The 56,262-nt window shown below is 65.7% G+C and carries 52 protein-coding genes, 4 tRNA genes and 1 pseudogene (1 of these 57 only partly in view); 29 read left to right on the top strand and 28 right to left on the bottom strand.

Annotation, left to right across the window (positions count from 1 at the left end; translation table 11 throughout):
* Positions 1–489 carry the start of an EAL domain-containing protein gene (locus J8847_RS07050; protein WP_211523978.1) on the bottom strand. 1,356 nt of this gene lie to the left of the window's left edge, so 489 of the gene's 1,845 nt are visible here — the first part of the coding sequence; the start codon lies at positions 487–489; the stop codon falls past the left edge of the window.
* 348 nt (positions 490–837) lie between these two features.
* Positions 838–1,515, bottom strand: a complete 678-nt coding sequence (locus J8847_RS07045) for an NAD(P)H-binding protein (RefSeq protein ID WP_211523977.1) — start codon at positions 1,513–1,515, stop codon at positions 838–840.
* Positions 1,516–1,679: 164 nt separating this feature from the next.
* Here J8847_RS07045 and J8847_RS07040 point away from each other — a divergent pair, with 164 nt between their 5' ends.
* The 3 genes from J8847_RS07040 (at position 1,680) to J8847_RS07030 (ending at position 5,316) form a co-directional block, all read left to right on the top strand.
* Complete coding sequence (locus J8847_RS07040; protein WP_373999847.1) at positions 1,680–2,771, top strand: CapA family protein; 1,092 nt, start codon at positions 1,680–1,682, stop codon at positions 2,769–2,771.
* A 160-nt stretch (positions 2,772–2,931) separates the two neighbouring features.
* A complete protein-coding gene (locus tag J8847_RS07035) occupies positions 2,932–3,882 on the top strand; it encodes a LysR family transcriptional regulator (protein ID WP_211523975.1) in 951 nt (316 codons plus the stop codon).
* 150 nt (positions 3,883–4,032) lie between these two features.
* Positions 4,033–5,316, top strand: coding sequence for a Glu/Leu/Phe/Val dehydrogenase (locus J8847_RS07030; RefSeq protein WP_211523974.1), 1,284 nt, complete (start codon positions 4,033–4,035; stop codon positions 5,314–5,316).
* A 129-nt stretch (positions 5,317–5,445) separates the two neighbouring features.
* Here the strand turns inward: J8847_RS07030 and J8847_RS07025 are convergent, their stop codons facing one another.
* A complete protein-coding gene (locus J8847_RS07025; RefSeq protein ID WP_211523973.1) occupies positions 5,446–6,363 on the bottom strand; it encodes a LysR family transcriptional regulator in 918 nt (305 codons plus the stop codon).
* 94 nt (positions 6,364–6,457) lie between these two features.
* Here J8847_RS07025 and J8847_RS07020 point away from each other — a divergent pair, with 94 nt between their 5' ends.
* From J8847_RS07020 to J8847_RS06980, 9 genes are all read left to right on the top strand, one after another.
* Positions 6,458–7,321, top strand: coding sequence for a MaoC family dehydratase N-terminal domain-containing protein (locus J8847_RS07020; protein ID WP_211523972.1), 864 nt, complete (start codon positions 6,458–6,460; stop codon positions 7,319–7,321).
* Positions 7,318–8,499: a CaiB/BaiF CoA-transferase family protein gene (locus J8847_RS07015; RefSeq protein WP_211523971.1), complete on the top strand. Its 1,182-nt coding sequence runs from the start codon at positions 7,318–7,320 to the stop codon at positions 8,497–8,499. Before J8847_RS07020 ends, J8847_RS07015 begins: the two co-directional genes overlap by 4 nt.
* Positions 8,496–9,344: a CoA ester lyase gene (locus J8847_RS07010; protein ID WP_211523970.1), complete on the top strand. Its 849-nt coding sequence runs from the start codon at positions 8,496–8,498 to the stop codon at positions 9,342–9,344. The genes J8847_RS07015 and J8847_RS07010 overlap by 4 nt, the downstream gene beginning before the upstream one ends.
* Before the next feature lie 19 nt (positions 9,345–9,363).
* Entirely contained in the window at positions 9,364–10,728 is a 1,365-nt protein-coding gene (locus tag J8847_RS07005; protein ID WP_211523969.1) for an adenylosuccinate lyase family protein, read from the top strand.
* 140 nt (positions 10,729–10,868) lie between these two features.
* Entirely contained in the window at positions 10,869–11,864 is a 996-nt protein-coding gene (locus tag J8847_RS07000; protein ID WP_211523968.1) for a porin, read from the top strand.
* Positions 11,865–11,878: 14 nt separating this feature from the next.
* Positions 11,879–13,948, top strand: coding sequence for a 4-oxalomesaconate tautomerase (locus J8847_RS06995; protein ID WP_211523967.1), 2,070 nt, complete (start codon positions 11,879–11,881; stop codon positions 13,946–13,948).
* 193 nt (positions 13,949–14,141) lie between these two features.
* A complete protein-coding gene (locus J8847_RS06990; RefSeq protein ID WP_211523966.1) occupies positions 14,142–15,122 on the top strand; it encodes a tripartite tricarboxylate transporter substrate binding protein in 981 nt (326 codons plus the stop codon).
* A 165-nt stretch (positions 15,123–15,287) separates the two neighbouring features.
* Positions 15,288–15,749, top strand: coding sequence for a tripartite tricarboxylate transporter TctB family protein (locus J8847_RS06985; protein ID WP_211523965.1), 462 nt, complete (start codon positions 15,288–15,290; stop codon positions 15,747–15,749).
* A gap of 12 nt (positions 15,750–15,761) precedes the next feature.
* Entirely contained in the window at positions 15,762–17,261 is a 1,500-nt protein-coding gene (locus J8847_RS06980; protein WP_211524051.1) for a tripartite tricarboxylate transporter permease, read from the top strand.
* Between the two features lie 261 nt (positions 17,262–17,522).
* On the opposite strand, the gene J8847_RS06975 is transcribed toward J8847_RS06980, so the two are convergent.
* The 6 genes from J8847_RS06975 to cysS all read right to left on the bottom strand — a co-directional run bounded on the left by J8847_RS06975 (position 17,523) and on the right by cysS (position 23,669).
* Positions 17,523–17,616: transfer RNA gene (locus J8847_RS06975), tRNA-Ser, on the bottom strand.
* A 95-nt stretch (positions 17,617–17,711) separates the two neighbouring features.
* Positions 17,712–18,959 (bottom strand): aspartate kinase, encoded by a 1,248-nt coding sequence (locus tag J8847_RS06970; protein ID WP_211523964.1) that lies wholly within the window; start codon positions 18,957–18,959, stop codon positions 17,712–17,714.
* A gap of 148 nt (positions 18,960–19,107) precedes the next feature.
* Positions 19,108–20,517: a tRNA lysidine(34) synthetase TilS gene (gene tilS / locus J8847_RS06965; protein WP_211523963.1), complete on the bottom strand. Its 1,410-nt coding sequence runs from the start codon at positions 20,515–20,517 to the stop codon at positions 19,108–19,110.
* Positions 20,514–21,491: an acetyl-CoA carboxylase carboxyltransferase subunit alpha gene (locus J8847_RS06960; RefSeq protein WP_211523962.1), complete on the bottom strand. Its 978-nt coding sequence runs from the start codon at positions 21,489–21,491 to the stop codon at positions 20,514–20,516. The genes tilS and J8847_RS06960 overlap by 4 nt, the downstream gene beginning before the upstream one ends.
* 58 nt (positions 21,492–21,549) lie before the next feature.
* Complete coding sequence (locus tag J8847_RS06955) at positions 21,550–22,275, bottom strand: DNA-3-methyladenine glycosylase (protein WP_211523961.1); 726 nt, start codon at positions 22,273–22,275, stop codon at positions 21,550–21,552.
* The gene (cysS, locus tag J8847_RS06950) at positions 22,275–23,669 is read right to left on the bottom strand and encodes a cysteine--tRNA ligase (RefSeq protein ID WP_211523960.1); all 1,395 of its coding nucleotides are present in this window, start codon (positions 23,667–23,669) and stop codon (positions 22,275–22,277) included. Before cysS ends, J8847_RS06955 begins: the two co-directional genes overlap by 1 nt.
* A 234-nt stretch (positions 23,670–23,903) precedes the next feature.
* Between cysS and J8847_RS06945 the strand changes: the two genes are divergently transcribed.
* Genes J8847_RS06945 through J8847_RS06935 form a run of 3 tightly spaced genes read left to right on the top strand, consistent with a single transcriptional unit; the run spans position 23,904 to position 25,840 of the window.
* Positions 23,904–24,509 carry a peptidylprolyl isomerase gene (locus J8847_RS06945; protein WP_211523959.1) on the top strand — a complete coding sequence of 202 codons (606 nt, stop codon included), beginning with the start codon at positions 23,904–23,906 and terminating at the stop codon, positions 24,507–24,509.
* Between the two features lie 47 nt (positions 24,510–24,556).
* Positions 24,557–25,048: a peptidylprolyl isomerase gene (locus J8847_RS06940; RefSeq protein ID WP_211523958.1), complete on the top strand. Its 492-nt coding sequence runs from the start codon at positions 24,557–24,559 to the stop codon at positions 25,046–25,048.
* A gap of 39 nt (positions 25,049–25,087) precedes the next feature.
* The gene (locus tag J8847_RS06935; protein WP_211523957.1) at positions 25,088–25,840 is read left to right on the top strand and encodes a UDP-2,3-diacylglucosamine diphosphatase; all 753 of its coding nucleotides are present in this window, start codon (positions 25,088–25,090) and stop codon (positions 25,838–25,840) included.
* Between the two features lie 136 nt (positions 25,841–25,976).
* Here the strand turns inward: J8847_RS06935 and J8847_RS06930 are convergent, their stop codons facing one another.
* Positions 25,977–26,369, bottom strand: a complete 393-nt coding sequence (locus J8847_RS06930) for a type II TA system antitoxin MqsA family protein (protein WP_211523956.1) — start codon at positions 26,367–26,369, stop codon at positions 25,977–25,979.
* 206 nt (positions 26,370–26,575) lie between these two features.
* Here J8847_RS06930 and J8847_RS06925 point away from each other — a divergent pair, with 206 nt between their 5' ends.
* From J8847_RS06925 to J8847_RS06910, 4 genes are read left to right on the top strand one after another with little or no spacing between them, the layout of a single operon-like run.
* On the top strand, positions 26,576–26,968 hold the full coding sequence (locus J8847_RS06925) for a GntR family transcriptional regulator (RefSeq protein WP_211523955.1): 393 nt from the start codon (positions 26,576–26,578) through the stop codon (positions 26,966–26,968).
* Positions 26,965–27,834 (top strand): ABC transporter ATP-binding protein, encoded by an 870-nt coding sequence (locus J8847_RS06920; RefSeq protein ID WP_211523954.1) that lies wholly within the window; start codon positions 26,965–26,967, stop codon positions 27,832–27,834. Before J8847_RS06925 ends, J8847_RS06920 begins: the two co-directional genes overlap by 4 nt.
* Positions 27,831–28,799: a hypothetical protein gene (locus tag J8847_RS06915; protein ID WP_211523953.1), complete on the top strand. Its 969-nt coding sequence runs from the start codon at positions 27,831–27,833 to the stop codon at positions 28,797–28,799. The genes J8847_RS06920 and J8847_RS06915 overlap by 4 nt, the downstream gene beginning before the upstream one ends.
* Positions 28,800–28,806: 7 nt before the next feature.
* Positions 28,807–29,586, top strand: coding sequence for a hypothetical protein (locus tag J8847_RS06910; RefSeq protein WP_211523952.1), 780 nt, complete (start codon positions 28,807–28,809; stop codon positions 29,584–29,586).
* Here the strand turns inward: J8847_RS06910 and J8847_RS06905 are convergent.
* The 4 genes from J8847_RS06905 to rnr all read right to left on the bottom strand — a co-directional run bounded on the left by J8847_RS06905 (position 29,546) and on the right by rnr (position 34,589).
* On the bottom strand, positions 29,546–30,229 hold the full coding sequence (locus tag J8847_RS06905; protein WP_211523951.1) for a YceH family protein: 684 nt from the start codon (positions 30,227–30,229) through the stop codon (positions 29,546–29,548). The genes J8847_RS06910 and J8847_RS06905 overlap by 41 nt on opposite strands.
* 8 nt (positions 30,230–30,237) lie before the next feature.
* Positions 30,238–30,975, bottom strand: a complete 738-nt coding sequence (cysE, locus tag J8847_RS06900; protein WP_211523950.1) for a serine O-acetyltransferase — start codon at positions 30,973–30,975, stop codon at positions 30,238–30,240.
* A 260-nt stretch (positions 30,976–31,235) separates the two neighbouring features.
* Positions 31,236–31,979, bottom strand: coding sequence for a 23S rRNA (guanosine(2251)-2'-O)-methyltransferase RlmB (rlmB, locus tag J8847_RS06895; protein WP_211523949.1), 744 nt, complete (start codon positions 31,977–31,979; stop codon positions 31,236–31,238).
* Between the two features lie 3 nt (positions 31,980–31,982).
* Positions 31,983–34,589, bottom strand: coding sequence for a ribonuclease R (gene rnr, locus J8847_RS06890; RefSeq protein WP_211523948.1), 2,607 nt, complete (start codon positions 34,587–34,589; stop codon positions 31,983–31,985).
* A 326-nt stretch (positions 34,590–34,915) separates the two neighbouring features.
* On the opposite strand from rnr, the gene J8847_RS06885 reads away from it, so the two are divergent.
* The 3 genes from J8847_RS06885 (at position 34,916) to J8847_RS06875 (ending at position 35,248) form a co-directional block, all read left to right on the top strand.
* A tRNA-Leu gene (locus J8847_RS06885) sits at positions 34,916–35,000 on the top strand.
* Positions 35,001–35,034: 34 nt separating this feature from the next.
* Positions 35,035–35,119 (top strand) — tRNA-Leu (locus J8847_RS06880).
* 44 nt (positions 35,120–35,163) lie between these two features.
* Positions 35,164–35,248: transfer RNA gene (locus J8847_RS06875), tRNA-Leu, on the top strand.
* Positions 35,249–35,336: 88 nt separating this feature from the next.
* Here J8847_RS06875 and J8847_RS06870 read toward each other — a convergent pair.
* Entirely contained in the window at positions 35,337–35,642 is a 306-nt protein-coding gene (locus J8847_RS06870) for a cupin domain-containing protein (protein ID WP_211523947.1), read from the bottom strand.
* A 64-nt stretch (positions 35,643–35,706) separates the two neighbouring features.
* On the bottom strand, positions 35,707–36,126 hold the full coding sequence (gene cueR / locus J8847_RS06865) for a Cu(I)-responsive transcriptional regulator (protein WP_307727504.1): 420 nt from the start codon (positions 36,124–36,126) through the stop codon (positions 35,707–35,709).
* 102 nt (positions 36,127–36,228) lie between these two features.
* Here cueR and J8847_RS06860 point away from each other — a divergent pair, with 102 nt between their 5' ends.
* The gene (locus tag J8847_RS06860) at positions 36,229–36,435 is read left to right on the top strand and encodes a hypothetical protein (RefSeq protein WP_211523946.1); all 207 of its coding nucleotides are present in this window, start codon (positions 36,229–36,231) and stop codon (positions 36,433–36,435) included.
* Between the two features lie 72 nt (positions 36,436–36,507).
* Positions 36,508–37,074, top strand: a complete 567-nt coding sequence (phaP, locus tag J8847_RS06855; protein ID WP_211523945.1) for a TIGR01841 family phasin — start codon at positions 36,508–36,510, stop codon at positions 37,072–37,074.
* 53 nt (positions 37,075–37,127) lie between these two features.
* Here the strand turns inward: phaP and tssA are convergent, their stop codons facing one another.
* Positions 37,128–38,111: a type VI secretion system protein TssA gene (gene tssA / locus J8847_RS06850; RefSeq protein ID WP_211523944.1), complete on the bottom strand. Its 984-nt coding sequence runs from the start codon at positions 38,109–38,111 to the stop codon at positions 37,128–37,130.
* A 10-nt stretch (positions 38,112–38,121) separates the two neighbouring features.
* Positions 38,122–38,676 (bottom strand): annotated as a pseudogene (locus tag J8847_RS06845) (AAA family ATPase); the annotation flags it as partial.
* Between the two features lie 53 nt (positions 38,677–38,729).
* Here J8847_RS06845 and J8847_RS06840 point away from each other — a divergent pair.
* The 3 genes from J8847_RS06840 to J8847_RS06830 all read left to right on the top strand — a co-directional run bounded on the left by J8847_RS06840 (position 38,730) and on the right by J8847_RS06830 (position 43,410).
* Positions 38,730–39,380 (top strand): hypothetical protein, encoded by a 651-nt coding sequence (locus tag J8847_RS06840; RefSeq protein ID WP_211523943.1) that lies wholly within the window; start codon positions 38,730–38,732, stop codon positions 39,378–39,380.
* A gap of 110 nt (positions 39,381–39,490) precedes the next feature.
* Positions 39,491–41,137, top strand: a complete 1,647-nt coding sequence (locus J8847_RS06835; protein WP_211523942.1) for a VRR-NUC domain-containing protein — start codon at positions 39,491–39,493, stop codon at positions 41,135–41,137.
* Positions 41,119–43,410 carry an ATP-dependent DNA helicase gene (locus J8847_RS06830; RefSeq protein ID WP_211523941.1) on the top strand — a complete coding sequence of 764 codons (2,292 nt, stop codon included), beginning with the start codon at positions 41,119–41,121 and terminating at the stop codon, positions 43,408–43,410. The genes J8847_RS06835 and J8847_RS06830 overlap by 19 nt, the downstream gene beginning before the upstream one ends.
* Here J8847_RS06830 and J8847_RS06825 read toward each other — a convergent pair.
* From J8847_RS06825 to J8847_RS06795, 7 genes are all read right to left on the bottom strand, one after another.
* Complete coding sequence (locus tag J8847_RS06825) at positions 43,407–44,135, bottom strand: LytTR family DNA-binding domain-containing protein (protein ID WP_211523940.1); 729 nt, start codon at positions 44,133–44,135, stop codon at positions 43,407–43,409. The two genes, J8847_RS06830 and J8847_RS06825, sit on opposite strands and share 4 nt — an antisense overlap.
* A 13-nt stretch (positions 44,136–44,148) precedes the next feature.
* On the bottom strand, positions 44,149–45,213 hold the full coding sequence (locus J8847_RS06820; protein WP_211523939.1) for a sensor histidine kinase: 1,065 nt from the start codon (positions 45,211–45,213) through the stop codon (positions 44,149–44,151).
* Positions 45,213–45,923: a LiaI-LiaF-like domain-containing protein gene (locus tag J8847_RS06815; RefSeq protein WP_211523938.1), complete on the bottom strand. Its 711-nt coding sequence runs from the start codon at positions 45,921–45,923 to the stop codon at positions 45,213–45,215. Before J8847_RS06815 ends, J8847_RS06820 begins: the two co-directional genes overlap by 1 nt.
* Positions 45,913–46,290, bottom strand: a complete 378-nt coding sequence (locus J8847_RS06810; protein ID WP_211523937.1) for a LiaI-LiaF-like domain-containing protein — start codon at positions 46,288–46,290, stop codon at positions 45,913–45,915. Before J8847_RS06810 ends, J8847_RS06815 begins: the two co-directional genes overlap by 11 nt.
* 226 nt (positions 46,291–46,516) lie before the next feature.
* The gene (locus tag J8847_RS06805; protein ID WP_211523936.1) at positions 46,517–46,690 is read right to left on the bottom strand and encodes a hypothetical protein; all 174 of its coding nucleotides are present in this window, start codon (positions 46,688–46,690) and stop codon (positions 46,517–46,519) included.
* Positions 46,691–46,763: 73 nt separating this feature from the next.
* On the bottom strand, positions 46,764–46,925 hold the full coding sequence (locus J8847_RS06800; protein WP_169444569.1) for a hypothetical protein: 162 nt from the start codon (positions 46,923–46,925) through the stop codon (positions 46,764–46,766).
* 310 nt (positions 46,926–47,235) lie between these two features.
* A complete protein-coding gene (locus J8847_RS06795; RefSeq protein ID WP_229512592.1) occupies positions 47,236–50,238 on the bottom strand; it encodes a TonB-dependent receptor in 3,003 nt (1,000 codons plus the stop codon).
* 281 nt (positions 50,239–50,519) lie between these two features.
* On the opposite strand from J8847_RS06795, the gene J8847_RS06790 reads away from it, so the two are divergent.
* Positions 50,520–51,467, top strand: a complete 948-nt coding sequence (locus J8847_RS06790; protein WP_211523935.1) for an N-acetylmuramoyl-L-alanine amidase-like domain-containing protein — start codon at positions 50,520–50,522, stop codon at positions 51,465–51,467.
* A gap of 1,015 nt (positions 51,468–52,482) precedes the next feature.
* Positions 52,483–54,180 (top strand): nucleoside-diphosphate sugar epimerase/dehydratase, encoded by a 1,698-nt coding sequence (locus J8847_RS06785; protein ID WP_229512590.1) that lies wholly within the window; start codon positions 52,483–52,485, stop codon positions 54,178–54,180.
* 146 nt (positions 54,181–54,326) lie between these two features.
* Here J8847_RS06785 and J8847_RS06780 read toward each other — a convergent pair whose 3' ends face one another.
* The 3 genes from J8847_RS06780 to J8847_RS06770 all read right to left on the bottom strand — a co-directional run.
* A complete protein-coding gene (locus J8847_RS06780) occupies positions 54,327–54,476 on the bottom strand; it encodes a hypothetical protein (protein ID WP_211523934.1) in 150 nt (49 codons plus the stop codon).
* Positions 54,477–54,492: 16 nt separating this feature from the next.
* A complete protein-coding gene (locus J8847_RS06775) occupies positions 54,493–55,614 on the bottom strand; it encodes a polysaccharide biosynthesis/export family protein (RefSeq protein WP_229429926.1) in 1,122 nt (373 codons plus the stop codon).
* A 231-nt stretch (positions 55,615–55,845) separates the two neighbouring features.
* On the bottom strand, positions 55,846–56,262 hold a 417-nt coding region (locus J8847_RS06770; protein WP_211523932.1), incomplete at its 5' end, for a TonB family protein.

Below are 56,262 nucleotides of genomic sequence, written 5' to 3'. Positions count from 1 at the left end.
GAAGTAGTCGGTCACGCCGTGTTCATCCTTGACCGGCGCCAGGTAGGCTTCCTCGTAGTAGAGCGTGCCGTCCCTGCGCCGCACCTGGAACATCGCGTGGCCCTCGCGCTTCTCCGCGATGGCGTTGCGCAGTTCGTGCAGGCCGGGCTGGTCGTCGACGCCGCTGGCCAGGATCTCCAGCGGCAGGCCCAGCACTTCTTCAGCCTCATACCCATGCAGGCGCGTGAAGGCAGGGTTGACATGGATGATGGTTCCCTCCGGCGTGTGGGCGTCGATCAGGGTCACCGAGTTGGCGCTCGATTCGATGGCGCGCTGGTGCAGGCGGAGCGCCTCCGAGGTGCGGTCCAGGTCCGCGGTGCGCTCCTCAACCAGGCGCTCGATCAAGCGGGTGCGCTGCATGCGCCCATGCACATACGCAGCCGCCACGAAGCCCACCGCCAGCCGGGTCAGCACGGCCAGGGCCGATCCCGTATCGGCAGGCGCTCGCACTGACCCACGCCTCTTCAGTTTCATACCTGCTCCGCGTTGAACGGCGATTCGGACATGTCCTTTTGAGACGGCAATCCTGCACATCGCGCACCTGCCGGGCAGTGGCCGCGATACCGGGTGACACGGTGATCGCAAGCGACCGGCGCCGGGGCCGAGCCTTGTACCTCGCTTCGGCCGGAGCGGACGATGAAGGCATTGCTGCCAGTGTACGCCCCGGGCCGGGTTTGCGATGCTTGTTACATTTGGCCTGGAACCCGGAGGCACCTGCTTGCGTCCCAGGACCGCCTTGCGGTGCGATGCATTGACGCCAAGAAATTCGGCAAGGCATCACATTGGCCGCGGCCTGCGTCAGCCGGCGGGCTCGCCGCCGATCTTCGCCAGCAGATGGGAAGGCAGCACGACCACGCCCTGCGCCGCCGGCACGGTCCTGACCAGTGCCTGCGCGACCGCAAGCGCATGCACCGGCCGATACGGCCCGGGCAGCAGGGGCGCCAGCAGCTTCGCGATCGGGATCGCGATCTGTTCGCCGATACGCGGGGGCTGCTGCAGTCCGTGCCGCTGATCCAGCAGGAGCGAAGGCTGTGCGATCACCAGCGCCTCCCATTCCATCGCCTTCAGCGCATCCTCCAGTTCGCCCTTGACGCGGTTATAGAACGTGGGCGACGTCGCATTCGCCATCGCCGCGCTGACCACTCCCACGCGCCGGGCGCCTGCGGCAAAGGCTGCCTTGGCCACCGCCAGATTGGCGTCCAGGTCGACTGCGCGGAACGCCGCCTGGCTGCCGGCCACCTTGATGGTGGTGCCGAGCGCCAGGTACACCTCATCGGCCTGCGGCAGGGTCTCCAGCTGCCTGAAATCCACGATATGGGCCTGCAGCCGGGGATGCGCGACGTCCAGGGGCCGGCGGCTCAGCGCGTGCACCATCCCGACGGCCGGGTCGGCCAGCAGCGCCTGGAGGATGCGGCCGCCCACCAGCCCAGTGGCGCCCGCCAGCAGGACCGTTCGTTCATGGACAAAGCTGGACAAGGTGTCTTTTCCTCACAAGAGAATGGCGCTGGTCAATCGGGACATACGGATCGCGCCGGCAGGTTCACAATGTACGCCATACCGGCCGTGCTCTCCTCATCGCGGCCTCGCCAGTTTTGCCGAAAGGGGGCGCTGACATGCAGCCGGCTCGAGCTTCACACAATGTGACGCTGTTCCTGTCCGGCGATGTGATGACCGGCCGAGGCATCGACCAGGTCCTGCCTCACCCGGGAAATCCTCGCCTGTTCGAACCCTGCGTTCGCTCGGCATTAGCTTACGTGAAACTCGCCGAGGCGGCCAGCGGCCCTATTCGCCGGCCGGTGGACTTTGCCGCCATCTGGGGCCATGCAAGGGATGCCTGGCGGCGCCTGGCACCGGACTTGCGCATCATCAACCTGGAAACGGCGGTGACATCCAGCGAACACGCATGGCCCGGCAAAGGCATCCACTACCGCATGCATCCCGACAACCTCCCCTGCCTGGCCGCGGCCGGCATCGACTGCTGTACGCTCGCCAACAACCATGTGATGGACTGGGGCCGCCAGGGCCTGGAGGAGACGCTCGACGTCCTGCACCGGGCCGGCATCGCCACCGCCGGCGCCGGCCGCGATGCCGACCAGGCGGCCGCGCCGGCCGTACTGCATGTCCCTGGAAAAGGCCGGGTGCTGGTGTTCGCCTGGGCCACGGAAGACAGCGGCGTGCCGCCGGAATGGAGCGCCGGTCCGGGCCGGCCTGGCGTCAATTTCCTGCCTGGGCTGACGGCATGCCAGCTCGACACCGTCGCACACCGGGTGCGCGCGGCGAAGCGGGCTGGCGACCTGGTCGTGGCATCCCTCCATTGGGGTGGCAACTGGGGCTTCGACATACCGGCGCAACAGCAGGCATTCGCGCACGGTCTCATCGACGCGGCAGCGGTCGACGTGGTCCACGGCCATTCCTCGCATCACGTGAAAGGCATCGAAGTCTACCTCGGCAAACCCATACTATACGGGTGCGGCGATTTCCTCAACGATTACGAAGGGATCACCGGATATGAACAATTCCGTAGCGACCTGGCGCTGATGTATTTTCCGACCTTCGAGGCCGGCAGACTCATCCGCTTTGCCATGACGCCTACCCAGACCCGGCATCTACGGGTGAATTCCGCGCCCGCGTCGGATGCCTGGTGGCTGATGACGACGCTGAACCGCGAAGGACGCCAGTTCGGCACGCGCGTGACCAGGACCGCCAGGGACGACCTGCTGCTGCATTGGTGAGCGCCACGCCTGATTCAGCTACCGTCGCCGGATCCAGTACGCTGCCCGCATGCTGCCTGAAGCGCAAGCTCAGGCTGCCGTGTTGCCCGCCGCCTGCGAGAGCCTCGAAAGCGAAGTCGGCGTTAGAATGCCGGGATCATTGAACAGTTCGGAACGATGCATGGAATCGAAATGGCTGGAGGATTTTATTTCGCTGGTGGAGACCAAGAGTTTTAGCCGCTCCGCCCAGCTTCGGCACGTGACTCAGCCCGCTTTCTCGCGGCGCATCCGCTCGCTGGAGAGCTGGCTGGGAACGGACCTGATCGACCGCACCACCTTTCCTACCCGCGTCACGCCCGCCGGCCTGGTGTTCTATGAACAGGCGCTCGACATGCTGGGCCAGATCAACGGCGTACGCGAACTGCTGCGGCACGACCGGGTCACCGCGCAAACGACCATCGACCTGGCCGTGCCGCACACGCTGTCGCTGACCTTTGTGCCGAAATGGCTGACCATGCTGGAGCGCGATTTCGCACCGATCAACAGCCGCCTGCTCGCCCTGAACGTCCATGACGCCGTGATGCAGCTGGTGGAAGGCGGCTGCGACCTGCTGCTGTGCTATCACCATCCGCGCCAGCCGGTCCAGCTCGATGCAGGCCGCTACGATATGCTGGTGATCGGGCGCGAAGCCTTGCGCGCGTATGCGCGCTGCGACCAGGACGGCAAACCCGAATATCGCCTGCCCGGCAGCAAGGACTTGCCCTTGCCATTCATGTCGTACACGACGAACGCCTATCTGGGCAGGATGGTCGACCTCATCCTTGCGGACGCCAGGCCCGGACTGCATCTCGACAAGCGTTACGAGACCGACATGGCGGAAGGCTTGAAGATGATGGTGCTGGAAGGGCATGGCATCGCCTTCCTGCCCGAATCGGCCGTCACGCGCGAGCTCAGCCAACAACAGCTCGCACGGGCGGACGAAGCAGGCGACTGGGACATCGAGATGGAGATCCGGCTGTACCGCGAACGCCCGTCCGCCGCCCGTCCCGGCAAGCCCTCGGTCGCCCGGCTGTGGGAATTCCTGTCCGCGCAGTGCCAGCCTGCGCCGCGGTGCCCGGTATCGGAAAAATAGCGGCCGCAAGCCGGTAATGCATCTTGTGCATTGCCGAATGCAAAAGCGGCATTGGCTGGAAGCGCAGTGCGCATCCTATGATTCGCCTGGCTGGATGGCCCGACACGATCGGGCCATCGCCACCCACAACGCGAACATTGGAGCCGCACGATGACCCACGATGCATTGCCTTCCTATCTCAATCCCGACAATCTTGGTCCCTGGGGCCAGTACCTGCAGCAGATCGAGCGGGTCACGCCCCACCTGGGCAGCCTGTCGCGCTGGGTGGAGACCCTCAAGCGCCCGAAGCGCATCCTGACCGTCGACGTGCCGATCGAGCGCGACGACGGCAGCATCGCCCACTTCGAGGGCTATCGCGTCCAGCACAACCTGTCGCGCGGTCCGGGCAAGGGCGGCGTGCGCTACCACCAGGACGTGACGCTCTCGGAAGTGATGGCGCTGTCCGCCTGGATGACCGTGAAGAACGCCGCCGTGAATGTCCCCTATGGCGGCGCCAAGGGCGGCATCCGCGTGAATCCGGCGTCGCTGTCGAAGGGCGAACTCCAGCGCCTGACGCGCCGCTATACCAGCGAGATCAGCCTGATCATCGGCCCCACCAAGGACATCCCGGCGCCGGACGTGAACACCAACGAACAGGTCATGGCCTGGATGATGGACTCGTATTCGATGATCGAGGGTAACCTGTCGACCGGCGTCGTGACCGGCAAGCCTATTTCCCTGGGCGGTTCGCTGGGCCGCCGCGAGGCGACCGGGCGCGGCGTGTTCGTCATGGGCTGCGAAGCCGCCGTGCAGCGCGGGGTGGCGATCGAGGGCGCGCGGGTCGCCGTGCAGGGTTTCGGCAACGTCGGCGGCGTGGCCGCGAGCATGTTCGCCGAAGCGGGCGCGAAGCTCGTCGCCGTCCAGGATCATACCGGCGTCGTCGTGCACGAGGGCGGCCTGGACGTCAAGCAACTGCACAAACACGTGGCCGAAGCCGGCGGAGTGAAAGGCTTCCCCGGCGCGGAACAGACCTTGGAACGCGATGCCTTCTGGGGGATCGAATCGGACATCCTGATTCCGGCCGCCCTCGAGCAGCAGATTACCGCCGAGAACGCGCCACGCATCCGCACCAAGATCGTCCTGGAAGGCGCGAACGGCCCGACCACGCCCGAGGCGGACGATATCCTGGCCGGGAAGGACGTCCTGGTCGTGCCGGACGTGCTGGCCAATGCCGGCGGCGTGACGGTGTCCTACTTCGAGTGGGTGCAGGATTTCTCGAGCTTCTTCTGGTCGGAAGAAGAGATCAACGCGCGCCTGACCCGCATCATGCAGAACGCCTTCCATGCCGCGTGGGCGGTGGCGCAGGAAAAGAAAGTGTCGCTGCGGACGGCCACCTTCATCCTGGCGTGCACCCGTGTGCTGCAGGCGCGGGAGGTGCGCGGCTTGTACCCGTAACGCATCGGTCTCCTTCACCTCATGCATGCCTCCGCCAGTGCTCGAAGCACCTGCGTGCGAACCCGAGGAGGCATGGACGCATGGCGGGAATGGCTCGCCACGGCGGGCCCATCCCACTGGCGCAGCAGCTCAGCTGTGCGGGTGGCCGCCGTCAAGCGGCCATCGTGATTCAATCAGCTCATACAGCTTGCGCGCCGATGGAGAAAGCTCCCGGCCGTGACGGCGAATCAAGCCCACATTGCGGTCGATCGTGGGCTCGACCAGGGCCACCTGCGCCAGGGTCGCATGCTCGCCCTGGGGCATCGACAAGCGCGGTACGACCGCGATGCCGAGTCCCGCCTCCACCAGTCCAAGCAGCGTCGAGACGTGTTTCGCCTCGAAACACCAGCTTGGACGCACGTTCGAGTTGGCAAGCGCGAGGTCGACCAGCAGCCGGTTCCCGCTGCTTTTGTCGACTGTCATGAAGTCGTACTGCGCGAGTTCCGCCCACGTCACTTGCTGCCGTCCAGCCAGCGGATGCGCGCGATGACAGGCCACGACGAATGGTTCCTTCAGGATCACCTGGAAGGCAATCTCCGGTTCCTGTGTGCCGACGATATTGATCCCGAAGTCGGCCTCTCCCCGCGCCACGCTTTCCAGTACACCATTGGCGCTGTCGTCCACGATGCGAACCCGAATGCGCGGATACTGCTCATGGAAGGTTTGCAGCACCTTTGGCAGGAAGTAATACACGGCCGACGGTATACAGGCGATCACCACTTCGCCCAGTTGCGACGCCGCGACTGCCTGCATGCTCAGCAGCGAATTTTCGAGATCGTCGAGCAGGCTGCGCGCCTTATGCGAAAAATCCCGCCCGACGGCGGTCAGGTTCACGGTACGGGTCGTGCGCTCGAACAAGCGCACGCCGAGCGCCGCCTCGAGCTTCTCGATCCTGCGGCTCAGTGCCGGCTGCGATAAATGGATGGAATCGGCGGCGGCCCGGAAGCTGTTCAGTTCCGCCACTGCGACAAACGCGCGCAAATCGGCCAGGTCGAAATTCATGTTCATGACGCATCAATCCCAAGAAAATTTGCAATATACAAATCAATACCCTAGCGCGAAACTATAGCTATTGCAAGAACAGGATAGCGGGGAGACGACCATGAACCTGAAAGAGTGGATCGGCAGGAGCGAGACCGTGACCGATACCTTGACCGCCACGCCTTATGCGGCGCTGTCCGCGACCCTGGACCGGCCCGCCGAGCGGCCGCAGCCGGGCACGGTCTTGCCGCCCTTATGGCACTGGCTGTATTTCCTGCCCCTGTATCGCCAGTCCGAGGTCGGTGCGGATGGGCACGCCAAGCGAGGGAGCTTCCTGCCGCCGGTGGCGCTGCCGCGCCGCATGTGGGCGGGGAGCCAGTTCAGCTTCCATGCGCCGCTGCATATCGGCGAAGAAGTCGTCCGGACCTCGACCATCGACAATGTGACCGAAAAGGAAGGCCGTACCGGGAAGCTGGTGTTCGTCAAGGTCAAGCACGAAGTGCGCCGCCGGAGCGAAACCGCAGCGGCATTGACCGAATTCCACGACATCGTCTACCGCGACCTGGCGCAGCCGGATGCGGCAGAGCCGGCGCCCACGGCCGCCCCCGCCGAGGCCCAGTGGGAGCGTCTGGTGGTCCCCGACGACGTACTCCTGTTCCGCTACTCCGCCCTGACCTTCAACGGCCACCGTATCCACTACGACCGCCGCTACGTGACCGACATCGAAGGCTATCCGGGCCTGGTCGTGCACGGTCCCCTGGTGGCCACCCTGCTGCTCGACCTGCTGCGCGAGCACCTGCCGGACGCGGTCGTGGCCAGCTTCGCGTTCCGCGCGCTGCGGCCGGTATTCGACATCCACCACTTCTACGTCTGCGGGCGCCGGCTGGCCGACGGCGGCATCCACCTGTGGGCCCGCGACCACCAGGGCTGGCTGACCATGGATGCCCGCGCGACCTTGCGGTCCCCGGCCGGGAGCGCGCAATGAGACCGCTCGAAGGCATCACCGTCGTCACGCTCGAACATGCGATCGCCGCCCCGTTCGCGACGCGCCAGCTGGCCGATCTCGGCGCCCGCGTGATCAAGATCGAACGTCCCGGCGTGGGCGACTTCGCCCGCGGCTACGACGAACGGGTGCGCGGCATGGCCTCGCACTTCGTCTGGACCAACCGCTCCAAGGAAAGCCTGACCCTCGATGTCAAGCATCCGGAAGCGCAGCTCATCCTGCGACGGCTGATCATGGAACAGGCCGACGTCGTGGTGCAGAACCTGGCGCCGGGCGCCGCCGCCCGCCTGGGTCTGTCGTATGCCGCGCTGTCCGAGGCCAAACCCGGACTGATCGTATGCGACATCTCCGGTTACGGCAGCGACGGTCCCTACCGCGACAAGAAGGCCTACGACCTGCTGATCCAGAGCGAGGCCGGATTCGTCTCGGTGACCGGCAGTCCCGACGAACCCGCCAAGGCGGGACCGTCCATCGCGGACATCTCGGCCGGGATGTATGCCTACACGAATATCCTGGCCGCCCTGCTGCAGCGCGGGAGGACCGGGCGCGGCCAGCACATCGACATTTCGATGCTCGAGTCGCTCGTCGAATGGACCAGCTATCCGCTCTACTATGCCTTCGACGGCGCCGCGCCGCCGCCGCGCACCGGCGCCAGTCACGCGACGATCTATCCTTACGGCCCCTTCCCGGCAGGCGACGGCAAGACGGTCATGCTGGGCCTGCAGAACGAGCGCGAATGGGCGCTCTTCTGCAGCAAGGTCTTGCTGACGCCGGAACTGGCCGCCGATCCACGCTTTGCCAGCAATTCGAAACGCAGCGCCGCCCGCGCGGAATTGCGTGCGCTGATCGTCGCCGCCTTCGCGCCGCTGACGGCGGCCGAGGTGGTCGCCCGCCTGGACGAGGCGCAGATCGCCAACGCCAACGTCAACACGATGAGCGAGGTGTGGACCCATCCGCAGCTGGCCGCGCGCGGCCGCTGGACCGAAGTCGCTTCGCCGGTCGGCAACATTCCGGCCCTGCTGCCCCCCGGTTCCTGGGAACAGCAGAAGCCGCGCATGGATGCCGTGCCGGCGCTGGGACAGCACACCGATGCGATCCTGGCCGAACTCGGATACGGCGCGCCGCGGATCGCGCAGCTGCGCACGGAGCAGGCAATATGAACCCCGACGCCCCGCACAGCGCGCGCAGCTATCTCTTCGTTCCGGGCAACCGCCCCGACCGCTTCGCGAAAGCCTTCGATGCCGGCGCCGACGCCGTCATCATCGACCTCGAGGACGCGGTCGCCCCGGACCAGAAGGACGCGGCCCGCGCGGCCCTCGCCGCCTGGTGCGCCGTGGCGCGCGGACACCGAGCGCAGCTGGTGGTGCGCATCAATGACGATGCCAGCCCATGGTTCGAGGCCGACCTGGCATTGGTGCGCACCCTTGATTCCTGCGCAATCATGCTGCCCAAGGCCGAATCGCGCCGGCAGCTCGAGCGCCTGTCCGCCGCCCTGGTTCCAGGCACGGGCGTGATCGCGCTGATCGAAACCGCCAGCGGGCTGCACGCGGTGGACGCCGTCGCCGCGGCGCCGGCCGTGGAACGGCTGGCCTTCGGCACCCTCGACTATGCCCTCGACCTCGGCCTGACGGACGATCCGCGCGGCCTGCTGTATCCGGCCAGCCGCGTCGCCCTCGCATCGCGGGTCGCCGGGCTGGCGCCGCCGGTGGCCGGCATCACGGCCGCACTCGACGACGACGCCGCGCTGCGCAGCGACTTCGACCTGGCGCGCGCATGCGGTTTCGGCGCCAAGATGTGCATCCATCCGCGCCAGGTCGCCACCGTCCACGCGATGCTGGCGCCCACCGACGCGCAGCGCGAATGGGCGGCGCGGGTGCTGGCGGCGGCGCAGTCCGCCTCCGGCGCCGTCCAGGTCGACGGAAAAATGGTCGACCAGCCAGTCCTGCTCAGGGCCCGCGCCATTCTGAACCAGCCGCCGGCATCCCCGGCCCATCCCGCTTGCTAGACGAATCCAGGAGACTCCCATGCCCGCTACCATCATCGACTCGGCCATTTTCGGCAACATCTTCAGCACCGCAGCGATGCGCCAGATCTGGTCGGACGAGAACCGCACCCGTAAATACCTGGACATCGAAGCCGCGCTGGCCCGGGTCCAGGGCCGCCTGGGCATCATCCCGGCGGAAGCCGCCGAGGAGATCGTGCGCAACTGCGTACTCGAGAAAATCGATATGGCAAAACTTGCCGAGCAAACCCAGCGCATCGGCTATCCCGTCCTGGGCGTCGTATCGCAAATCAACGCGCTGTGCCGCGACAAGCTGGGTGAATACTGCCACTGGGGCGCCACGACCCAGGACATCACCGATACCGCCACCGTGCTGCAGATCCGCGAGGCGCTCGATCTGGTGGACAGCGAACTGGCCGCCATCTCGGCCGCGATGGCCGACCTGGCCGCGCGCCATCGCGATACCCCGATGATCGGGCGCAGCAACCTGCAGCAGGCGGTGCCGATCACCTTCGGCTACAAGATGGCCGGCCTGCTGAGCGCGGTCGAGCGCCATCGCGAGCGCCTGGCGCAGCTGCGCCCACGGGTGCTGGTGGGGGAATTCGCCGGCGCTTCCGGCACCCTCGCCTCCCTGGCCGAAGGCGGACTCGACACCCAGGCAGGATTGATGCGGGAGCTCGGCCTGGGCCAGCCCGACATCGCCTGGCACACGATCCGCGACAACATCGCCGAGGTGGGCTGCTTCCTCGGCCTGGTCAGCGCCACCCTGGGCAAGCTGTCGATGGATGTCAAGCTGATGATGCAGACCGAAGTCGGCGAGGTCTACGAACCGTTCGCACACGGCCGCGGCTCGAGCAGCACGATGCCGCAGAAGCGCAATCCGATCTCGTCCTGCTATATCCACGCCTGCATCAGCGTGGTACGCCAGCATGCCGCCGCCCTGCTCGACGCCAATGTGGCGGATCACGAACGTTCGACCGGTCCATGGGAAATCGAATGGATCGTCCTGCCGGAAATCTTCTGTCTCACGGCGGGCGCGCTGGCCCAGTCGCGCTTCGTGCTGGAAGGACTGGAGGTGGATCCGGCCCGGATGCGCGCCAATCTCGACCTCACCAATGGCCTGGTGGTGTCCGAGGCCGTCATGATGGGGCTCGGCCCCTACATCGGCCGCGAATACGCCCACGATCTCGTGTACGACATCTGCCGCGTCGCGATCAGGGAGAACCGCCCGCTGCTCGACCTGCTGGCCGAGAACGCGGAAATCTCCCGGCACCTGGACCTGACCGCACTGGCCTCCTTGTGCGATCCGGCCAACTACCTCGGCCTGTCGGGGGAAATGGTGGACCGGGTCCTGCGCAGCCGCGCCGGACGCGCCGACCCGCAATAAGCGGGCTTGCGGCCCTGGGGTGCCAAAGCGCCCGGGGCACGCACCCAGCCATGGTTTTTCGCTGTGCGACGTACGCAAGGACCCGACACGTCCGTACGCCGTGCGGCGCTGCATATCCAAAACACCGAAAGGAGACATCCATGAACATATCCAAACTCGGGCTGGCATTGCTGGCCTTGTTCTCGACAGGCGCGATGGCCCAGACCAATGTCAGCATCTACGGTATCGTCGACGCCGGCCTGGTGCGCGAAAGCGGCGGCGAGGCGGGTCCTGTCACCAACATCAGCAGCGGTGTCGCGTCGGGCTCGCGCCTCGGTTTCAAAGGCAAGGAAGACCTAGGCGGCGGCCTGGCGGCGGTATTCCAGCTCGAAAGCGGCTTCAATATCGATACCGGCGCATCCGGCCAGGGCGGCGCGCTGTTCGGGCGCCAGGCCTTCGTGGGCCTGAGCGGCAAGTTCGGCGCCGTCACGCTCGGGCGCCAGTACACGCCCTACTACAAGACCCTGCGCGATATCGGCGACCCGTTCGGCGCGGTCAGCCTGGCCGGGCGTTCGGGGAACCTGTTCGTCACCAATACCCGCGCCAACAACATGGTCGAGTACGTGAGCCCGGCATTTGCCGGGGTCCGGGTCGATCTTGCCTACGCGGCCGGCGAAGTGGCCGGCGACAGCAGCAGGAGCCGCCAGATGGGGGGCTCGGTCGGCTACGCCGGCGGTCCCTTGACCATCCAGCTGGCCCACCACCGCGTCAACAACGCCACCGCGACCGATACCACGCGAAATACGCTGCTATCCGGGAATTACAAGTTCAAGCCGGTGACCGTCTACGCCTCGTATGCGGTCAACAAGGGGCCGGGCCCGGCGGACAGCAAGGACATGCTGGCAGGCGTGGCGGTGCCCTTCGGCGCCAACAAGCTGCTGTTCTCCCACGTCCGCCACGACGACAAGACGGCCGCCGGCAGGGATGCGTCCCAGTGGGGTATCGCCTACCACGTGTACCTGTCGAAGCGGACCGACCTCTATGCCGCATACGCGGTGATCAACAACCGCAACGGCGCCGCGTTCAAGGTCGGCAACGCCACCGACAGCGGCAGCGGCGACAAGGCCTTCAATCTCGGCGTGCGCCACAACTTCTGACGGCAGTCCTCATCATGAGCAAAACTCTCCCCTGTGTACTGATGCGCGCCGGCACCTCGCGCGGCCCTTTCTTCCTGCGCGAGTGGCTGCCCGACGACGACGAGACACGCGACCAGGTCCTGATCGGCGCCATCGGCGCGTCCGACCCGCTGCAGCTCGACGGCGTGGGCGGCGGCAGCACCCTCAACAGCAAGGTGGCGATCGTGTCGCGCTCGACCCGGCCGGACTGCGATCTCGACTACCTGTTCGCCCAGGTCGGGGTCGGCCAGCGCTCCGTCGACACGCGCCCGAACTGCGGCAATATGCTGTCGGGCGTGCTCCCGTTCGCGCTCGAGCAGGGCCTGATCGAAGCCGCCGACGGCACGACCACCGCGCGCATCTTCAACGTGAATACCGGTTCGCGCATCGAAGTCACCGTGCAGACGCCGGGACGCCGGATCACCTACGACGGCGACGCACGGATCGATGGCGTCGCCGGAACCGCGGCGCCCATCCACCTGAACTTCCTCGATGCCTGGGGCGCCGTCACGGGAAGCGTGTTCCCGACCGGCCGGCGGATCGACACCATCGATGGCGTCGAGGTCACCTGCATTGACGCCGCGATGCCCCTGATGATCGTCCGCGCCGGCGACCTCGGCCTGCATGGCAGCGAGAGCCCGGCCGAACTCGATTCGAACCAGGGCCTGCTCGAGCGGCTCGAGGCGCTGCGCAGGGCTGCGGGCGACATGATGGGCCTGGGGGACGTGTCGAACAGCGTCGTACCGAAGCCGGTCCTGGTCAGCGCGGGCGACAGCGCCGAAAGCATCACGTCGCGCTATTTCACGCCGCGGCGCTGCCACGCCTCGCATGCCGTCACCGGCGCCATCGGGGTGGCGAGCGCATTCGCACTGTCCGGGACCGTGGCCAGCCGCAGCGAGTCCGCCGCGGGCGTCGGCAAGGTCTCTGTGCTCCATCCTGCCGGCCGCATCGATATCGAGGTGGACGTGGAAGGAACCGGGGCGTCGGCGCAGGTCAAACGCGCGTCGCTGCTGCGGACCGCCCGCAAGATCCTGCAGGGCGAACTGCATATCCCGGACTATGTGCTGTCCAAGGCGGTCGAAGCCATGAGCGCGCAGCCTGCCGAAGAACGGGAACATGTAGCGAATCCGTCCGTCGCGGTGTCCGCAGTCCCCCTCTTCCCTTCCAGGCCGGTCAGGATCATCGTGCCTACCGTTGCGGGCGGCGGCAACGATACGATCGCCCGGACCATCGCGCAAAGACTCGGCGAGCTGCTGGGACAGCCTGTCATCGTCGACAACCGGGCCGGCGCCAACGGGACGATCGCCGCCGAGTACGTCGCCGGCAGTGCGCCGGACGGCCACACGCTCATGTTCGGCTATATCGCAACGCATGCGATGAACCCGGCGCTGCAAAGACTGCGCTACGACCCGGTGGCCGATTTCGAGCCGATCAGCCTGGTGGGCTATTCGCCGACCTTGCTGGTGGCCTGCCCGGACCTTGACCTCAGCAGCGTCGGCGGCCTGGTAACGCGCCTCAGGAGTGAGCCGGGCAAGTATCGCTATGCCTCGGCCGGCATCGGCACGGCGCCGCACTTCGCCGGCGCCATGTTCGCGCTGAATGCAGGGGCGGACATGCAGCACCGGCCCTACGATGGCGCCGCCCACGCGGTCGACGCGACGATGGCGGGACAGGCGCACTTCATGTTCCCCAGCCTGTTTACGGCGGCGCGCCTGATCAAGAACGGCAAGCTGCGTGCACTGGCCGTTGCCGGGCCCAGGCGCACCCCTGTCCTGCCCGAGGTCCCGACATTGGCGGAAGCCGGGGTCGACGGCGTCGATGTCACCCAGTGGTATGCGCTGTTCGCTCCCGCAGGCACCCCCTCTCCGGTGGTCGACAGGCTCAACGAGCTGCTGCGGAAGGTCCTGGCCGATCCCGTGGTCATCGGCCGTATCGAACAGGATGGTGCGGAGGTGAAAACCAGCACGCCCGCGGAACTACGCAGCCTGGTGCAATCCGAGCTCGAGAAATGGCGGGCTGTCGTCCGTGCAGCCAAGAACACGCGCGGGCTGGCATCCGCCGACTGATCGGCACGCCTGCATGCGCCGCCGCTAATGCGCATCCCGCATCAATAACAAGAAAATTTGCAATATACAAATCAATCGCGGCGCGCGAGACTGTATTTGTGAAAGCGCCACAGTGTCGTCCTGCGACAGGCAGCACGTCGATAGGACTCGACAGGAAATTGTCCAACGTGTTGAATACAACTAGGAGACTGCAATGAAATTTACGACCTTCCCGCCTCTGTTCGCCACCGCCGCAGCCGCGCTGCTGTCGCTGCCCTTGGCCGCCATGGCGCAGGATTATCCGACCCGGGCCATCACCCTGGTGGTTCCCTACGCCGCCGGCGGCGGCACCGACAACGTCGCCCGCGCCCTGGCCAAAGGAATGTCCGAGAAGCTGGGCCAGCCTGTGGTGGTCGACAACCGCGGCGGCGGCGGTGGCGCGATCGGCTCCAAGATGGTGGCCAAGTCGGATCCGGACGGCTACACCCTGCTCTTCGTCAGCTCGTCGTTCGTCACCCATGCGGCGACCGAGAGCACGCCCTCCTACGATGTCGTCAAGGACTACGCGCCCGTGGCCATGATCGGACGCGCGCCGCTGATCCTGGTATCGAACAAGAATGTGGGTGCGAAAACGATCCCGCAGCTGATCTCGGCATCCAAGAAAAAACCGGAAGGGATCAACTTCGCGTCCTCCGGTCCCGGCACCGTGCTGCATCTTGCGGGAGAACTGTTCAAGCAGCGGACCGGGGCCAACATGACCCACGTTGCCTACAAGGGAAGCGGGCCGGCGACGGCGGACCTGCTGGCGGGCCGCACCCAGATCTTCTTCACCACGATCCCCGCCATCGCCCAGCACGTCAAGACAGGCGCCCTGGACTTGCTCGCGGTGACGGGCGGCGCGCGCGCGCCGCTGTTCCCGAACACGCCGACGATTGCGGAAACCGGGGTCCCCAACTACAACATCACCACCTGGTGGGGCGTCCTGGCGCCGGCGAACACGCCCGCACCGGTCGTGGCCAGGCTGAACAAGGCGATCAACGAGCTGGGCGCCTCGGAGTCGATGAAGACCCGCCTGGCCAGCGAGGGCGCATCATCCTTCAGCGGTACACCGGCCCAGTTCGGCTCGATGCTGGGCAGCGAACTCGCGTTGTGGCGCGAGGTGACCAAAACCTCGAACCTGAAGGCCGCGCGCTAGGGTCCGGCAGCAGCGGCGACGCGGTGCAGGCGCCCGGCCGGGCGCCTGCGACCGCACCGCGGCATTCTCCCTTTCCTTGCCAGCAAACGTCCCACCGGCCGCCATCGGCGACGGGTGAGGCCGTGTCTCGCCCACTCTCGTCAACATCTAGCAGGAGACATCGCCATGCGATCCACTATTCGCAGTCCGAAGGATTTCTGGTCGGGGATCATGTTCCTCGCCATCAGCCTCGCCACCGTGCTCATTGCTCGTGAATACCCCATGGGAACCGCAGGGCAAATGGGGCCTGGCTTTTTTCCGACCATGCTGGGCTGGGTGCTGGGCGCCATCGGCATGATCACATTGATCGGTTCGCTCACGACGGACGGCGAAGCGCTCGAACGATTCGCCTGGAAGGACATGGTCCTGATCCTGGGCGCCGTCCTGCTGTTTGGCTTCCTGGTGCGCGGCGCCGGACTGGTGATCGCCATCCCCGTGCTGATCCTCGTCAGTGCCTGCGGCAGCGTCAAGTTCCGCTGGCTGCCGTCAATTGGGCTGGCGATCGGCGCGACCGTCTTCTGCGTCCTGCTGTTCGTGAAGGCGCTCGGCTTGCCATTGCCTGTCGTGGGCCCCTGGCTCGGCGCCTGACGGGAGGCCATGATGGAGATGCTTGCCAATCTGGGGCTGGGTTTCGACACCGCCTTCACGCTCGCCAACCTGTTCTACTGCCTGCTCGGCGTGTTCGTCGGGACTGCTGTCGGTGTGCTGCCGGGCCTCGGCCCGACCGCCACGATCGCCATGCTCCTGCCGATCACCTTCGGCCTGCCGCCCGTGTCGGCGCTGATCATGCTGTCCGGTATCTACTACGGCGCGCAGTACGGCGGATCCACGACCGCCATCCTCGTCAATCTTCCCGGCGAGGCCTCGTCGGTGGTGACTGCCCTGGACGGCTACAAAATGGCGCGCAAGGGCCAGGCGGGGCGCGCGCTGGCCACGGCGGCGATCGCCTCCTTTTTTGCCGGCACCGTCGCCACCTTCCTGCTGGCGTGGTTCGCGCCGCCGCTGGCCCAGCTCGCGCTCGCGTTCGGCCCTGCCGAGTATTTTTCCCTGATGACGCTCGGCCTTGTAGCGTCCGTCGTGCTCGCACACGGCTCGCTGATCAAGGCCCTGGGCATGGTCGTGGTCGGCCTGATCTTCGGATTGATCGGTACCGACGTCAACTCCGGCGCCACGCGCTATACCTTCGACCTGCCACCGCTGGCGGACGGCATCAATTTCGTCATCGTGGCGATGGGGATGTTCGGGCTGGGCGAGATCGTGCGCAACCTGGAGCACGAGGCAACCCGCACGATGACGATCAAGAAGGTGGAAGGCCTGTTCCCGACCAGGGCCGATTTGCGGCGCATCGTCGCCCCGGTCCTGCGCGGCACCGGCCTCGGCGCACTGCTCGGCATCCTTCCCGGCGGCGGCGCGATGCTCTCGTCGTTCGCCTCCTATTCGATCGAAAAGAAACTCTCCCCGAACAGAAAGGAATTCGGGCATGGCGCGATCGAAGGCGTTGCAGCGCCCGAAGCGGCCAACAACGCCGGCGCCCAGACCTCGTTCATCCCGATGCTGACCCTGGGAATTCCGTCGAACCCCGTGATGGCGCTGATGATCGGCGCAATGATCATCCAGGGTATCCAGCCCGGCCCCGGCGTGATCACCGAGCAGCCGGCCCTGTTCTGGGGGATGATCGCCTCGATGTGGATCGGGAACTTCTTCCTGATCGTGCTGAACCTGCCGATGATCGGCCTCTGGGTACGCATGATCATGGTGCCTTACCACATGCTGTATCCGGCCATCCTGCTGTTCTGCGCAATCGGCGTATTCAGCCTAAACAATAGCGATTTCGATATTTACCTGATGGCTTTGTTCGGACTGTTCGGCTATCTCTGCGCGAAGCTGGAATGCGAGCCGGCGCCGCTGATGCTTGGCTTCATTATCGGACCGATGATGGAAGAATACCTGCGCCGCGCCCTCCTGCTCTCGCGCAGCGATCCGATGGTGTTCCTGAGCAGCCCGATCAGCGCCACGATGCTCGCCGCGTCCTTGGTAGCACTCGTGATGGTGATGCTGCCCGCCATGCGTAAGAAGCGCGAAGAGGCTTTTGTCGAGTAGCCCAGGCCATGGCAGCACGGTGGAGCGCACAGACGCTCTACCAGCCTGATATGACGTGAAAAAGAGAAAAGCGACCTTGCGGTCGCTTTTCTCTTTGTAACTTGGCGGAGGCGGTGGATTCGCCTACATGCTGCAGGCCGCCTGCGCGCGAGCACGCGCGCAGCTTCGACTCCCACCCGTAGAGCGCGCAGGCGCTCTACTCGCCTGTTCAGCCGCGGAAAAGAAAAAAGCGACCTTGCGGTCGCTCTTTTCTTTGTAACTTGGCGGAGGCGGTGGGATTCGAACCCACGATACAGGTTTAAGCCCGTATGCTTCCTTAGCAGGGAAGTGCCTTCGGCCACTCGGCCACGCCTCCAATCAGTTCCGACCTTTCAGTCAGCGCTGAGTGCACGCATCTTAAGGGCTGGTGCGTCTTGCGTCAAGGACGCACGCCCAAAATTTTGAAAATTGTTAAGCTTGCTCGAGATTAAATGCTTTATGAAGTGCACGCACTGCCAGCTCCATGTATTTCTCGTCGATCAGCACCGAAATCTTGATCTCCGAAGTCGAGATCATGAGGATGTTGATGCCCTCTTCCGACAGGGTGCGGAACATCTGCGAAGCGACGCCCACGTGGCTACGCATGCCCACGCCCACGGCCGAGACCTTCGACACTTTCGCGTCGCCGATCACCTTGGTCGCACCCAGCGATTCCTTCTGGCCTTCCAGCACGTTCATCGCCTTGACGTAGTCGTTGCGCGAGACCGTGAAGGTGAAGTCGGTCTTACCGTCGACCGACTGGTTCTGTATGATCATGTCGACCTCGATGTTGGCATCGGCGATCGGGCCCAGGATGTGGAAGGCGACGCCCGGCTTGTCCGGGACGCCCAGGACGGTGATCTTGGCTTCATCGCGATTGAAGGCGATGCCGGAGATGACGGCTTGTTCCATGTTGCTCTCTTCCTCAAACGAAATCAGGGTACCGGAGCTGGCTTCCTCGGCCAGGTCCATCAGGGGGTCGGTCAGCGACGACAGCACGCGCGTCGGGACCTGGTAGTTGCCGGCGAATTCCACCGAGCGGGTCTGCAGCACCTTCGAGCCCAGCGAGGCCAGCTCGAGCATTTCCTCGAAGGTGATCTTCTGCAGGCGGCGCGCCTCGGTGACCACGCGCGGGTCGGTCGTGTATACGCCGTCCACGTCGGTGTAGATCAGGCATTCGTCCGCCTTCAGCGCGGCCGCGATCGCCACCGCCGAAGTGTCCGAACCGCCGCGGCCCAGGGTCGAGATGTTGCCGTCCTCGTCCATGCCCTGGAAGCCCGTGATGATCACGATCTTGCCCGCATCCAGATCGCCGCGCACGCGGGTGTCGTCGATCGACTGGATACGCGCCTTGGTGAAGGCCGAGTCGGTGCGGATGCCCGCTTGCCAGCCGGTGTAAGAGACTGCATCCTTGCCGATCGCCAGCAGCGCCATGGCCAGCAGGCCGACCGAGACTTGCTCGCCGGTCGAGGCAATCATGTCCAGTTCACGCGGGTCCGGTTGCGGCATGATCTCTTTGGCCAGCGCAATCAGGCGGTTGGTCTCGCCCGACATGGCGGACGGGACGACAACGATTTGGTGACCTGCGTCATGCCACTTGGCCACGCGGGCCGCGACATTCTTGATGCGTTCCGTCGAGCCCATCGACGTTCCGCCATATTTGTGGACAATTAAAGCCATATCGGGAAGGGTTCCAGCTTGTAGAAAGATCAAAGGGGACCCTTACTCTAGCATGCTGCAACGCGTCATCACAAGGCTCGTAAAGATAAAAAGCTATACGAAAAGAAAATAAAGTAATACCGTTTTCGCATAGAAATTTGTCTATACATTAGCCAGGCGTCGACTCCCAGCGCAGGGCGACCAGCTGCGCCCCTTCCCGTCCGAAGTGATGGCAGTCCATGCCGATTCCCGCCGCATACAGCAGATCCAGGCCGCGCTTCACTACCGGCAGGCGCTCGCGCTCCCAGGCGGGCACGCCGAGGGACTGGAAGTGGGCCTTGAGGCTGCGGGTGGGACGGTTGGCGGCCGGCTTGAGGCGCTCGCCTCCCTGCCGGAAGTCGATCGTCAGCTCCTGGCTGCGCAGCCAGGCGGCGTCGAAACCCTGCTGGGCGGGCTCGATGTGCAGGACGCCGCCATAGGCCGGGAAAGCGATCGCCGCCTGGCCCGCCCAACGGAAGGCCTCGCCTTCGTGATGGAGTACGCCGATGTCGTCCGGATCGCGCATGCCGTCCAGGTCGGGCAGGCGCGGCGTGATATGCAGCTTCCCGCGATGGCGGCGGATGTGGCAGCCGGGATGGGTCACCTTCAGCTGCGCATCCTCGCGCGCCGAGAACAGCTGGGCCACCATCTCGCCCAGCCAGGCGGTCGAGGGCATGGCGAGGCCGCGCACCGTGAACAGGTGGCGCAGCAGGTTATGGATGCGGTCCTGGCTCAGCCCGGCAATGCGCGCCAGGTCGAGCGCATCGCCGTCGAGGCTGGCGGTTAGGTCCTGGGCGGCGAGCTCGTCGAGCAGGCGCTGGGCCGAGGCCGCGTGCGCCGCGCTGCGGGCGATGCGGTCCTGGAAGCCGGGAAAGTTCGCTGCCAGCGCCGGCATCACCTGGTGGCGCAAGGCGTTGCGGGCGTAGCGCGGATCGAGGTTCGACTCGTCCTCGACCCAGGCCAGGCCCGCCTCAAACGCATACGCTTCCAGCTGCGCGCGCGCATGCGGCAGCAGCGGACGCGCCATCACCAGCTCCTCGCTGCCCAGCAGGCCGGGCGCGCGGTTGGCGGCGTCCATGCCCGACAAGCCGGCCGGGCCGGAACCGCGCAGCAGCTGCAGCAGCACGGTTTCGGCCTGGTCGTCGAGGTGGTGGGCGGTCAGCAGGACGCCGGCGCCATGCGCGCGGCACATCTCGCCCAGGGCCGCGTAGCGCAGCTTCCGCGCGGCGGCTTCCGTGCCGGATTTGTCCTTGGGGATATTGACGCGGCGAACGTCGAAGGCGATGCCCAGTTCCCCGCAGGCGCGTTCGCAATGGGCGAGCCAGTCGTCGGCGTTGCGGCTGAGCCCGTGATGGACGTGGAAGGCGAACAGCGGCATGCCCTCTTCCCGCGCCCAGGCATGGGCAAGGCGCAGCAGGACCATGGAATCGAGTCCGCCGCTGAGGGCTACTGCGAGGGAAGCAAAGGGATACTGCGCGCGCAGGCCGTGGATGGCCTGCGCAAATGCGGCCGGGAGGGCCCCGGCTTTGGAACGACTCACTCTTCGCGCGGCAGGGTTTCCTTGAACTTGCCGTAGGCCATCAGCTTCTGGTGACGGGCTTCGAGCAGGTCCTTGGTCTTCATGCCCTGGAACTGGCGCAGGGTGTCGGCCAGGGCGCGCTTGAGCAGCTGGGCCATCTGGGCCGGGTCGCGGTGGGCGCCGCCCAGCGGTTCGTTGACGATCTTGTCGATCAGGCCGATGGCCTTGAGGCGGTGCGCGGTCAGGCCCAGGGCGTCGGCCGCATCGGAGGCGCGCTCCGAGGTCTTCCACAGGATCGAGGCGCAGCCTTCCGGCGAGATCACCGAATAGGTCGAGTATTGCAGCATCAGCACCGCGTCGCCGACGGCGATCGCCAGCGCGCCGCCCGAACCGCCTTCACCGATGATGGTGGCGATCAGCGGCACTTTCAGCTCGGCCATGACGTACAGGTTGTGGCCGATCGCTTCCGACTGGCCGCGCTCTTCCGCGTCGATGCCCGGGAAAGCGCCCGGGGTATCGACGAAGGTGAAGATCGGCAGGCCGAATTTCTCGGCCAGCTTCATCAGGCGCATGGCCTTGCGGTAGCCTTCCGGACGCGGCATGCCGAAGTTGCGCATCGCGCGCTCCTTGGTGTCGCGGCCCTTCTGGTGCCCGATCACCATGCAGGGCTGGCCGTTGAAACGGGCCAGGCCGCCGATGATCGACTGGTCGTCCGCGAAGGTGCGGTCGCCGTGCAGTTCGTGGAAGTCGGTGAAGATCGCGTTCACGTAGTCCATGGTGTACGGACGCTGCGGGTGGCGCGCGATCTGCGAAACTTGCCATGGGGTCAGCTTGGCGTAGATGTCCTTGGTCAGCTGCTGGCTCTTCTTGGCCAGGCGGTCGATCTCTTCGGAGATGTCGACGGCGGAATCGTCTTGCACGAACCGCAGCTCTTCAATCTTGGAATCCAGCTCGGCGATAGGCTGCTCAAAATTGAGGAAAGTTGTTTTAGTCATTGTACCTCCGGATTATTTCGTGGCCGCTGCGTTTCCGTGCGCGCGGCAAGTCTGGGCGCTATTTTACCGTACCCGCCCCAGATACTGGGTCGAGGCTGCGCCATAAATACCATGTAGCAACTGTTCGCCAGGGCTCCCAATTGGCCGACACCTCGCGCGCATCGCTGCGCGACACCGGCTCGCCCGAGAAGTAATTCTGGCTGATGCCCTGGATCAGGCCGGGGTCGTCGAGGGGCAGGACGTTCGGCCGGAGCAGATTAAATATCAAAAACATCTCCGCTGTCCAGCGCGTAATGCCGCGGATCTGGACCAGCTCGGCGATGACCGCCTCGTCGTCCATCTGCGACCAGAGGTCGGCATGGACCCGCTTGGCCTTGAAATGGTCGGCCAGGTCGAGGATGTATTCGGTCTTGCGCTTGGACAGGCCGCAGCCGGCCAGCTGGGCCGCGCCCACCTTGATGACCTGGCTGGGGGAAAGCTTTGGACAGAGTACGAGCAGCTTGTCCCAGGCCGCGTCGGCGGCCTTGGTCGTCACCTGCTGGCCCACGATCGAGCGCGCCAGCGTGGTGAAGGGGTCGGGATGGCCGCGCAGGTGGAGGTCGCCGAACTGGGGAATCAGCTTGTTCATGATGCGGTCGCGCTGCATCAGCTCCAGCTTGGCCTCGGCCCAGTAGGCGGGTACCGACAGCATGTCGGACGCGGCTCCCGCTGAGTCGGCCGACCCCGAGTCGGCAACGGCTGCCCCTGGCGTGGCCACGCCCGCCTTGTCCTTGTTCGCTGCCATTACGCGCGGCGCCAGCCCGTTCCGTCCGGCTTGTCTTCCAGGATGATCCCGGCAGCCGTCAGTTCGGCGCGGATCTTGTCCGCTTCGGCAAAGTTGCGCGCCTTCTTGGCGTCGGCGCGGCGGGCGATGGCATCCAGGATCGCGGCTTCGTCGAGGCCGCCCTGCTCCTGGCCGCCCGACTGCAGGAAGGCCTGGGGAGTGCGCTCGAGCAGGCCCAGCACGCCGGCCAGGGCCTTCAGCTGGCGTGCAGTCTCGATGGACTTGGTGCGGTTGACTTCGCTGGCCAGGTCGAACAGCTCGGCCACGGCCAGCGGGGTGTTGAAGTCGTCATCCATGGCTTCGCGGAAGCGCACGGCGTGCTCTTCGTCCCAGTTGACGGCCGGCGCTTCGCTGCCCAGGTCGACATCGGCCAGCGCCGTGTACAGGCGGCTCAGGGCGCCCTTGGCGTCGTCGATGTGGACGTCGGAATAGTTCAGCGGGCTGCGGTAGTGGGCGCGCAGGATGAAGAAGCGGATCACTTCGGCGTCGTACTTCTTGAGCACGTCGCGGATCGTGAAGAAGTTGCCCAGCGACTTGGACATCTTCTCGTTATCCACGCGCACGAAACCGTTGTGGACCCAGTAGTTGACCATGGTGCCGCCGAAGGCGCCTTCGGACTGGGCGATCTCGTTCTCGTGGTGCGGGAACTGCAGGTCGGCGCCGCCGCCGTGGATGTCGAAGTGTTCGCCCAGGGTGGCGCAGGACATGGCCGAGCACTCGATGTGCCAGCCCGGACGGCCCCTGCCCCATTTCGAATCCCACTTGGCTTCCTCGGGTTCGGATTCCTTGGCGGCCTTCCACAGGACGAAGTCGAGCGGGTCGCGCTTGCCGCCGCTGACGTCGACGCGCTCGCCGGCGCGCAGGTCGTCGAGCGACTTGCCGGATAGCTTGCCGTAGCCGTCGAAGCCGCGCACGGCGTAGTTGACGTCGCCGTCCTCGCTCTTGTAGGCCAGGCCCTTCTGCTCGAGCTTCTCGATGATGTCGAGCATCTGCGGGACGTAGGCGGTGGCGTGCGGCACCACGGTCGGCGGCAGGATGCCCAGCGCGGCCGTGTCTTCGTCCATGTATTTCTCGAAGCGCGAGGTCAGCGCTTGAATAGTTTCGTTGTTCTCGACCGCGCGCTTGATGATCTTGTCATCGATGTCAGTAATGTTGCGCACATAGGTGACGTCGTAGCCGGAAGCCCGCAGCCAGCGGTAGACGACGTCGAAAGCCATCATCATTCGCGCGTGGCCGACGTGGCAGTAATCGTAGATGGTCATGCCGCACACATACATGCCGACCTTGCCTGCCACCTTGGGCACGAACACCTGCTTGTCACGCGCGAGCGTGTTGTAAATCTTGAGTTGGCTCATTGAAATCTGGTTCCGGGAGGAAGTCGGACCGGCAAAGCAATAGCCGCCAAGGGCAAAGCCTGGCGGCCAGTGTCGGGTTCGTCTGTATCCTCGGTGTTGTTCTTATTTGATAGAATGGGTCGTTCTGCACAAAGTATAGCATTGATAAAATCCCGTCTGGCCGCATATGGCCCAGCTTTATTTTCGGGTAAACCCTTGACAGCACTTTGCGCCATGTCCATCAGAGGAAGCCAGATGACCACGTTGAAGACGTCCCGCCGTTCCATCCTCGCCAGTTTCGCCGCCGCCGGCGCCCTGCTCCTGAGCGGCGCGGCCCTGGCCGCCGACCTGCCCCAGGTCTCGATCAAGACCAGCATGGGCGAGATCGTCGTCGAGCTCGACCAGGAAAAAGCTCCCAAGAACGTCGCCAATTTCCTGGCCTATGTGAAATCGGGCTTTTACAAGGGCACGATCTTCCACCGCGTGATCGACGGCTTCATGATCCAGGGCGGGGGCATGAACGAGAAGTTCGAGGGCCGCCATACCCGCAAGCCGGTCAAGAACGAATCGGATAACGGCTTGTCGAACAAGCCGTACACGATCGCGATGGCGCGCGAGAACCATCCGGACAGCGCCACCTCGCAGTTCTTCATCAACGTGGCCGACAACTCCGGCATCGACTTCCCGAACGTGAACGGCTCCGGCTATACCGTGTTCGGCAAGGTCGTGAAGGGCCAGGAAGTGGTCGACAAGATCAAGGCCGTGGTGGTGGACGACGTGCGCGGCATGGAAAACGTGCCGGTCACCCCGATCTTCATTAAGTCCGCCACCCTCCTGAAGGGCGACAAGCTTGTAAAATAGCGCCCACTGAACACCATCAACAATAACCAACTGAACAGGACACTCTCATGACCACCTTACTCATGACCACGAACAAGGGCAACATCACCATCGAACTGGATGATGAGAAAGCGCCGAAGACCGTTGCCAACTTCCTGGACTACGTGAACAAGGGCCACTTCAGCAACACCATCTTCCACCGCGTGATCAAGGACTTCATGATCCAGGGCGGCGGTTTCGAGCCGGGCATGAAGCAAAAGGCGACCGACGCGACCGTCGAGAACGAAGCCAAGAACGGCCTGAAGAACGACAAGTACACCCTCGCCATGGCCCGCACCTCGGCGCCGCACTCGGCATCGGCCCAGTTCTTCATCAACACCAAGGACAACGCCTTCCTGAACTACCCGGGCCAGGACGGCTGGGGCTACGCCGTGTTCGGCAAGGTGACCTCGGGCCAGGATGTGGTGGACGCGATCAACAACGTCAAGACCACCCGCAGCGGCATGCACTCGGACGTGCCGGTCGATCCGGTCGTGATCGAAAAAGTCGAAGTCGTCTAAGCAGGGAGCGCGCAGGCACATGCAGCACCTGTCGATCCAATGACGATGCCCGCGCGCTCGTTCGCGCTTTTCATTTCTGACCTGCATTTGCAGGAATCGCACCCGCGCACGGCCGAGGCCTTCTTCCGCTTCATGGCCGGGCCGGCGCTGCATGCCGAGCAGCTCTACCTGCTCGGCGACATCTTCGAATACTGGGCCGGCGACGACGATCTCGCCGAGCCTTTCCATCAGCAGGTCATCACCGCCATCCGCGCTGTTGCGGATGCGGGGGTCGCCGTCTATTGGCTGGCCGGCAACCGCGACTTCCTGGTCGGCAGCGGTTTCGCCGAAGCCGCGGGACTGAGCCTGGCGCGGGAACCCCACCTGATCGAAGCCGGCGGGCGCCGTATCGCCCTCGTGCATGGCGACGCCCAGTGCACGCTCGACACCAGGTACATGGCGTTCCGCGCCCAGGTGCGCGATCCCGCGTGGCAGCAGCAGTTCCTCGGCATGCCCCTGGCGCAGCGCAAAGCCATCATCGCCGGGCTGCGCGAAGGCAGCCGCGAAGCGCATGCGGGCAAGTCCTACGAAATCATGGATGTGACGCCGGAAGCGGTGCAGGAGCTGTTCGACCAGGCCGAGGCTTCGATCATCATTCACGGACACACGCACCGTCCCGCCGTGCACGACACGGAGGGCAGGCTGCGCTATGTGCTGCCGGACTGGGAGCTCGATGCGGAACCGGTGCGGGGCGGGTGGATTGCCTTGGCCGCTGACGGCACGATCACGCGCCACGACCTGTCCGAGCTCTAAAACCCAGCACGCGCCGCTAGCACGTCGTTCCGGTGACGGCCGGAACAATGCCACTGGCATTGTTCCGCCCAAGTTTTGCGCTCCGACGGTACAACGAACTTAGGCACCGGCCTTCGCCGGTGCGACGGTTTTGTGGCTAACGTACCTCGTCCAGCAGCTGCGGATGCGCACCCAGTAGCCGCAGCATCTTGACCAGAGCCGCGGGCGGCTCCGCCTGCCCACCCTCGAACCTGGCGAACTCGCCCGGTTCGTCCGCAAACAACTCATCCGCCTTCTGCTGGGTCAGCCCCAGCTTCTTGCGCATGTTGCGGATATCCTGCCCCGCCTCCAGGTCGACCTGCTTGCGGAAAGCCTTGATCAGCTCCCCGTAGTGCTCTTCCTCCCCGCGCGTGCACACCACCTCGCGGCAGCCGGAACAGTAATCCGCGATCACGTCCGGAATCGTCGTGCTCTTTCCCTTGTAGGTGTAGACCATGTCCCGGGTGGCGTGCACCAGGGGCGAGACGCCGCAATTCGGGCATTTCAGCATGTTCGATCTCCTTCGCTTGTCAGCCGCCATCCTACCAAAGCGCCGCGCCGGACCGCGCCCGCTCGCCCCTGCCGAAATAGTTGGCGTATGTATGTTGACACTAACAAAACCACTGTTATACTTCACTACAACACCACTTCATCACATCACCAACAAGGAGGCAGGGATGATCACCACGCTGCGCCGCAACGCTAGGGAGGCCCACGATGTCAGTCGGCTGGAACGATAACACCCCGATCTACCGCCAGCTTAAGGAGCGGGTGGTGGGCATGATGCTTGACGGCGTGCTGAAGGCCGGCGACGCCCTGCCCTCGGTCCGCCAGATCGCGGCCGAATATCAATTGAATCCGATCACGGTTTCGAAGGCTTACCAGGAACTGGTCGACGAGAACTTAGTGGAAAAGCGAAGGGGAATTGGCATGTACGTCACCGAAGGAGCGAGCGAAAAACTGCTGTCGACGGAACGCGAACGTTTCATCCGCGAGGAATGGCCCGCGATGGTCGAGCGCATCCGCCGCCTGGGCCTGAACCTGGAGCAGCTGCTGCGCGCCGCGGCGCAGTCGCCCGATTCGTTGCCTAACCCGGGAGGTGCGGCATGAGCACCGTGCTTTCCGCGCGCGGCCTGACCAAGCGCTACGGCAAGCGGGTGGCGGTCGACGGCGTCGACTTCGATATCCCGGCCGGGCGCATCGTCGGCCTGATCGGTCCCAACGGTTCCGGCAAGACCACGACTCTCAAGGCAGCCCTGGGCCTGGTGCCTTTCGAAGGCGAGCTGTCGGTGCTGGGCTTCGACCCGCGCACCCAGCGCGACGAGCTGATGAAGGATGTCTGCTTCATCGCCGACGTCGCCATCCTGCCGCGCTGGCTGCGCGTCAAGGATGCGGTCGACTTCGTGTCCGGCGTGCATCCACGCTTCGACCGCAGCAAGGCCGAGCGCTACATCGCCCACACCAAGCTGCGCCCGGAGATGAAGGTCAAGGAAATGTCGAAGGGCATGATCGTCCAGCTGCACCTGGCGCTGGTGATGGCCATCGACGCCAAGCTGCTGGTGCTGGACGAGCCGACTCTGGGTCTGGACATCATCTACCGCAAGCAGTTCTACCAGAACCTGCTGGAAGACTATTTCGACGAAGGCAAGACGATCATCATCACCACCCATCAGGTGGAGGAAGTCGAGCACATCCTGACCGACCTGCTGTTCATCCGCGACGGCAAGATCGTGCTGTCGGCCTCGATGGACGAGATCGGCGAGCGCTACATGGAAGTGATGGTGCCGGCCGAGAAGATCCCGGCCGCCAATGCCCTCCAGCCGCTCGACCAGCGCACCGTGTTCGGCAAGTCCGTGATGCTGTTCGACGCCAACCGCGCCGGTGTCTCGCGCGACCAGCTGGCCACCCTCGGCGAAACCCGCAACCCCAGCGTGGCCGACCTGTTCGTCGCCACCATGAAAGGAACCTACGCATGAATACGATGAAATGGCTGCTCCGGCGCGAGTTCTGGGAGCACAAGGGCGCCTTCTTCTGGGCGCCCGTGGTAGTGGCGGCCGCGCTGGTCCTGCTCATGGGCGGCGGCTACGTCTACGGATTGGCGACCACCGACATGGCCAACATCCAGGTGGATGGCACCCATGTGGCGTCGATCCAGGGCATCCCGCACCACGTGCGCGGCAGGATCGCCGACCTGCTCGCCTCGGGCTACCTGGGCGCCGCGGCCCCGCTGTTCATCATGCTGCCGGTAGTCGTGTTCTTCTACTGCATGGCCGCCCTGTACGACGACCGCCGCGACCGCAGCATCCTGTTCTGGAAGTCGCTGCCGATGTCGGACCAGGAAACCGTCTTGTCCAAGGTCGTGACCGCGCTGGTGGTCGCGCCCATGATCACGATCGCCGTAGGCGTTGCTTCCTCGCTCCTGCTGCTGATGATCGGCCTGGTCGGCGCCGCCGCCAAGGGCCTGAACCTGATCGCACCGGTGCTGGCCGACGGCAACCTGTACCTGTCGCCGTTCTACCTGTTCGCCTTCCTGCCGCTGTACATCCTGTTCGCGCTGCCGACCGTGGGCTGGCTGCTGATGGTCTCGGCCTGGGCTCGCTCGAAGGTCTTCCTGTGGGCCGTGGGCACGCCGCTGGTCGCGATCGTGGTGCTGAAATGGGTCGACTTCATCATCGGCCGCTTCGCCAACCTGTCCCTGAATGTCGACTGGTTCGTCGAGGAAGTCGTGGCCCGTGGCCTGCTGGGTCTGCTGCCGGGCATCTGGCTCGCCGACCTCGACAACTCGAGCCTGGCCCAGATGGACGGCCACCTGAACGGCGCCATCCTGCTGGCCCACTCGTACACCGCACTGGCCAGCCCGGGTGTGTGGCTGGGCGCCCTGGCCGGCGCGGCGATGATCTTCGCGGCCATGCGCCTGCGCCGCTGGCGCGATGAGGGCTGATCGCGGCATGCGCGCCCTCGCCATAGCTGCTGTTGCGGGCCTTCTTTTCTGCGGCGCCGCAATCGCCGCGGAGAACGAACCGGTCCGTGAGCTGGATCCGGTTCACGTCAACGCGATCCGCGATCCGGAGCTTCGCAAGTACAAGGCGATCCTGGCCGGCCTGGACGCCTTCGACAAGCACCACAAGCTGGCCCCGGCGGTCGATCGGCTGGTGTTCCGGCTCACGGCGCGCAAGGCGGACGACGCGCCGGCGCCCCTGGCGGCGCGCCTGGTCGGGGACGGCGGATTCAGCCTGCCGGTTCCCATCGACGCCGGCGGCCGCTTCGAGGTGCCGCGCAGCGAAGCGGCGGCCGACGCCGACAGCGAGCTGGAACTGAACCGCAAGCGCCGCCTCTACCGCACCATGCCCGATATCAGGACGCCCGGCCTGGCCGCCAACCAGCGCCGGCTGGGCGACCTGCGCCTGGAATGCAAGGTGATGGTGGCGATCGCCAAGGAAGAGATTCCGCTGTTCTGGGTCTTGACCATCAACACGATCATGCTGACGAGCGACTGGTGCAGCTTCTTCGACGAGAAGCGCAAGGCCCGCTTCGGCTTCCACGCCGACGGTCCGGTCAGCGCCGCACTGCTGCGCGAAGGCGATCGCACCCTGGAGCTGAAGGCGAAAGGCGATTCCTTCGAGGTGCCGCTCGCGTCGCCGGAATGGAGCGACGACGCGGTGGTGGAGTTGAGCTACGCGGCTCCGCTCACTGGAACTGCTGGCGAAACGCCTCGAACTGCGCCTTGAGGTCTTCGAGTTCGCCACGCAAGGCGGCGACTTCCTGTTCAAGTTGCCCGATGCGGCCGCCCTGGGCCATCCCGGCGGCCGCGCTGTTCACCTGCTCGCTGCCGGCGACAATGGTGATCTCCCCGCCCAGCAGATGGCCGTAGCGCGGCTCCTTGGTGCCCGGCGCCCGCTCCAGGCGCGCGACCAGCGGCGGATATTTATCGATCAGGAATTGCAGCGCGGTCTCGACCTCGGCCACGCTCTTGAACTCGTGCAGGCGCCCGGTGCGGGTGCGGATCTCGCCGGCGGTCTGCAGGCCGCGCAGCATCAGCACGGCGAGCACGGCCACCTTGTCCTGCTCCAGGGTCCACTTGATGCGCATGCGGTGCTCGTACTTGGTCACGCGCGCGCCGGCTTGCGAGATGCCGTTGACCAGCTTGCGCTCGATGAGGCGCTGCAGGGTGTCCTGCACCACTTCGTCGGTCAGCTGCATGACCGGATCGCGGCTCGACAGCTGGTTGCAGCCGTTGACGATCGCGTTGAGCGACATCGGGTAATTGTCGGGGGTGAGCGCTTCTTTCTCGGCCAGCACCGCGAGCACGCGGATCTCTATCGGGTCCAGCACGGCCGCGCCGTCGGCGCCGCCGGTTGCTTCATTCGTCATGCGTATCCTTAGTCAACCAGTCGGTTCAGTTGTTCCGAATCGAGTTTATCACCCTCCTTCATGTTCGGACAGCACAGGCCGGCGGCTTTCATGGAGGCCGCCATGCGCTCGATCTGCTCGTCCTGGCGGGCGACGTGGTCGATCAGGTTGCGCAGCGCCTTGGACAGCGGGTCGTCGCCGTTGGGCGTGACGCCATAGGCGGCGAACATGCGCGCGCTGCGCGACTGGTCTTCCTTGCGGATGATGTGGGCCGGGTTGCCGACCGCGGTGGCGCCCGATGGCACCGGCTTGACGACCACGGCGTTGGAGCCGACCTTGGCGTATTCGCCCACGGTGAAGGCGCCCAGCACCTGGGCCCCGGCGCCGACGATCACGCCGCGCTCCAGGGTCGGATGGCGCTTGGTGCCGGCGGTGAGCGTGGTGCCGCCCAGGGTCACGCCCTGGTAGATGGTGCAGTCGTCGCCGACCACGGCGGTTTCGCCGATCACCACGCCGAAGCCGTGGTCGATGAAGACGCGGCGGCCGATGACGGCGCCGGGGTGGATCTCGATGCCGGTGATGACGCGGGCGATGTAGGAGATGAAGCGGCCGAGCCACTTCAGGTTCATCTTCCAGCAGGCGTGCGCCCAGCTGTGCATGATGACCGCGTGGAGGCCCGGATAGCAGGTGAGCACCTCCCAGCCATTGCGGGCGGCGGGATCGCGTTCGATGATGCTCTTGATATCTTCGCGCAACTTGGGAAACATAATGGGGTACCGGTGCAAGTCCACAAACATGGTAGCGTATGTTGGGGTGGCTTGCTTATGTGGGGTCAATACGGATTGTAGAGTTGTGGGCGGTGGGTGCGCCAGGGCTGTGCAACGGACTTGGGTCCCCGCCTTCGCGGGGATGACGTTCTGAAGTACTTGTCCGAAATCGCTCAGTTGATTTCGACGCGTATTCACCAACGTCATCCCCGCGAAGGCAGGGACCCAAGTTCCTCAGCAGACCTATAAAGCCAATCCGCTCAGCCTTCCCGCGCCATCCTCTGGCGACGCGCCTCATACAGGCATACACCCGAGGCCACCGACACGTTCAGGCTCTCCACGGAACCCATCATCGGAATGCTCACCAGCACATCGCAGGTCTCGCGCGTGAGACGGCGCATGCCCTCGCCTTCCGACCCCATGACCAGCGCCGCCGGCCCGGTGAAGTCGGCCTGGTACAGCCCCTTGTCCGCATCGTCCGAGGTGCCGATCAGGAGGATGTCGCGCTCCTTCAGCTCGCGCATGGTGCGCGCCAGGTTCGTGACGGTGATGTAAGGCACGGTCTCGGCCGCGCCGCTGGCCACCTTGGCGGCGGTCGCGTTCAGGCCGACCGCCCGGTCCTTCGGCACGATCACCGCATGCGCGCCGACGCCGTCGGCCACGCGCAGGCAGGCGCCCAGGTTGTGCGGGTCGGTGATGCCGTCCAGGATCAGCAGCAGCGGCGGACCCTCGATCGCATCCAGCAGCTCGTCCAGGTTGCGCGCCAGCGCCAGCTGGCTGGCGAAGGCGATCACGCCCTGGTGGCGGCGGGTGCCGGTGATCTTGTCGAGGCGCGAAGGCTCCACCGGCATGACGCGCACGCCGGCCGCCTTGGCGTTGGCGATCAGGTCCTGCATGCGGCGGTCGTTGCGCTCGGCGTCGACAAAGATTTCTTCCACCGACGAAGCCTCATGGCGCAGCCGCGAGGTCACCGCGTGGAACCCGAAAATCATTTTGTTTTTCATTCGTTACTTCTTTTTGCTAGTTTTGGATGCGGTCTTGGCCGCTTTGGATACACCTTGTGCGCCTTGTTTGGCGGCGCTCTTTTTTGCTGCTGGTTTCTTGGCTGCGACCTTGGCCGCGCCCTTCGCGGCCGTTTTCGCCGGCGCCTTCACAGGCGCTTTCGCGGCGGTCTTGACGGCGGTGCGCTGACGGCGCGGCGGCGGTACGAAGACAACGTCTTCTTCCTCGGCCTCTTCCTCAAACACGGGCGCTGGCGCCCCAGCGCTCAGGAGCTCGCCCGCCTGCGCCTTGGCGCGCGCCTTGCGCGACTTGGGCGGCTTCGGCTCCATCGCTTCCTGGGCCGCCTGGCGCGCGCGCTCGAGCGGCGTCGGGACGGCCTCCGGTGCGGACTCGCCCAGCACTAGGTCGATCTTGCGCGCTTCCAGGTCCACGCGCGCCACCTTGACGGTCACGCGGTCGGTCAGCTGGTAGCGCTTGCCGGTGCGGTCGCCGCGCAGCTCGTGGCGCGCGTCGTCGTACTGGAAGTAGTCCTGGCCAAGTTCCGTCACGTGCACCAGGCCCTCGACGTACAGCTCGTCGAGGGTGACGAAGATGCCGAACGGGGTGACGCCGGACACGGTGCCGGTGAATTCCTCGCCCAGCTTGTTCTGCATGAAGTAGCACTTCAGCCAGTTCTCGACGTCGCGCGAGGCTTCGTCGGCGCGGCGCTCGTTGGCCGAGCAGTGCACGCCCAGCGCGTCCCAGACCGTCAGGTCTTTCTCGGCTTTCTGCTTGCCCTCGGCCTTGTCCTTGGCGGCCTGCTTGCGCGCGGAATTCGACAAGGTCGTATTCAGCTTGCCCAGCTCGATGCCCTTCGGGTCGTAGCGCTTGCCCTGCAGGAGGGCCTTGATGGCGCGGTGGGTCAGCAGGTCCGGGTAGCGGCGGATCGGGCTGGTGAAGTGCGCATAGGCCTCGTAGGCCAGGCCGAAGTGGCCGACATTGTCCGGGCTGTAGACCGCCTGCTGCATCGAGCGCAGCAGCATGGTCTGCAGCAGGGCCGCGTCAGGGCGCTCCTTAATCTGCTGCATCACTTCGGCGTAGTCGCGCGCGGTCGGCTTGCTGCCGCCGCCCAGGTTCAGGCCCACCTGCTTGAGGAAGGTGCGCAGCTGGTTCAGCTTTTCCTCGGTCGGGATCGCGTGGATGCGGAAGGTGCCGGGGTGCTTGTGGCGGATCAGGAAGTCGGCGGCGCACACGTTGGCGGCCAGCATGCATTCCTCGATCAGGCGGTGCGCGTCGTTGCGGGTGCGCGGGATGATCTTTTCGATCTTGCCCAGCGGGTTGCAGACGATATAGGTTTCAGTGGTCTCGAAGTCGATCGCGCCGCGTTCCTGGCGCGCCTTCAGCAGCGCGCGGAAGACCTCGTTCAGGTTCAGCAGGTGCGGCACCACATTCAGGCGGCGCTGGGCTTCCGGACCGTTGGTGTTGCCGAGGATCTCGGCCACTTCGTTATAGGTCAGGCGCGCGGCCGAGTGCATCACGGCCGGATAGAACTGGTAGGCCGTGACTTCGCCATCGACGGTGACGACCATGTCGCACACCAGGCAGCAGCGGTCCACGGCCGGATTCAGCGAGCACAGGCCGTTGGAGAGCTTCTCCGGCAGCATCGGAATCACGCGGCGCGGGAAATAGACCGAGGTGCTGCGCTCGATCGCATCGGCGTCCAAGGAATCGTTCGGCTTCACGTAATGGCTGACGTCGGCGATCGCCACCAGCAGGCGGTAGCCCTTGGCGCGGCCGATCTTGACCGGTTCGCAGTAGACCGCATCGTCGAAGTCGCGCGCGTCTTCGCCGTCGATGGTCACCAGCGGCACGTCGCGCAGGTCGACGCGGTCGGCCAGGTCGGCCTCGATGACTTCGTTCGGCAGCCTGGCGGCCTGCTTCTGCGCGGCCGCCGAGAACACGTGCGGCACGCCGAACTTGCGCACGGCGATCTCGATCTCCATGCCCGGGTCGTCCAGTTCGCCGAGCACTTCGGCGATGCGGCCGGTGGGCTGCTGGAAGCGGCCCGGCTGCTCGATCAGCTCGACGCTGACCACCTGCCCCGCCTTGGCCTTGCCCGGCGAGCCGGACACCAGGATGTCCTGGCTGATGCGCTGGTCTTCCGGGGAGACGATCCAGACGCCGCCTTCATTCAGCAGGCGGCCGATCACGTGGGTGTTGGCGCGCTCGACCACCTCGACGATCGTGCCTTCCGGACGGCCGCGGCGGTCGGTGCCGGTCACGCGCGCCATCACCTTGTCGCCATGCAGCACTTTCTGCATTTCGCGGTCGGAGAGGAACAGATCGTCGCCGCCTTCGTCGGGAATCACGAACCCATACCCGTCGCGGTGCGCGCTGACACGGCCGGCCACGAAGCCGGTGTGATCGGTCAGCATATAGGTGCCGGACTGGCGGTCGGCGCGGATCTGGCCGTCACGCTCCATGGCGTTGAGGCGGCGTCCGAGCACTTCCTGGGCGGCGGGCTTGACCTTCAGGGCGCGCGCCAGCGCAGCCGCATCCAGCGGCTCGGGGGCGTCGCGAAAGACGGCGAGGATTTCCTCGCGGCTTGGAATGGTATGAGTAGGTTGCTTCAAATCGGTTCTTTTTCTTAGTGATAATGGCGCCTGAACATGGTCTAGGAGGCGCCGTGGTTTTCATTGACACCTTGGCAGGCGTAGTGTAACGGAGGTCCGCGCGATTCGCCTAACGCGATTCACCCAAGCGTACGCGCTTGCAGCGCTCGCGAGGGTCTTTGACTTTTGAAATTCATCCGCTATAATCTCGGTCTCTTCAGCAACGACTGCAAGGTCGCAGCGAAGAACGCAGCAGTAGCAGGTGGGATTCAACGCGGTGATCGACGAAAGTTGATCTAGCGAAAAATGACAAGACCTGATATTGTAGCAGAGTTAGCAAGTGCAGTGCCCACGTGGCGGAATTGGTAGACGCGCATGGTTCAGGTCCATGTGCCGCGAGGTGTGGGGGTTCGAGTCCCTCCGTGGGCACCAAAAGCTGACTCAGGTAGTGAATGTTGTTTGTTATGCCCACGTGGCGGAATTGGTAGACGCGCATGGTTCAGGTCCATGTGCCGCGAGGTGTGGGGGTTCGAGTCCCTCCGTGGGCACCAAAAGCTACCTAGTTGTAAGCAATTTGAGTTGATGCAGTATCAGTGCCCACGTGGCGGAATTGGTAGACGCGCATGGTTCAGGTCCATGTGCCGCGAGGTGTGGGGGTTCGAGTCCCTCCGTGGGCACCAAACTCTACCGAATTGAACGTTTGTTCCGCAAAACGCCGTAGCCTTTCTCAGAGGGTTACGGCGTTTTGCGTTTACCTGCCCTCTTCACTCAAGCAGCGGCGGAGGGATCGACGATCAACAGGGTTCCATGGCTTCCCGGCGCCACGCCATGGTGGAGGCCGGGCGGCACGACGAACACTTCGCCGGCCTTCACCGTCACCGTGCGGTCCGCGATCGACAGGTGCATGCATCCGTCCAGCACGATCAGGGCTTCGGCATAATCGTGCGTCTCCGCGTCATAAGCGCATTCATCCATCCGCAATACTTTCAGGTTGGCGCTGGCCACCTTGCCGAAGATCGTCGATTTCCAGGCCGTCGGAAATTCCGCCGCCATTCCTTTGAGGTCGATGAGCATGTCAGTAAGTAAAAATAATCCGGACACTTAGTGTACGGAAAATAATGCCCGCTTGCTGGACAGGCTAGCTGGCGGCGAGATCGTCCAGGATCGGGCAGTCCGAGCGCGCATCGCCGTGGCAGGAGGCGGCCAGCGATTCCAGCGTGCGGCGCATCGCTTCCATTTCCGCGATCTTGCGGTTCAGCTCGTCGATATGGGTCTGGGCCAGCGCCCGCACGTCGGCGCTGGCCCGGCCCTTGTCCTGCCACAGCGCCAGCAGGTCGCGGATCTGGTCCAGCGAAAAGCCCAGCGCACGGCCGCGGTGGACGAACTGCAGCACGCGCACGTCCTGGCCGGTGTACACGCGGTAGCCGGCCTCGGTGCGGCGCGCGGCGCCGATCAGGCCGATCGATTCGTAGTGGCGGATCATCTTGGCCGAGACGCCGGATGCGCGCGCGGCGTCGCCGATATTCAATGCGGAGGACGAAGTCTGGCAGTGGTTCATGGTGCTCTCCTGTTGTATCCCGGCGAAGAATACACCTTCCCATGATGGGAAGGTCAAGCCTTTGCTTGACTTGCCTCATAGTACGGTTAAGCTGGGCGGACCATGATCTCCACTCGGATCGCCGCCTCGCTCGCGGCCCTCGTCTTGTTCTCGCACATGGCCGTCGCCGCGCCCGCGCCCTATTACCAATGGCGCAGCACGCTCAATGGCGCCCTCGCCTGTTCCCAGACGCCGCTCGGCGAAGGCTGGGTCAAGGCAAGCGGTCCGTACCGGGACGCGCATTGCGAAAAACGTATTGTTGCTAAATAATGCAGTGAGTAATGCCCGCAAGACGCGCAGCGCTTCCGACTCATTTCACTGAGCATTCACTGAGGAGACACTATGTTTACCAGCCCGGAACAGTTCGCCAACGCCACCAAGACCCTGTTCGAACTCCAGATGCAGACCTTTAACGCCCTGGCCAGCAAGACGGTCAAGGGCGTGGAACAAGTGGTGGCGCTGAATATGAGCGCCGCCAAGGATTCGGTAGCGAGTACGCTGGAAACCGGACGCAATATGGCCCAGGCCACGGATCCGAAGGCGGCGGTGCAGGCCCTGGCCGCGCGCATGCAGCCGGGCGTGGCCAATGCCAGCGAATACCGCGCCCAGCTGAAGGCCATCATCGACGAGATGCACGACGATTTCCGCCACGCGGCCGACTCGCACGTGGCCGAGGCGAAGAGCACCTTGTCCGCACTGATCTACGACCTGACGGAAAACGTCAAGCCAGGCTCGGAAAACGCGGTCGAGATCATGAAGGCAGCGATCGACAATGCCTTCAAGGGCTATGAGCAGGTGACCCAGGCCACCCGCCAGGCCGTGCAGACCGTCGAGGCCCAGTTCGAGCGCGCCAGTTCGATGGTGCAGCCCGGCATGGGCCAGGCCGGCGGCGAAGCCAAGGCAGGCTAAGCCGCACTCGCTGAAAGAATATTTCACCAGGCCGGGCCCGGTGAAATATTCTTTCAGTCTATCTGCTCGATACCGAGCAAGTCTTCCAGCCTCGCCAGTGAGGCATCATCCTTGATGACCGAGCGCAGCCACGCATGCAGCGGCTGTTCGCCCCAGCGCGCGGCCTTTTCCGCCAGGTAGGCCACCGGACTGTGCGGCTCGGTGCGCCGGAAGAACTCGGCCACCTGCCGCAACTGGGCCAGCGCCTGGTCCCGGTGCTGCAGGGGTCCTTCGGCCAGCAGCAGCGGCGCGGCCGAGCGCACGATGGCGGTTCCCGAAGCCGGGGCCAGCTCCTGTCCCTGGCGTGGCGCCGCCGCCGCCGGCGTGGCGAAGTCCTTCACATCGGCCAGCACCGCGCGCGCCACGCTGAAGCTGGGGCCGTCCGCGCCAAGGCGTTCGTCGACCACCCGTTCCAGCTCGTCCAGCGCCGCGATGCAGGCCTCGGCATCCTGGGCCAACGCCTCGGAGAACTTGGCCGGAGTCCGCGTGCGCGCCGTCTCCAGCTGGGCCGCCGCCTCGCCGTCGCGGCCGTGGGCGGCTTCCCATTGCATCAGGGTGGCGCCGCTTTCCAGCACCGGCACGCCCTTCGCCAGGGGCGAGATGCGCGCCGCGATCCAGGCCAGGCTGCCGATGCGGCGCTCGAAGCCATCCTCGTCGGCGCGCGGATGCAGGCCGTCCCAGTAACGCTCGCACAGGGCCGCCACCAGGCGCAGGCCGTCGGCCAGGCCGCGCAGGCCGCCGGTCTTGGCGCTGGCCTCGGCCAGCCAGACGGCCAGCTGCAAGTCCTTGCTGCGCGCCTCGACCAGCAGCGCGCAGCGCTTGCCCACGAACTTCCAGTCCGCTTCCTTGAGCGCGGTGACCCAGGCGCCCTGCTCCAGCGATGGATCGTCGGCCAGGCGGGCGCGCGCGATCTCGTCGACTTCCGGCGAGAAGGCCAGGTCTTCGCCACAGGGATCGTCGGGGCCGATGGGCGCCAGGAGCGCCTCGATGTTGAGCATGGACGCCTCCTTATGACGGTTCGACGGTGTACTTGAACTTGCCCGCCTTGGTCGCGCTGACCTTCACGCGCGCGATGCCGCCGCCTTCGGCCATGCGCGCCAGCACGCTGTCGGCGATCTCGGGCATCAAGCTGCCGTTCAGGACATTGTCGACGCTGCGCGCGCCGGAATCGACCTCGGTGCAGCGGTTCAGGACCGCCGCCACCAGTGCATCGTCGTACTCGAAGCCGGCGCGGTGGTTGTCCATGACGCGGCCGGCGATGCGGTCCAGCTTGAGGCGGATGATGTTGGACAGCACCTCGTCGCGGATCGGATAGAAAGGCACCACGCTCAGGCGGCCCAGGAAGGCCGGCTTGAAATGCTTCATCAGGGCCGGGCGCAGCAGCTCGGACAGCTGCTCCGGCGTCGGCAATTCGTTGGCCGGCTTGTTCAGGCAGGCCTGCATCAGCTGGCTCGAGCCGGCGTTCGAGGTCAGGATGATGATGGTGTTGCGGAAGTCGATCTGGCGCCCTTCGGCATCGTCCATCACGCCCTTGTCGAAGACCTGGAAGATCAGCATCAGGACTCCCTAAATTGTTTCTAATCAGAACCAGGAAAGCCCATCTTAGGAGTACTGCCGTGCGTCCTTCAGACGAAAATCAAGCCACCTCCACGCGCCCCAACCTGATGTCGGCATCCAGGCCAGGCGCCAGCCGCCACGGTGAAGACAGCATCCTGGCCAAGCTGGAACGCGATCCCGCGCGCCGCCAGGGCGGACGCAGGCTGCTGCGCAGGATCGGCTATGGCGCGGGCGCCATGCTCGCGGTCGCCCTTACGGGCACGCTGGCCTGGCTGGCCGCCGACAACGGCAAGCCGCAGCCGATGCTGGCCCAGGCCGCCGTTCCCGAGGCGCCGCACCCGGTGACGGCGCCAGCGCCACACCAGCCGGGCGCCGCCGCCCTCATCGACGAACCGCCTCCCCCGCCGCCGCCGCTGCGCCTGCTGGAGGGCCCGCGAATGGCCGCGCCTCCGCCGGAACCGGCTCCGGAACAGCGTCTCCCTGCGCCGAAGGCTGCCCTCGCGATCCAGGCTGCGCGGCCGAAGGCGGTGGCGGCGGCAAAGCCGCGCCCGCCCGCCGCGCGTCCGGCAACGCGTCCCGCACGCACGGCAGCGCCGCCAAAACAGGCCGAGGCGCCGGTGGACAGCGACGTCGCCCTGATCTCGGCCGTCATCGTGCACGCCAACGGCCACGCGGAAGCACGCGAGGAGGAAGCCCGCGCCCGGGATTGAGCCCCGGTGCGTGGTAAAAAGCCCGCGTCCTGGTCTTAACAGGGCGAAACTGCTGGGTCTTCGCTGCGCGGAACGTTATACTGTACATAAGCACAGTAAGGCGTTCCGTCATGATCAGGGTTCTGGAAAACGAGTTTTATTATCTGGACAACTTCCAGCGCGTCCTCGACTGGATCGGCGAACGCTATGGCGATCTGCTGGACGAGGACGAGCACGCTTTCCTGGCCGCTTTCCCCGTCTTGCCGCGCAATGCGCGCGCGCTGTTCGTGCGCATGGTCATGCGCAAGGGCGAGCTGTTCCGCGCCAGTAAGCTGAACTACGCCGAGATCGGCTGCCCGGTCGAGGCCGCCGGTCATTTGCTGGGCACGGGCTGGGTCGTGGCCGATCCCGAGCTCACCCTCGACGAGCTGTTCGACCTGCTGTCCAAGCCCGAGATCCTCGAAGCCTTCGGGTCCCGGCTGCGCGTGAAGAACGCGCGCAAGGCCGAACAGCTCGAGGCCTTGCGCGAAGCCTGCGCCGACAGCCTGCCTTTCTCGCACTGGTACAAGGATTGCCCCGACCTGGCGCTGCGCATCCTGGTCAAGCCCCTGTGCGACCGCCTGCGCCTGATCTTCTTCGGCAACCTGCACCAGGACTGGACCGAATTCGTGCTATCCGACCTCGGCCTGTTCCGCTACGAGCAGGTCGAGTTCTCGCCGGATTCGCGCGGCTTCCGCCAGCGCCGCGACGTCGACCATTACCTGCAGCTCCATGCCTGCAAGGAGCGATTCGCGGCAGGCGAGCCGCTCGACGACGTGGTGGAAGACCTGCCCTGGCACGCCTTCGACAACGACTGGCTGGACAGCCGCCGCGAAAAGCTCCTGTTCCAGATCGGCCAGCACTACGAAAAGCTGAAGGACTGGGACAAGGCCTACGGCGTGTATGCGCGCTGCCGCTTCCCGGGCGCGCGCGGCCGCGCCATCCGTGTGCTGGAAAAGCACGAGCGCTTCGACCTGGCCTACGAGCTCCTCTCGGCTGCCCAGGCCGCGCCCGAGAGCGAGGCCGAGCGCCAGCAGCTGGCGCGCATCGCCCCGCGCCTGGCGCGCAAGCTGGGCCACGCCAAGCTTGCGCCACGCCGCAGCCAGGCGGTCAGGCGCATCGACCTGTGCCTGCCTCTCCCCCTTGATGACTGGTGGGTCGAAGGCGTGGTGCGCGACCATCTGGCGCTCGAGGAGGCGCCCGTGTTCTATGTCGAGAACGCGCTCGCCAATTCCCTGTTCGGCCTGCTGTGCTGGCGCGCCGTGTTCGCGGCCATTCCCGGCGCCTTTTTCCACCCCTTCCACCGCGGCCCGGCGGACCTGCACAGCCTGGACTTCCACCAGCGCCGGGCAAGCGAATTCGCGGCCTGCCTGGCCGAACTCGAGGACGGACGCTACCAGGACACGATTCGCCGCAACTACGCCGAGAAGTTCGGCATCAGCACGCCCTTCGTGTACTGGGACGCGCTCACGCCGGAACTGCTCGACCTGGCCCTGGCCTGCATCCCGGCCAGCCATCTGCGCCGCTGGTGCGAGCGCATCCTGGCCGACGTCAAGACCAACCGCAGCGGCTTTCCGGACCTGATCCAGTTCTGGCCGCGCGAAGGCCGCTATACGATGATCGAGGTGAAGGGCCCGGGCGACCGCCTGCAGGACAACCAGCTGCGCTGGATCGACTACTGCGCGGCCCATGACATGCCGGTGGCGGTGTGCTACCTGCAATGGGAGCAGGCCGCTTGACCGGTGTTGCCAACTACACGATCGCGGTGCGCGCCCTGTGCGAGTTCACCGCCAAGCAGGGCGACCTCGACCTGCGCTTCACGCCCTCCCCCAGCGCCCAGGAAGGCATCGCCGGCCATGCGGTGGTCGCGTCCCGGCGCGGCGGCAATTACCGCAGCGAGGTCGCGCTGTCCGGCCAGTGGAAGGAGCTGACCGTGCGCGGCCGCGCCGACGGCTACGATCCGGACGAGAACCTGATCGAAGAGATCAAGACCCACCGCGGCAAGGTCGATTCCATCCCCGACAACCACCGCCACCTGCACTGGGCCCAGCTGCGCGTCTACGGCCACCTGATGTGCGTCGAACTGGGCATGGAGCGCGTGAACCTGGCCCTGGTCTACTACGACATCGGCAGCGGGATTGAGACCGTGCTGCGCGAAAGCCGCGACGCGGACTGGCTGCGCGAGCACTTCGAGCAGCTGTGCGAACGCTTTTCGAGCTGGGCCGCCAGCGAAGCGGCACACCGAACCGCACGCGACACCGCCCTGGGCGAGCTGCGCTTTCCGCATGCCGACTTCCGTCCCGGCCAGCGCCAGCTTGCGGAAAGTGTCTACCGCGCCAATGCCGGCAGGCGCTGCCTGCTGGCCCAGGCCCCGACCGGCATCGGCAAGACCGTGGGCAGCCTGTTCCCGGTGCTGAAAGCCATGCCGCAGCAAGGCATCGACAAGGCCTTCTTCCTGGCCGCAAAGACGCCCGGACGCCAGCTGGCCCTGCACGCCGCCGCCAGTCTGGGCGCCGGACCAAAAGGCCTGCCCTTGCGGGTGCTGGAACTGACCGCGCGCGACAAGCTGTGCGAGCATCCGGACAAGGCCTGCCATGGCGATTCCTGCCCGCTGGCCAAGGGCTTCTACGACCGCCTGCCGGCCGCGCGCGCCGATGCCGCCATCGTGCCGATGCTGGACCAGCAGGCGCTGCGCGAGGTGGCCGCGCGCCACGAAGTCTGTCCCTACTACCTCGGCAGCGAGATGGCGCGCTGGTCCGACCTGCTGGTCGGCGACTACAATTACTACTTCGACGGCGGCGCCATGCTGTACGCGCTGGGCCTGAACAATGGCTGGAAGCTCAGCGTCCTGGTCGACGAGGCGCATAACATGGTATCGCGCGCACGCTCCATGTACACGGCCGAGATCAGCCGCGGCCTGCTGCGCAGCGCCCGCGCCGGCGCCCCGCCGGTGCTCAAGAAAGCGCTGGAGAAGGTCGGCCGCGCCTGGACCGATGTCGATTGCGGCGCCGCCGCGCCCTACCAGGTGCTGGACGGCGTGCCGGAAAAGCTGGTCAACGCCCTGCAGAACGCCGGCAGCGCCGTTAACGACTACCTGGCCGAATTCCCCGGACCGCTCGATCCCGACCTGCAGCGCTTCCACTTCGACGCCCTCGCCTTCGTGCGCTTGGCCGAATCCTTCGGCGAGCATTCGCTGTGCGACCTGGCGCGCGACGGCGCTGGTTCGACACTGCGGGATTCGACGATCTGCATCCGCAACGTGGTGCCCGCACCCTTCCTCGGCCCGCGCTTCGCCTTCGCCCACTCGACCACCCTGTTCTCGGCCACCCTCAGCCCCTGGCATTACTTCTGCGACCTGCTCGGCATGCCGGCGGACACCGCCTGGGTCGACGTCGAATCGCCCTTTCAGGCCCACCAGCTCCAGGTGCACTTCGCCAGCACGATCTCGACGCGCTACCAGCACCGCAAGGCCTCCGTCGGCCCCATCGCCGACCTGATCGCGCGCCAGTACCGCGAACAGGCCGGCAATTACCTGGCTTTCTTCAGCAGCTTCGATTACCTCGACCAGGTGGCGGCCGAGCTGGCCGACAAGCATCCGGAGGTCCCGGCCTGGCGCCAGGAGCGGCGCATGAGCGAGGCCGAGCGCCAGGCTTTCCTGGACCGCTTCGTGCCCGGCGGCGCCGGCGTGGGCTTCGCGGTATTGGGCGGCGCCTTCGGCGAGGGCGTGGACCTGCCGGGCGAACGCCTGATCGGCGCCTTTGTCGCCACTCTCGGCCTGCCGCAGGTGAACCCGGTCAACGAGCAGCTGCGCGAACGCATGCAGAAGCTGTTCGGCGCCGGCTACGACTACACCTATCTCTATCCCGGCATCCAGAAGGTGGTGCAGGCGGCCGGCCGCGTGATCCGCACCGAGAGCGACCGCGGCGTGGTCTGGCTGATCGACGACCGCTTCGCCCAGCCGGGCATCCGCGCGCTGATGCCGGCCTGGTGGGAACTGGATGCGCCGGCCTAGCCGAGCCGTTCGCGCACTTTAGGGTAGCTGCCGCGGCTGATCGGCAGGCGCGCCCCGCTGTGCAGGACGGCGCAATGGTTGTCCTTGCTGACCGCCTCGATGCGCGCGATCGCGCCGACCTTGACGATGTAGGAGCGGTGGATACGCACGAAAGCAGCCGGATCCAGCTGGCCCTCCAGCTCCGACAGGCGCTGGTTCTTCAGCCAGTGCTTTCCTTCCGCCGCGATCTGCACATAGTCGTCCTGGGCCTCGATGTAGTCGATGCTTGCCGCCGCCACCACGTGCACCCGGGCGCCGTCGCGGATCAGGATGCGTTCCAGCGGCGCGTGGCGCTGGGCCGCCTCGGCCACCACAGCCTCTACCTGGGCCGCCTGCGGCGCGCGCGCCCGGACATGGGCCAGCGCCTGGGCCAGGCGCTCGCGCGAAAACGGCTTGAGCAGGTAATCGATCGCGTGGACTTCGAAGGCGCGCAGCGCGAACTGGTCGTAGGCCGTGGCGAAGATATAGTGCGGCTTGCTGCCGGCCAGCTCTACCACTTCGAAGCCGTCCAGCTTGGGCATCTGGATGTCGAGGAAGACCAGGTCCGGATCGTGCTCGGCGATCGCCTTGACGGCCTCGAAGCCGTTCGCGCATTCGCCCACGATCTCGATGTCCGCGTGCTCGGCCAGGAATTCGCGCAGCAGCATGCGCGCCAGCTGTTCATCGTCGACGATCAATACCCGCATTCCTCACTCTCCCTCAGTCGCCTGCTTCGGCGGGCAGCACCAGGTCTACCCGGAATAATTGTTGTTCCCGCGCCCAGTGTACGCTGGCTTCGCTGCCATAGGCCGCCGCCAGGCGCTGGCGCACATTGACCAGGCCGATGCCGGTCCCGGCCGCGTTCCTGGCATCGTCGTCGGCATCGTTCTCGACCCGGATGCGCAGCAGCGAGCCGGCCCGTTGCGCGCTCACGGTGATGACGCCGCCTTCCAGCCGCTGGCCGATGCCGTGCTTGACCGCGTTCTCCACCAGCGGCTGCAGGATCATCGGCGGCAGCAGGCAGCGCGCGGCCTCCGGACCGATCTCGCTCGCGAAGCCGAGGCGCGGACCGAAGCGCACCTGTTCGATCGCCAGGAACTGCTCGACCAGGGCTACTTCGTCCGCCAGCGCCACCTTGCGGTGCGCTTCCAGTCCTAGGGTATGGCGAAAGAAGCCCGCCAGTTTCAGGGTCATGTCGCGGGCGCGGCTTGAATCGATGGCGGTCAGCGCGCTGATGGAGTTCAGGCTGTTGAACAGGAAGTGCGGATCGATCTGGGTGCGCAGCATGCGCAGTTCCGCGTCCTGGGCCAGCAGCTTGAGTTCCAGCTCGCGCGTCTCGGCGCGCCGGGCGCGTTCGAATTCCAGCGCCAGATAGTGCGCCGCGCCAGCCATCCCGTAGAGCAGCACGCCGACCCCGAACATCACCGCCGCGAAGGGCCGCGACATCCTCACCGCTTCCCAGTCCGGCGCCAGCGCCTGCCACACCCCCGCCCAGGCCGCGCCCGCCGCGCACCACAGCACCGAAGCCGTGACCGCGCTGATCGAGAACACGGCCAGCACCGATCCGAGCGGCTTGCCGGCCAGCGGAAAAGCGCGGCACAGGTAATACGCCGAGAAGCCGCAGGCGCTGGCGTAGACCATGCTCAAGGGCACCGCGAACAGCAGGCTGGCGAGCATGCTCGCGCCGGTGGTCGCCTTGATCAGGCCGGAAAGCAGCAGGCCCAGCATCAGCCAGGCCAGCAGGTAGAGCGCGGCGCTGCGCCGCGCCCAGAAGCCTTCGCCCATCAGTTGCGCACTTCCACGCCACCCATGATTGCGTAGCCGCGAATGACCAGGCGCCTGGCGCCGTCCGGCGGCTGGATGGTCTTGTCCTCGAAGCCGCCCAGGATCGGGGTGCCTTGCAGGATGACGGTCCAGTCGGGCGGACACTTGATGGTCACTCCACCCCAGAAGGCAAAGACATTGATCACCGCCTCCCCCTGGGGCTGGATCGCACAGCCGCGCATGTCGAGCGAGCAGCCGCCCATCACCGCCGTGATCTCGCCGCCGCGGAACGCCTGGCTGCTGACGCGGCGCTCGAAGCCGCCCATGATCGCGGTGCTGTCGATGATATCGTCGGCGATGCCGTCCTTCGCGCCTTCGGCCACCAGGCGCCGTCCGCGCGCCGCCTTCACCAGCATCAGGGCGCCCAGGCCGATCAGGGCCAGCGGCCACACCGCGCGCCAGCTGAAGTCGATGATGTCCATGCGGTCCAGGGTGAGCAGCACGCCGATGCCGACCAGGATCCCGCCCACCAGCCGTCCGCCCGGCGTGGCGGTGTCGCACAGCTTGACGGTGCCGACCACGATGAAGAGCGTGGGCCAGAACGAGACCGCCTGGTGCATGTCGAGGATGCCGAGGTTATCGAGCAGGAACAGCAGTCCCATCGCGATCACCAGGAAGCCCAGGACCACCTGGCTGGTCATGCCGCTGCGCGGCTGGATATTATCTTTCATGACGGTTCCCCGATTGGTTGTTGGCGAAGCGGCGGGCGATGAAGGGCTGGAACACCAGCTTCACGCCCCAGGCAAGGATGAACAGCGGCCAGCTGTTACGGAAGGTCAGGCCGAACAGGTTCTCGAACACGGCGAACAGCCACAGGCCGATGAAGACCAGCCACAGGCCGCCGCCGAATTCCTTCGGGCTCGGATAGCCGATCGTCTGGTTGATGCCGATGACGACCAGCAGCAGCGGCCAATAGCGCCACAGCGACTCGATGTCCATGTAGCCCATGCGGTCGAGCAGCACGGCGCCGCCCACCAGGATCAGGAGCAGGCCCCATACGACCTGCTTGCGCAACCGATACGCGTCTTCCGAATTCATGTTCTTGCTCCCTGTGTGTGATCGAACTGGATGCACGATACCGGATGCCCGGACGGCAGCGGAAGCGGTTTTCGGCGAATGGCGGGCGGCGGGCGGCGAATGGCGAAGAATTCGGCCGGCCGCGAAGGGAAGGCGGCGAACGGCGGCGAGGAGTATGCGCTGCGGGTAAAGAGCAGGCAAAAAAAGCCCGCCTCATCTGGGCGGGCTTTTCGGAACCGAAGATGAATCAGGCGGAGGCGGCAGCCTCGCGTGCAGCCTGCCCCTTGGGCTGGTTGCGGTACTTGGCGCGGGCCTCGGCCTGGCGCACGGCTTCGCGTGCGACGTTCGCGCGCTTGATCTCGAGCCTTTCCTTCTTGCCGCGATGCTGGGCTTCGTTCTTGTTGCCGATCTTGTGGGTCATGATGCCTCCTATGGTATGCGGAATAGAGTGCCGGCCATGGCGCGCTTCGCTGCGCGCCACCGTGCCGTGCATGTTACGAGCGGTTGGTGCCCATCTTGAGGTCCGCAGGCATCAGCATGCCCCAGCCAAGCTGGCGCCGGATTTCCTCCGGGGTTGGGGGCGGTTTCGGATCGCGCGAGCGGCGCTCGAGGTATTCGCGAACCAGATGCTTCGGTGGGTGCTTCACGTCGGACATGGCGACCTCCGCTTCGTTGTAGGGCCGGCGCATCCTGGTGGCTGCGCCGGCCCGAATTCTGGTGCCGGTCCTCGAGGCGACCGGCTAACCTGCTGAGGTGTCGGGACACGCAGAACCGAATCGCACGTCCCTCACTCACACGGCTTCATGATAATGGCGCAGCGGCTGCGTGACCGTTAGGTGGCGCACACTTGTTTGTCAGACGACACGCCGTCCGCATGACAGCGGATTTAACGTCGAGGCAACAGATCAGGAGAATGAAAAAAGGGGAGCCAAAGCTCCCCTCTCGTTGCGGCGCCGCGTCAGGCGATCAGAACTTGTAACGCAGGTTCAGGAAGTACTGGCGGCCACTGACGTCCAGCTTCTGCTGCTCTTCCGTGCTGTAACGGTACTGAGCGCGCTTGGCGTTGGTCAGGTTGGTCGCGCTGAACGCGAGTTCCAGGTTCGGCGTGATGTAGTAGTTCGCGTTGAATGCGAGCGTGGTCACACCGTCGGCATAGGTCGGCGCGGTCGGCATCAGGATGCCGTTGATGGTCGACAGGCCCTGGCTGTTCGCGGTCGGCGACGGCGCGGTGCTGCTGTTCACGTACTCGCCGCGGTAGTTGGCCACCAGGCGGGTCGACAGCTTGTCGTCCTCGTAGTACAGGCCGATGTTGCCGGCCCATTCCGAGGCGCCGACCATCGGACGGCCGTCGTCGACCTTGGTCTTGGCGCGGCTGACGTTCGAGGTGAAGCCGAAGTTGGTCTTGCCGAACGGCTGCTCATACGAGACCTCGATTCCGTGGATCTTCGCGCCCTGCTGCGAGGCGGTGTTGATCGCGAAGGCCTTGACGGTGTTGTCGCGCGGGTCGGTCAGCTCGATGGTCGAGGTGCCGGTGGCGCCGGTCTTCGGATAGCCGTTGATCTTCGAGTGGAACACGCTCACCGACACGGCCGAACGCGGTGCGAAGTACCAGCCCCAGGACAGGTCGACGTTATCCGAGGTCAGCGGCTCCATGTCCGGATTCGGGCCGGTCACGCGGCAGCCTTGGGCGTCGCAGGTCGGGGTGCCGAAGCCGCTGCCCAGCACGTTGTAGTTCTGGCGGCCGATGGTGCGGCTGGCGCCGAAGCGGCCGATCATGTCCTTGGTGATCTCGTAACGCAGGTTCAGGCTCGGCAGCCAGTTGTCGAAGTGGCGGTCGGTCGGCGTCTTGTAGTACATCGTGCCGCTCAGGGGATCGAACGGCGTGCCGTCCGCGATGCCCACGGCGTCGCCCGCGTTCGTGATCGCGCCCGGGAAGGCGGCGCAGGTGGTGGCCGGCGTGCCCGGCGCCGAGCGCAGGCAGGCGCTGCGCGGATTGATCGGGGTGGCGATATTGGCCTTGACGTTGGTGCGCACAAAGCGCAGGCCGACGTTGCCCGACCAGCGGTCCGCCTCCAGATTCGCCATCCAGTAGACGGCGGCCTGGCGCTCCTTCATGTCGATCTCGGAACCGACGCGGCGCTCCCACTCCGGCGTGGTCTCCTTGGTGTTGGCGGCGATGTAGTCCTTGGTCGCGTCACGGGTATAGGTGAAGCCGGAGTTGTCCCAGAAGCCGCCGCCCAGGTCCGCGCCGAAATCGCCCGGATACGGCTGCCAGCCCTCGGTCGGGGTCACCGGATTGCCGATCAGCGCGCCGGTGGTGCCGTTGACCAGGCTGGCGCGGAAGGCCGGGCCCCAGCGGCCGCTGGTGCGCTTGTGTTCGGACATGCGCACGCCGGTCTCGAGCGACTGCACCCAGCCGAAGTTCAGCTTGTGCTCGGCGTCGATCTGGGCGCTCCACTCCTTGTCCTCGGTACGGATACCGGACGCGGCGCGGTCGACGATGCGGTAGCCGCTGCCGTCCGGGTTCAGGCCCGGCTGGTTGTTGCCGGCGCCGTGGTACTTGACGTAAGGCGCATCGTGCAGGCCGCCCAGCGCGTACGAGATGCCGGTGCCGTAGCGGGCCAGGGTCAGGCCCTGGTCGAGTTCGGTCTTGCCGACGCCGCGGGTGGCCGACAGCAGGGTCTTGACGGTCAGGTCGTCGTTGACGCGGTACTTGGCGTCCAGGTCGAGGAAGGAGCTGGTGGCGTTGGCGCCGTCGCGGAAGAAGCCTTCCGAGTTGCCGACATACTGGGGCGTGGTGCCGTCCGGGTAGACGATGTCGGCCGCCTTCAGCACGCGCAGCTGGTGGCCGTAGACCGTGGTCTCGTTGACGATCACCGGATTGCGGATCTGGGCGTAGACGCGCTGGCCGTTGGAATTGGTGTTGATCGCGGAGGCGCCGGTGCCGCCCAGCGGGTGGTTCTTACCCAGCAGCATCGAGTAGATGGCGCTCGAGGTCAGGCGGCCGTGGTTGTCCGCGTCCAGCGAGGAGTGGAAGCCGGTGACGTTCACTTCGAGGTCGTTGTTCGGCTTGAACTGCAGCGCGATCATGCCGCCCTTGCGGTCGCGCACCGATTCCACGAATTCCGAGCTCATCGAACCCGGCATGCGCACGCCGTTCAGGTCGGAGGCCTTGTAGCCGGTACCGGCCAGCGAGGCGTCGGTGATGCCCAGCATGGTCGCGGTGTTGATCACGTCCCAGCCGCTGCTGGTGCCGTAGGCGAAGCGCGAGACGGAATCGCGGCGCACGAAGCGCTTTTCGGCGAACAGCGAGGCGATCACGCCGAAGGTACTGGCTTCGTTCTTCCAGGTGACGGAGCCGTTCAGGTCCGGCGCATAGCGGTCGGCCAGGTCGACGTAGCTTCCGCCCACGCTGACCACGCCCGAGACGCGTTCTTTTTGCGACAGCGGCTTGCGGGTGGTGACGTTGATGGTGCCCGCCAGGCCGCCGTCGACGATGTTGGCCTGCGAGGTCTTGTAGACCACGGCCTGGTTCAGCACGTGCGAAGGCATCAGCGACAGGCTGGTCGAGCGCGAGCTCGAAGCCTGGTCGGCGACATACCAGTCGGCGCTGGAGACGGCGTGGCCGTTGAAGATGATCAGGGACATGTCCGGGTTGGTGCCGCGCATCGACACCTTCTCGGCTTCGTCGTAGTCGGTGCGCACCGCCACGCCGGCCAGGCGCTGCAGCGAGTCGGCCAGGTTCTTGTCCGGCATCTTGCCCACGTCTTCGGCGGTGATCACCTCGACGTTGGCGGAGGCATCTTTTTTCACGGCCAGCGACTTGGCCATCGATGCGCGGATACCGGTCACTTCGACCGTCTGGATCTGGGTTCCGGCCGGAATCTCCTGCGCCATGGCCGGTAGCGTCGCCAGGCTCCACACAGCCATCGACACCGCCGCGGCGAGCGGCTTCTGTTTGAACATCATCTCTCTCCTGGAAAGGGTGCTATAGATCTTGCAAAGGCAGACGACAGGCTGCCCTCATTGGAGTATTGATGATCCGTCAATGAGGGAATAATGACTTGTGTTAACGGTTATATAACTTGGAGGAATGTACATATTCGGCTTCCTGGCTGCAAGCCCCTGTGCAGACCGCTTGCATACCGCTACCATTCCACTAGTTATGGGAACATGCTAAAAAATCATTACCTACGATCCCTTTTGAAGGGGTAGCGTGATGTTTTTTCACCACACTTTGGGACCTCGCCATGCGTTTCGCCTCCCTGCTCCTTACCGCCGCGGCCCTGGCCGGCTGCGCCTCCCCTCCCCTTACTCCGAGCGCGCCTGCGGCTCCCCCGTCCCTGGCGGAGATCCTGCAGAAGCAGATCTATCAGATGAGCCCGATGGAGGCGGGGCGCTACATCGCCCACATCCACGAGGCCGAACCGGACCTGCGCAAGCGCATCGCGGCGATCGGCCGCAAGAACATCGGCCAGCCCTACTCCCTGCACCTGCTGGGCGAATTTCCTTACGAGATCCACGACCAGCTGCCGCTGTTCAGCCTGGCGCAGAGCGATTGCGTGGTGTTCGCCGAGCACACGTATGCGATGGCGCTGTCGCAATCGTGGGAGGAATTCTTCTGGATGCTGCAGCGCATCCGCTACCGCGACGGCGTGATCGGCGTCGCCACCCGCAACCACTACACCGAGATGGACTGGAACGTGGCCAACCGCTGGCTGCTCACCGACATCAGCGCCGAGCTGGCCGGCGCTGGCGGTCCCACCTACGACATGCAGGTGGACCGCGCGCGCTTCCTGCGCACCCGCCACAACACGGTGCGCGAGATCCCGGTCGAGACCAGCCGCCAGGCCTATGTGCCGAAGGACCAGGTGGCGACCGTCGCCGCCCAGCTGCAGGAAGGCGATTTCGTGAATGTGATCTCGACCCGCGACGGCGAGTACTGGGCCTCCCACGTGGGCCTGGTGGTGCTCGGCCCGGACGGCGAGCGGCGCTTCCTGCATTCCGCGGAACCGATGGTGCGCGAAGAAAGCTTCGGCGCCTTCATGGCGCGCGCGGCCGAGCGCGAGGCGCGCAACGCCAGGGAAGGCAAGCGCGGCCAGGTGCTGGCGGGCTTCAAGTTCCTGCGCCTGAACGAACGGATCGATGTGCCGCCGATGGCGCCGCAGCCGCGTCCGGGGCGCAGCGGCGGGGCTTAGGCGCCGCACATTGGGCGCCGGCGCGACGCCGCCTGGGTTGCGGCGTATCGCTGGCGCCCGGGCGTCGGTGGCCGCCGGGACTGGCACCTGCACCTGGGCGTCTGCCGGCGCGCCGGCATTCCGGCCGCCGGGCCCACTGGCCTGCATCCGGACACTCCCGGCGCGTGCGCCCACATTGCCGATCCGCCTGGCGGTTGCGGCCGGCTTCCATTGCAGCGCGAGTCACGACCAGGGTAGGCTTGCAGCGTCCCAAGCCCCGGTGCCCCCCGCAGCCCCCGCAACGCCACAGTCCCGCAGTCCTGTACTGTAGTCCTGTAGTCCTGTAGTCCTGTACTCCCGCAGCCTCGCAGCCCGAGCCGCCCGTACGGCGGCCCTCCCCTCGGCCGCAACCACTGCCTTTCCAATTTCTCCCCCACTGGTCCGGCTCCGCGTCCAGCTCTTCCATTCCCCGAGCTTTTTAATTTCTTCCCATAAGAAATAAACAACTAGAAATCTTATTCTGAGATATTTCCAATTCCCAATTTCCTATTTCCAATTGGAAGACATTCGGGGAATTTCCTCCGGCCCGGTTGAGTGAACTCAAACTCAGCGTCCAATTCGAGCCAGATAATAAACTTACAAATAAACGTCAAGTCTAATCGAGGCATTATTTTTATCAGGAAAAGCCTTGAGTAAATGCGGGCATTACGCAGGCAGCGTATTGCGCGCGCCATGCTCACTCACCTGAAAAGCCATAACCATGTCCATTCAAAGCCGCAAAGTTTTCAGCGTGCTGTGCGCGCGCCTGGTACAGATGAACCGCAGGGCCAAGATGACGCTGATGGTCGCGGCAGACCTGGTAATGCTGCCGCTCTGTTTTCTTATCGCCATGATATTGCGCGGTGGGGATTTAAAACTGGCTATGGAATTTGGGCCAGGCTCCTATTTCCTGATTGCCGCCCTGACTGTTCTTGCCTTTTCCATGGCCGATTTATACCGGGCCGTAATTCGTTTTATCGACCATCGCTTATTAACCATGTCCGGATTATCGCTGGCCATCGCGATTTTCTGCGCCTACCTGGCCTTGCTGGCGTTGAACGAAATCAGTTTTCCGCGCAGTGCGCTCACGATTTACTGGTTTATCGCCTTTTCATATGTCGTGGTTTCCCGCATTGGCCTGCGTAATCTGCTGCGGACCTACCGCAGCCGCAACGGCACGGCGGTGCCGGTGGCGATCTACGGCGCCGGCGAGGCCGGGGCCCGGCTGGCCCAGGCCCTGCGCGACAGCGACGACTACCGCGCGCTGTGCTTCTTCGACGACAAGCGCACTCTGCATGAGCGCACCATCGCCGGCCTGCGCGTGTTCCCGACCGGCCGCCTGGCCGAGATGGCGCCCGAGCTGGGCATCCGCACGACCGTCATTGCCCTGCCGACGGCGGCCCCGGAACGCGTGCGCGACATCATGCAGCGGCTCGGCCAGGCCGGCGTGCCGGCCAAGATCCTCGGCCGGCTGGTCGACCTCGACGGCGACAAGGCCGCGCCGCGCGAAGCCATCCGCGAACTGAAATTCGAAGACCTCCTCGGCCGGCCGCCGGTGCCGCCGCGGATGGACCTGTTCGCCCGCTGCGTGCGCGGCAAGAGCGTGCTGGTGACGGGCGCGGGCGGCTCCATCGGCAGCGAGCTGTGCCGCCAGATCGTCACCCTGACTCCGGCGCGCCTGCACCTGCTGGACCACTCCGAATTCGCCCTGTACACCATCCGCCAGGAGCTCGCCACGCGCTTTCCCGAGCTGCCCATCCAGGCCCACCTGGGCTCGGTCTGCAATGCCGACCTGGTCGACCGCATCCTGCGCGAGGGCAAGGTCGACACCATCTACCATGCAGCCGCCTACAAGCACGTGCCCCTGGTGGAAGCCAACATCGTCGAAGGGCTGCGCAACAACGTGCTGGGCGCCCAGGTGATCGCGGCCAGCGCCGCCCGCCATGCCGTGCGCACCTGCGTGCTGATCTCCAGCGACAAGGCGGTGCGTCCGACCAACATCATGGGGGCCAGCAAGCGCATCGCCGAGCTGATCTTCCAGGCCGCCGCGGCCCGCGGCGGCGCCGGCACCACCTTCTGCATGGTCCGCTTCGGCAATGTGCTCGGTTCGTCCGGCTCGGTGATCCCGCTGTTCCAGCGCCAGATCGCGCGCGGCGGCCCGGTCACGATCACCCATCCCGAGGTATCGCGCTATTTCATGCTGATCGCGGAAGCCGCCCAGCTCGTGATCCAGGCCGGCGCCATGGCCAAGGGCGGCGACGTGTTCGTACTGGACATGGGCGAACCGGTGCGCATCGTCGACCTGGCCCGCACCATGATTGCCATGCATGGCCTGACCGAGCGCAACCCGCAGATTCCGCGCGGCGACATCGAGATCCAGTTCGTCGGCCTGTTCCCGGGCGAGAAACTGCACGAGGAGCTGCTGACCGACGGCGTGGTCTTCCCCAGCGAGCATCCGCGCATCATGCGCATGAAGGAAAGCGCGCTGCGTCCCAGCGTGCTCGAGACCTGCATCACCTGCCTGATGATGGCTTGCGAAACCCACGAGCGCGGCACCATCGAATCGATGGTCAAGGCCATCGTGGCCGAATACGTGCCCCAGGCCCCGCAAGCGGCCCCGGAGGCCGAGGAACATACCGCCGAGAGCGCCGGCCTGAACAGAAAATTCGTGCCTTTCCGAATCGAGCGCATCTGAGCGCAAGCGATCGACACCCGACCACCCATCACTCTGAAGCCACCGGCGAGGATATCCATGCGAGACGAGAACCAATCAGACCACCTGAAGCAGCTGCTGGCCCGGCTGCAAGACCGTAGCGCCGTGATCGGCATCGTGGGCCTCGGCTACAGGGTGTTCAGATAGCCCTTGAGGTCGACGCTCGGCTCTTCTGGCACTGGCTCGGGCGGGCGCGGATCGAAGGGCACCGAGAGTACCGGCGGGCTGTGGTAGATGTGGCTCAAGGGGCGAGGATGCGGGTCGTGCGGCGTGGTCATGGCGAGGCTCCTCCGTTCAGGGCCGGGTGGTGACGCCGACGGCCGAGGTCAGCGCGCCCGGGAACAGCAGGCTGAGATGGCGGTTCCAGTTCGCCAGCGGCGAGGCGGCGACGTACACCACATCCTTGGGGCGCAGCTCGAAGGATTCCGCCATCGCCAGCGCTCCGCTGGCCCGGGCGTCGAGCCGGAACACGCGGGTACGCTCCGGCGTCTTGCGCACCACGTAGACCTGGCGCGCATCGCCGCTCAGGGGGCTGATGCCGCCCGTCTCGCCCAGCGCCTCGTTGAGGGTCAGGCGGCCGTCGTGCATGGTCAGCGCCCGCGGCGTGATCACCTCGCCCGAGACGAACACCTTGCTCTCGTCGCGGGAATGGACGCGCACCACGTCGCCGTGCTCGAGCAGGATGGCGCCGGGATTGACGCCCTTCTGGACCAGCTCGCGCAGGTTGACCGTGTAGCGCTGCTCGCCGCGCTCGAGGACGATGCGGCTCTGGTCGGCCGTCGGGTTCATGCCGCCGGCACGGTTGAGCGCCTCGACCAGGGTCATGGGAATGTCGTCGATCGGGTGCAGGCCCGGTGTGCGCACCTCGCCGTCGATATAGACGCGCTTGCTGCGATAGGCCTGGACCCGCAGCGTCAGGTTGGGATGGGCGATGTAGCGGGCGAGCTTCCGGGTGAGCAGGTCGCGCGCCCGCTCTTCGGTCAGGCCCTCCAGCTTCAGGAGGCCGATCAGGGGGAACTGGATGCGCCCCAGGTGGTCGACGGCGAAGCCCGGCGGCGCCGCGTTCGACGCCGCCCCGCCGCCGTCGGCCAGCGCAGTGGCCGTGTTCATGCCACCCGCGGCCAGCTCGGGATGGTCCCAGACCACGATGGCCAGGATGTCGCCGCGGCCGATGGTGTACGGCGGCGGCTGCGCCACGAACAGGGGGGTGAGATCCTGGCGCGCGGCGCCGGCTTTCGCCTGCTGCTCGGCCTGGATGAGTTGTTCAGTTATGAGCTCGGTAGGTGGAGCGGCGCCGCCGCCGGCCGGACCCGCATGGGACGCGAAACCAAGCCCGGTGGCGCAGCCTGACAGGAAGGGCAGCAACAGGCAGGAGATGACAAGACAGGGCAGCAGTGCCGGGCGCCGGGTAAGCAAGCGGGGCAGTAGCCGGGCAAGTGGCCGCAGCAGCGGCATGGACAGCCGGGACGTGCACCAGGCGTTTCCGCAACCCGATATTGCAACTGAACAAAACGCAGCCATGATTGTTGCCTATCAAAAATAGACGCATTACTTGAGTCGTTCAACTCAGCGTACGGCGTCTATCAGGCCCGGCTTTGCCGCGCGTCAAAGATAAGGGTTGGAGGGCGCGGGAGTGCGGACAGGCGTCTAGCGCATCTCTTCCATCAGCTTCAGACCGTCGGCAAAAGCCCACACGCGGCGGATCTCGATGACGTCGAAGCGCGCCGCCACGTTGGGCGGGAAGGCCGAGTAGCGTGCGTTCAGGCGCACGAAGCGGCGTACCGCCTCGTCCATGTCCGGGCGGCCGGTGGAGCGCAGGATGGTCACGTCGTCGATGCTGCCGTCGCTGCGCAGCGACACGCTGACCAGGGGATCGATGCGCACTTCGCGCGGCGAGAAGCGCGCGCCGCCCAGCACGGCATTGCGTTCGAGTTTCTGGCGCACGCTGTCGACATAGAGGCGCAGGGGCACGTCGCGCTCCGCGCCGTCGGCCACCACGCGGCGCGCCTCTAGCGTCATAGCGGCCGGCTGGGCCGGCGGCGTCACGCTCGGGATGGTCACGCC

The organism is Massilia sp. AB1 (genome assembly GCF_018119385.1).
In the GTDB taxonomy this organism is placed as follows: Bacteria; Pseudomonadota; Gammaproteobacteria; order Burkholderiales; family Burkholderiaceae_D; genus Telluria.
This window is presented reverse-complemented; position numbering and strand designations above follow the sequence as displayed.

Bases quoted from the DNA above. Each gene is read 5' to 3' on its own strand.
- J8847_RS07035 (WP_211523975.1), top strand. From the start codon at position 2,932: ATGGAATCGAAATGGCTGGAGGATTTTATTTCGCTGGTGGAGACCAAG.
- J8847_RS07030 (WP_211523974.1), top strand. From the start codon at position 4,033: ATGACCCACGATGCATTGCCTTCCTATCTCAATCCCGACAATCTTGGT.
- J8847_RS07025 (WP_211523973.1), bottom strand. From the start codon at position 6,363: ATGAACATGAATTTCGACCTGGCCGATTTGCGCGCGTTTGTCGCAGTG.
- J8847_RS07020 (WP_211523972.1), top strand. From the start codon at position 6,458: ATGAACCTGAAAGAGTGGATCGGCAGGAGCGAGACCGTGACCGATACC.
- J8847_RS07015 (WP_211523971.1), top strand. From the start codon at position 7,318: ATGAGACCGCTCGAAGGCATCACCGTCGTCACGCTCGAACATGCGATC.
- J8847_RS07010 (WP_211523970.1), top strand. From the start codon at position 8,496: ATGAACCCCGACGCCCCGCACAGCGCGCGCAGCTATCTCTTCGTTCCG.
- J8847_RS07005 (WP_211523969.1), top strand. From the start codon at position 9,364: ATGCCCGCTACCATCATCGACTCGGCCATTTTCGGCAACATCTTCAGC.
- J8847_RS07000 (WP_211523968.1), top strand. From the start codon at position 10,869: ATGAACATATCCAAACTCGGGCTGGCATTGCTGGCCTTGTTCTCGACA.
- J8847_RS06995 (WP_211523967.1), top strand. From the start codon at position 11,879: ATGAGCAAAACTCTCCCCTGTGTACTGATGCGCGCCGGCACCTCGCGC.
- J8847_RS06990 (WP_211523966.1), top strand. From the start codon at position 14,142: ATGAAATTTACGACCTTCCCGCCTCTGTTCGCCACCGCCGCAGCCGCG.
- J8847_RS06985 (WP_211523965.1), top strand. From the start codon at position 15,288: ATGCGATCCACTATTCGCAGTCCGAAGGATTTCTGGTCGGGGATCATG.
- J8847_RS06980 (WP_211524051.1), top strand. From the start codon at position 15,762: ATGGAGATGCTTGCCAATCTGGGGCTGGGTTTCGACACCGCCTTCACG.
- J8847_RS06970 (WP_211523964.1), bottom strand. From the start codon at position 18,959: ATGGCTTTAATTGTCCACAAATATGGCGGAACGTCGATGGGCTCGACG.
- J8847_RS06960 (WP_211523962.1), bottom strand. From the start codon at position 21,491: ATGACTAAAACAACTTTCCTCAATTTTGAGCAGCCTATCGCCGAGCTG.
- J8847_RS06955 (WP_211523961.1), bottom strand. From the start codon at position 22,275: ATGGCAGCGAACAAGGACAAGGCGGGCGTGGCCACGCCAGGGGCAGCC.
- cysS (WP_211523960.1), bottom strand. From the start codon at position 23,669: ATGAGCCAACTCAAGATTTACAACACGCTCGCGCGTGACAAGCAGGTG.
- J8847_RS06945 (WP_211523959.1), top strand. From the start codon at position 23,904: ATGACCACGTTGAAGACGTCCCGCCGTTCCATCCTCGCCAGTTTCGCC.
- J8847_RS06940 (WP_211523958.1), top strand. From the start codon at position 24,557: ATGACCACCTTACTCATGACCACGAACAAGGGCAACATCACCATCGAA.
- J8847_RS06935 (WP_211523957.1), top strand. From the start codon at position 25,088: ATGACGATGCCCGCGCGCTCGTTCGCGCTTTTCATTTCTGACCTGCAT.
- J8847_RS06930 (WP_211523956.1), bottom strand. From the start codon at position 26,369: ATGCTGAAATGCCCGAATTGCGGCGTCTCGCCCCTGGTGCACGCCACC.
- J8847_RS06925 (WP_211523955.1), top strand. From the start codon at position 26,576: ATGTCAGTCGGCTGGAACGATAACACCCCGATCTACCGCCAGCTTAAG.
- J8847_RS06920 (WP_211523954.1), top strand. From the start codon at position 26,965: ATGAGCACCGTGCTTTCCGCGCGCGGCCTGACCAAGCGCTACGGCAAG.
- J8847_RS06915 (WP_211523953.1), top strand. From the start codon at position 27,831: ATGAATACGATGAAATGGCTGCTCCGGCGCGAGTTCTGGGAGCACAAG.
- J8847_RS06910 (WP_211523952.1), top strand. From the start codon at position 28,807: ATGCGCGCCCTCGCCATAGCTGCTGTTGCGGGCCTTCTTTTCTGCGGC.
- J8847_RS06905 (WP_211523951.1), bottom strand. From the start codon at position 30,229: ATGACGAATGAAGCAACCGGCGGCGCCGACGGCGCGGCCGTGCTGGAC.
- cysE (WP_211523950.1), bottom strand. From the start codon at position 30,975: ATGTTTCCCAAGTTGCGCGAAGATATCAAGAGCATCATCGAACGCGAT.
- rlmB (WP_211523949.1), bottom strand. From the start codon at position 31,979: ATGAAAAACAAAATGATTTTCGGGTTCCACGCGGTGACCTCGCGGCTG.
- J8847_RS06870 (WP_211523947.1), bottom strand. From the start codon at position 35,642: ATGCTCATCGACCTCAAAGGAATGGCGGCGGAATTTCCGACGGCCTGG.
- cueR (WP_307727504.1), bottom strand. From the start codon at position 36,126: ATGAACCACTGCCAGACTTCGTCCTCCGCATTGAATATCGGCGACGCC.
- J8847_RS06860 (WP_211523946.1), top strand. From the start codon at position 36,229: ATGATCTCCACTCGGATCGCCGCCTCGCTCGCGGCCCTCGTCTTGTTC.
- phaP (WP_211523945.1), top strand. From the start codon at position 36,508: ATGTTTACCAGCCCGGAACAGTTCGCCAACGCCACCAAGACCCTGTTC.
- tssA (WP_211523944.1), bottom strand. From the start codon at position 38,111: ATGCTCAACATCGAGGCGCTCCTGGCGCCCATCGGCCCCGACGATCCC.
- J8847_RS06835 (WP_211523942.1), top strand. From the start codon at position 39,491: ATGATCAGGGTTCTGGAAAACGAGTTTTATTATCTGGACAACTTCCAG.
- J8847_RS06830 (WP_211523941.1), top strand. From the start codon at position 41,119: ATGGGAGCAGGCCGCTTGACCGGTGTTGCCAACTACACGATCGCGGTG.
- J8847_RS06825 (WP_211523940.1), bottom strand. From the start codon at position 44,135: ATGCGGGTATTGATCGTCGACGATGAACAGCTGGCGCGCATGCTGCTG.
- J8847_RS06820 (WP_211523939.1), bottom strand. From the start codon at position 45,213: ATGGGCGAAGGCTTCTGGGCGCGGCGCAGCGCCGCGCTCTACCTGCTG.
- J8847_RS06815 (WP_211523938.1), bottom strand. From the start codon at position 45,923: ATGAAAGATAATATCCAGCCGCGCAGCGGCATGACCAGCCAGGTGGTC.
- J8847_RS06810 (WP_211523937.1), bottom strand. From the start codon at position 46,290: ATGAATTCGGAAGACGCGTATCGGTTGCGCAAGCAGGTCGTATGGGGC.
- J8847_RS06805 (WP_211523936.1), bottom strand. From the start codon at position 46,690: ATGACCCACAAGATCGGCAACAAGAACGAAGCCCAGCATCGCGGCAAG.
- J8847_RS06800 (WP_169444569.1), bottom strand. From the start codon at position 46,925: ATGTCCGACGTGAAGCACCCACCGAAGCATCTGGTTCGCGAATACCTC.
- J8847_RS06795 (WP_229512592.1), bottom strand. From the start codon at position 50,238: ATGATGTTCAAACAGAAGCCGCTCGCCGCGGCGGTGTCGATGGCTGTG.
- J8847_RS06790 (WP_211523935.1), top strand. From the start codon at position 50,520: ATGCGTTTCGCCTCCCTGCTCCTTACCGCCGCGGCCCTGGCCGGCTGC.
- J8847_RS06785 (WP_229512590.1), top strand. From the start codon at position 52,483: ATGTCCGGATTATCGCTGGCCATCGCGATTTTCTGCGCCTACCTGGCC.
- J8847_RS06780 (WP_211523934.1), bottom strand. From the start codon at position 54,476: ATGACCACGCCGCACGACCCGCATCCTCGCCCCTTGAGCCACATCTAC.